Below are 52,095 nucleotides of genomic sequence, written 5' to 3'. Positions count from 1 at the left end.
GCCGTTGCCGTTGCCGTTGCCGTTGCCGTTGCCGTAATGAGCTTGGCGCAGTAGCGACCTCGCGAGAACACCTGGAGACCCGGAGGGCGGCGCGCAGGGATGCGCGCCGTTTTTCATCGGGACAGGGATGTCCCGTATGAAAAAGCCCTGCGGAAGCACCGCTCGTGCGGGCTGGTGATTCAAAGAGAAGCATTTTTCTTTGGTTACCTTTCTTTTGTTGCTTATGACAAAAGAAAGTAACCCGCCGCTTTAGTGGCGGAAGCTTTAGGCGTTTGATCTGGATCTGATCTTGCTGATCGATGCGCGGCAAGACCGCGACAGCGTGGTCGCGGCTCGCGCCGCTCCTACCCTGGCGAGGGCTCGCCGCTTCGATGGATGCAGTCGGCATTGTGGTTTCGGCGCACCCCGGAGGGCGCACGATTATCGGCGGCGGGCCGGAAGTTAATGTCGGACGCTTAATCGTATTAAGTGGCATCGCCGCAAAACGGTCGGCCGCCGGGATTCGCTTAACACGCGGCCAAAGAAAAACGCCGCAACCTGTGGGTTGCGGCGTTTTAGGGTAAAGCCCCTGGCGATGACCTACTCTTGCATGGCTTAGGCCACACTACCATCGGCGCATGTGCGTTTCACTTCCGAGTTCGGGATGGGATCGGGTGGTGCCACACAGCTATTATCACCAGGGAGAGGGTGGAGGGTCGCCGTCTTCGGTGTATTGAAGAAGCGCGCACGCTCTCGTTGGGATGCTTCAGACGGGATGATCTCCGTCTTCTGCGAATAAGTTGGAATGTAGCGAACAGTATTTTGGGCGAAACGTCTTAAACGTGTCAATGAAGCCAAGGCAACTTGAGGTTATATGGTCAAGCCACACGGATCATTAGTACAGGTTAGCTCAATGCGTTGCCGCACTTACACACCCTGCCTATCAACCACCTAGTCTTGATGGTTCCTTTAGGGGACTTAAAGTCCCGGGAGATCTCATCTTGAGGCGCGCTTCCCGCTTAGATGCTTTCAGCGGTTATCGCTTCCGAACATAGCTACCCGGCAGTGCCACTGGCGTGACAACCGGAACACCAGAGGTTCGTCCACTCCGGTCCTCTCGTACTAGGAGCAGCCCCTCTCAAATCTCCAACGCCCACGACAGATAGGGACCGAACTGTCTCACGACGTTCTGAACCCAGCTCGCGTACCACTTTAAATGGCGAACAGCCATACCCTTGGGACCGACTACAGCCCCAGGATGTGATGAGCCGACATCGAGGTGCCAAACACCGCCGTCGATATGAACTCTTGGGCGGTATCAGCCTGTTATCCCCGGAGTACCTTTTATCCGTTGAGCGATGGCCCTTCCATACAGAACCACCGGATCACTAAGACCTACTTTCGTACCTGCTTGATCCGTCGATCTTGCAGTCAAGCACGCTTATGCCTTTGCACACAGTGCGCGATGTCCGACCGCGCTGAGCGTACCTTCGTGCTCCTCCGTTACACTTTGGGAGGAGACCGCCCCAGTCAAACTACCCACCATACACGGTCCCCGACCCGGATTACGGGCCTAGGTTAGAACGTCAAGCACGACAGGGTGGTATTTCAAGGATGGCTCCACCACAGCTAGCGCCATGGTTTCATAGCCTCCCACCTATCCTACACAGACGAACTCAACGTTCAGTGTAAAGCTATAGTAAAGGTTCACGGGGTCTTTCCGTCTTGCCGCGGGAACGCTGCATCTTCACAGCGATTTCAATTTCACTGAGTCTCGGGTGGAGACAGCGCCGCTGTCGTTACGCCATTCGTGCAGGTCGGAACTTACCCGACAAGGAATTTCGCTACCTTAGGACCGTTATAGTTACGGCCGCCGTTTACTGGGGCTTCGATCAAGAGCTTCGCCTTGCGGCTGACCCCATCAATTAACCTTCCAGCACCGGGCAGGCGTCACACCCTATACGTCCACTTTCGTGTTTGCAGAGTGCTGTGTTTTTGATAAACAGTCGCAGCGGCCTGGTCACTGCGGCCCCTCCCAGCTATTCACCAGAAAGGGCGCACCTTCTCCCGAAGTTACGGTGCTATTTTGCCTAGTTCCTTCACCCGAGTTCTCTCAAGCGCCTTAGAATTCTCATCCTGCCCACCTGTGTCGGTTTACGGTACGGTCTGCGTAAGCTGAAGCTTAGGAGCTTTTCCTGGAAGCGTGATATCAGCAGCCTAGTCCAAAAGGACCGGTCCTTAGTCTCAACGTTGCCCCCCCGGATTTGCCTAAGGGGACCGCCTCAACTCTCTCACCAGGACAACCAACGCCTGGCCTGCTTAACCTTCTCCGTCCCTCCATCGCACTTACGCGAGGTGCAGGAATATTAACCTGCTTCCCATCGACTACGCATTTCTGCCTCGCCTTAGGGGCCGACTCACCCTGCGTCGATTAACGTTGCGCAAGGAAACCTTGGGCTTTCGGCGTGCGGGCTTTTCACCCGCATTATCGTTACTCATGTCAGCATTCGCACTTCCGATACCTCCAGCGGACTTCTCAATCCACCTTCAACGGCTTACGGAACGCTCCTCTACCGCGCATCACAAAGTGATGCACCCCAAGCTTCGGTTTATCGCTTAGCCCCGTTAAATCTTCCGCGCAGACCGACTCGACCAGTGAGCTATTACGCTTTCTTTAAAGGGTGGCTGCTTCTAAGCCAACCTCCTGGCTGTCTGTGCCTTTCCACATCGTTCACCACTTAGCGATAAATTTGGGACCTTAGCTGTGGGTCTGGGTTGTTTCCCTTTTCACGACGGACGTTAGCACCCGCCGTGTGTCTCCCGGATAGTACGTACTGGTATTCGGAGTTTGCCATGGTTTGGTAAGTCGCAATGACCCCCTAGCCATAACAGTGCTCTACCCCCAGTAGTATTCGTCCGAGGCGCTACCTAAATAGCTTTCGAGGAGAACCAGCTATCTCCGGGTTCGATTAGCTTTTCACTCCTAATCACACCTCATCCCCTACCTTTGCAACGGGAGTGGGTTCGGGCCTCCAGTTGATGTTACTCAACCTTCACCCTGGGCATGACTAGATCACCCGGTTTCGGGTCTACTGCCCGCGACTATGCGCCCTTATCAGACTCGGTTTCCCTTCGCCTCCCCTATACGGTTAAGCTTGCCACGAACAGTAAGTCGACTGACCCATTATACAAAAGGTACGCAGTCACTCCTTGCGGAGCTCCTACTGCTTGTACGCACACGGTTTCAGGGTCTATTTCACTCCCTTCACCAGGGTTCTTTTCGCCTTTCCCTCACGGTACTGGTTCACTATCGGTCGGTCAGGAGTATTTAGCCTTGGAGGATGGTCCCCCCATGTTCAGACAGGGTTTCTCGTGCCCCGCCCTACTCGATTTCATCGCATCAGCCCCTTCGCATACAGGGCTGTCACCTTCTATGGCCGAGCTTTCCAACTCGTTTTGCTGAAGCTGATGCAACTTAAGGGCTAGTCCCCGTTCGCTCGTCACTACTTAGGGAATCTCGGTTGATTTCTTTTCCTCCGGGTACTTAGATATTTCAGTTCTCCGGGTTCGCTTCCAGCAGCTATGTATTCACTGCAGGATACCTATTGCTAGGTGGGTTTCCCCATTCGGACATCGCGGGATCAATGCTTATTGCCAGCTCCCCCGCGCTTTTCGCAGGCTGTCACGTCCTTCATCGCCTCTGACCGCCAAGGCATCCACCGTGTGCGCTTATTCGCTTGACCATATAACCCCAAGTTGCCTCAGGATTATCGATTTACGAACAAATCAACAACTTCAAATGTTAGGGCCTCTTGGGCCCCGCCTTAGCCTCACGACACGTTTGGACATTCCGTCTCAAAACGCTCGCTACATTCCAGTTTTTCAAAGAACACTTCAAAGGCTTCAGCGCCTTCGAAGTTTCAAATCTTTATGTGTGCGCAGTTCAGAGTTTTGTCTCGCTCCAGCTTTCGCCAGGGTGGTGGGTCTGGGAGGACTCGAACCACCGGCCTCACCCTTATCAGGGGTGCGCTCTAACCACCTGAGCTACAGACCCAATTCGTCCCTAAGGACTACTTACTGGCTAGGTGGTGGAGCTTGTCGGGATCGAACCGACGACCCCCTGCTTGCAAAGCAGGTGCTCTCCCAGCTGAGCTAAAGCCCCATCGAAACGGGACGACTCCTCGATCACCCCAAGGCGATCGGGAACTCTGAAATGCAGGTCACTTGTGCGGACGTCTGGACAGGCAATTAACTGTCTTTTTGTCTCTAAAGGAGGTGATCCAGCCGCACCTTCCGATACGGCTACCTTGTTACGACTTCACCCCAGTCATCGGCCACACCGTGGCAAGCGCCCTCCCGAAGGTTAAGCTACCTGCTTCTGGTGCAACAAACTCCCATGGTGTGACGGGCGGTGTGTACAAGGCCCGGGAACGTATTCACCGCAGCAATGCTGATCTGCGATTACTAGCGATTCCGACTTCACGGAGTCGAGTTGCAGACTCCGATCCGGACTGAGATAGGGTTTCTGGGATTGGCTTGCCCTCGCGGGTTTGCAGCCCTCTGTCCCTACCATTGTAGTACGTGTGTAGCCCTGGTCGTAAGGGCCATGATGACTTGACGTCATCCCCACCTTCCTCCGGTTTGTCACCGGCGGTCTCCTTAGAGTTCCCACCATTACGTGCTGGCAACTAAGGACAAGGGTTGCGCTCGTTGCGGGACTTAACCCAACATCTCACGACACGAGCTGACGACAGCCATGCAGCACCTGTCTCACGGTTCCCGAAGGCACCAATCCATCTCTGGAAAGTTCCGTGGATGTCAAGACCAGGTAAGGTTCTTCGCGTTGCATCGAATTAAACCACATACTCCACCGCTTGTGCGGGCCCCCGTCAATTCCTTTGAGTTTCAGTCTTGCGACCGTACTTCCCAGGCGGCGAACTTAACGCGTTAGCTTCGATACTGAGAGCCAAGTTGCTCCCAACATCCAGTTCGCATCGTTTAGGGCGTGGACTACCAGGGTATCTAATCCTGTTTGCTCCCCACGCTTTCGTGCCTCAGTGTCAGTGCTGGTCCAGGTAGTCGCCTTCGCCACAGATGTTCCTCCCGATATCTACGCATTTCACTGCTACACCGGGAATTCCACTACCCTCTACCGCACTCTAGTAAGCCAGTTTCCAATGCCATTCCCAGGTTGAGCCCAGGGCTTTCACATCAGACTTAACAAACCACCTACGCACGCTTTACGCCCAGTAATTCCGAGTAACGCTTGCACCCTTCGTATTACCGCGGCTGCTGGCACGAAGTTAGCCGGTGCTTATTCTTCCGGTACCGTCATGACCTCGGGGTATTAACCCGAAGCTTTTCTTTCCGGACAAAAGTGCTTTACAACCCGAAGGCCTTCTTCACACACGCGGCATGGCTGGATCAGGCTTGCGCCCATTGTCCAATATTCCCCACTGCTGCCTCCCGTAGGAGTCTGGACCGTGTCTCAGTTCCAGTGTGGCTGATCATCCTCTCAGACCAGCTACGGATCGTCGCCTTGGTGGGCCTTTACCCCGCCAACTAGCTAATCCGACGTCGGCTCATCTATCTGCGCGAAGCCCGAAGGTCCTCCGCTTTCACCCGTAGGTCGTATGCGGTATTAGCGTAAGTTTCCCTACGTTATCCCCCACAAATAGGCAGATTCCGACGTATTCCTCACCCGTCCGCCACTCGCCACCCAAGGAGCAAGCTCCTCTGTGCTGCCGTTCGACTTGCATGTGTTAGGCCTGCCGCCAGCGTTCACTCTGAGCCAGGATCAAACTCTTCACTTAAATGTTTCGACTCCAGCCTTGCGGCCTTCATCAATGCTTTGAGTGCAGACTTCGCCCCAGGCCCTCATTACTCAATTACTCGCATTTGCATGCTTTCTTCAATCATTTGGACTCTGTTACGAACGTCTGCAAGATGGACAATCATCCACCCGCCAGACGCCCGCACAAGTCACCTGCGCACACTGTCAAAGATCGTCGAAACCGGCCTCAGCGCCTTGTTTCGTGCTCGCCACCGAAGTGGCCGAGCGAGCCGCACACTATACAGTAGTTTTCGTGAACGTCAACACCTGTCCGCGAAACTTTTTGCTGCTTCCCGACTCGTCGTCCGCTTCGTTTTTCCGAAGCTTCCGTCTCACCGGGCCGCGCATCTTACAGCATGTTTTCGACTCGTCAACACTTATCGAAATCGCCGTTTTCTGCGCCCCGCCAACCTCACAAACCGGTCAGCGGGCCGCGCATCTTACAGCAATGTTTCAGACCGTCAACACCTGTCGAAACCGCCCTTTCTGCGCGTCCCCGCCGTGCGATGCATCTGCTCAGCGGGGCCGCGCATTATGCATACATGAACAGGGCTTGGGAAGCGATTTCAAAAAAAATGAACAGGGAATTTCGCGGTCGCCGGGGAAAGCCTTATGGGACGGGCTTAACGGATGGTTTGCGACCTGGGTCGGCCCTCACCCCAGCCCTCTCCCGCCAGCGGGAGAGGGAGTGGCATGCCGCAGCTGGGGGCATTCGTGCCATTTGCCGGGCTATCCGCACTATCACCGAACTCCGCGTCGGCTTTTAACAGGCATCGCCGCCGGCAAGGGCTGCGCTTAGGCGGCGACCAGGCGAACACGGGCGAAATTGCGCTTGCCCACGGCCAGCACGCCCTCGAACCCCGGGGTGAACACCTGCTGCGGGTCTTCTATGACGTTGCCGTCCACCTTCACCGCCCGCTCTTTGAGCTTGCGGTTGCCTTCGGCATTGCTCGGCATCAGCCCGGCGGCCACCAATAGCGCTGCGATACGCAGGCCCTCGGCCGGCACGCCGACGTCGGTCAGCGGCAAGGAGGCGATATCGCCCTCGCCGCGCACCGCCGCATTCCAGCCCGCCATGGCCTGCTCGGCGGCCTGCGCCCCGTGGAAGCGGGCGGCCAGTTCGCGCGCCAGGCGCATCTTGAGGTCGCGCGGGTTGAGCTGGCCGGCGGCGATCTCTTCTTTCAGGCGCGCTGCCTCGGCGATACCGATCTCGAAGCTGAGCAGGTCGATCCAGCGCCACATCAACACGTCGTCGATCTTCATCGTCTTGGTGACGATGTCGATGGCCGGCTCGTTGATGCCGATGTAGTTGCCGAGCGACTTGGACATCTTGTTGACGCCGTCCAGGCCCTCCAGCAGCGGCATGGTCAGGACGATCTGGGCCGGCTGGCCGTGGTGCTCCTGCAGGCCGCGCCCCATCAACAGATTGAATTTCTGGTCGGTGCCGCCGAGTTCGACGTCGCACTGCAATGCCACCGAGTCGTAGCCCTGCACCAGCGGATACAGGAATTCGTGGATCGCGATCGGCTGCTGGGCGGCGTAGCGCTTGGCGAAGTCGTCGCGCTCGAGCATGCGCGCGACCGTGTGCTGGGCGGCGAGCTTGATCATGTCGGCCGAACTCATCTGGCCGAACCACTCGGAATTGAAGCGGACCTCGGTGCGCTCCTTGTCCAGCACCTTGAACACCTGGTCGGCGTAGGTCTGCGCATTGGCGAGCACGTCTTCGCGGGTCAGCGGCTTGCGGGTGACGTTCTTGCCGGTCGGGTCGCCGATCATTCCGGTGAAGTCGCCGATCAGGAAGATCACCTGATGGCCCAGGTCCTGGAACTGCCGCATCTTGTTGAGCAGGACGGTGTGACCGATATGCAGGTCGGGCGCGGTCGGGTCGAACCCGGCCTTGATGCGCAGCGGGCGGCCCCCGGCCTTCATGGATGCGGTCAGACGGGCTTCGAGCTCCTCGCGCTTGAGGATTTCATCGGCGCCGCGGGCGATCAGGTCGAGGGCTTCTTGTACGGATGAGGACACGTGGGGACTCGCTCGGCGGCCACGCCCCAGAGTGCGAACGCGGTCACGGATTCAGGTTAATTGGGAGTTAAACGAATTCAAGCCGGCAGGAGATAAAAACCCCATTCAGCTCAAGGGTTTGACGCGTACTACTCGTGTGACTATGGTAACGCCGCTACGCGGCCTTCACACCTCACGCGAGGGATTCATCCAATGACAGTACCCGAGCAGGCTTCCAGTGTGGGCGCGCAACGCCGCGAACGACTGAAAGCCCTGCGTGAAGCCGCATTGCGCCGCCCTGTGCTGGCGCGTCATCTTTCCGATGGATTCAACGGTCGCTGGTCGGGCCGACAGTGGGTGCAGGCCGGCCTGTTCGCGACCCTGGGCATGATGGTCGCGGCCATCGTGCCAGGCTTCAGCCAGTCGACCGCTTCGGTGCGCGTGCACGAGCCGCGCCAATCCCTGGCCCTGGCCCTGCCGCCGCTGCCGATCGCCCGCGTGCGCGGCGAACACGGCGACAGCTGGCAGTTGGTGCGGATCAATCGCGGCGAAACCCTGGGCTCTGTGTTCAAGGACCTGGACATCCCGGCTTCGACGATGCACAAGATCCTCGAGCAGCCCGGCGCCAAGGAAGCCTTGAAGCGCATGAAACCCGGCACCGAGCTCGGTTTCGACATGCCCGTCAACGGCAGCCTGCGCACCTTCCGCTACGACCGCGACGACAGCCACCGCATCGAGCTGAGCCTCGCCGGCGACAAGATCACCCAGAAGATCATCACCCGCCCGACCGAGAGCCGCACCGTGGTCCTGAGCGGCAAGGTCGGCAAGTCGCTGTTCCGCTCGGCGCGCAAGGTCGGGCTGACGCCGGCCAACATCAACACGCTGACCGACGACATCTTCAAGTACGACATCGACTTCAACGAAGACGTCGGCGCCGAAGATCGTTTCAGCGTCGTGGTCGAGCAGACTTGGCGCGAAGGCGAACTGCTCAGCACCGGTCCGGTGCTGGCGGCGACCTTCACCAGCGAAGGCCGCCTGCATACGGGCTTCCGCTTCGAGCGCGGCGGCAAGGCCGAGTACTTCACCGGCGACGGCCGCCCGCTCAAGAAGAGCTTCATCCGCATGCCGATTCCGTATGCGCGCCTGACCTCGGGCTTCGGCTCGCGCCGTCATCCGGTGCTGGGCCGCATCCGCATGCACACCGGCGTCGACTACGGCGCGGGCACCGGCACGCCGATCATGGCCGCGGGCGATGCGCGCGTGCAGTTCGTCGGCTGGAAGGGCGGTTACGGCCGCGCGGTGATCCTCGACCACGGCCGCGGCTACACCACGCTGTACGGGCACATGTCGAATTTCGGCCGCATCCGACCGGGCCAGCACGTCGGCCAGGGCACGGTGATCGGCTATGTCGGCAGCTCCGGCCTGGCGACCGGCCCGCACCTGCATTACGAATTCCGCATCAACGGCGTGCACCGCAACCCGCTGTCGGTGACGATGCCGCCGCCGGAGCCGCTGAGCGGCATGGCGCTGGCCCAGTTCCGCACCCAGACCGGCGTGGCTCTGGCGCGGATCCGCCAGGTCGAGAACATCATCTACGCCGATGCCGGCCCGGCGCCGGCCGCAGCACCGGCCAAGACGGCGGCGAAGAAGAAGACCACCAAGGCCTGACCGGCCGCGGCAAGCGAAAGGCCTCTTCGGAGGCCTTTCTGCTTTTTGGGATGGCGTCATGGATGCCATGCCAGGGCGGGACGCGTTACCGTGGGTCGCTATGCCGCACAGGGAACTCGGCGTGATTGAGAATTCCTCGGTCCCGTTTGCCACTGACACCGCTACGCCGCTTTCAGGCCTCGGAGCTTCATCGTGATTGAGAATTCTTCGGTCCCGGCTGGTGCCGACATCGCTACGCCGCTTTCAGGCCTTTCGGAGCTTCGTCGTGATTGAGAATTCTTCGGTCCCGTTTGCCACTGACGCCGCTACGCCGCTTTCAGGCCTTTATCTTGGACTGATCTCCGGGACCAGCGCGGACGGCATCGACGCCGCCCTGGTGCGCTTCGGAGACGGCGCCGCGCCGACCCGCTGCGAACTGGTGCTCGGCCGCACCTATCCTTGGCAGGACGCGCTGCGCGAGCGCCTGGTCGCGCTCGGCCAGGGCGGCGACGCGCGTTCGCTGGAGGAGCTCGGCACCCTCGACGCGCAAGTCGCCGAGGCCTTCGCCGAGGCGGCCCTGAGCCTGATCGGAGAAGCCGGCGTGGCCGCATCGCAGGTCGCCGCGATCGGCTCGCACGGCCAGACCGTGCGCCATCGCCCGGCCGGCGCCGGCTACGACGGCCGTCATCCTTTCACCTGGCAGATCGGCGACGGCGCAGTCATCGCCGAACGCAGCGGCATCGCCACCGTGGCCGATTTCCGCCGCCGCGACGTCGCCGCCGGCGGCCACGGCGCGCCGCTGATGCCCGCCTTCCACGCCGCCTTGCTGCATTCCGACACCGAGGACCGGGCCGCGCTCAATCTCGGCGGAATCGCCAACTTCACCCTGTTGCCGGCGCGCGGCGACGTGCGCGGTTTCGACACCGGGCCGGCCAATTGCCTGATGGACGCCTGGGCGCTACGCCACCTGGGCACGGCGTTCGACGCCGACGGCGCCTTCGCCGCGCGCGGCACGGTCGATGCGGACCTGCTTGCGCGCCTGCTCGACGAGCCCTGGTTCGCCCTGCCGCCGCCGAAGAGCACCGGACGCGAGCAATTCCACCTGGCATGGGTCGAGGCCCGCCTGAGCGGCGCGCAGGCGCCACAGGACGTGCAGGCGACCCTGCTCGAACTCAGCGCGATCACCACTGCCGATGCCTTGCGCGCGCACCAGCCGGCGACGAAGCGAGTGCTGGCCTGCGGCGGCGGCGTGCGCAATCGCGCCCTGCTCGAACGGATCGCCGCGCATCTGCCCGGGGTCGCGGTCGAGTCGACCGTGCCTTACGGCCTGGACCCGGATTTCGTCGAGGCGATGGGCTTCGCCTGGCTGGCACGGCAGACGTTGAGCGGACTGCCGGGCAACCTGCCCAGCGTCACCGGCGCGCGCGGCCCGCGCGTGCTCGGCACGGTGCATCCGGCCGCCTAGCCGGCGTCTCTGTCGGCGCTACCCGGCCTCAGGCCGGGTCGGTGTTGATGCGGAACTCTTCGAGCAGTTCCAGGCTGCTGAAGTCGGGCCCGGCCGGCTTGGGCGCGGCCGGTTCGGCGCGGCCGATCAGGGAGAACCCCGGGTCGCTGGGGATGTGCTCCAGGGCGGCGATCGCTTCCTGCAACGCCGACGCGTCGGTGTCGCTGAAACGCCCGACCATCTCGGCCTCGACCGCGAACAGCCCGCTCTCGATCAGGTGCAAGGCCGTGCGCTGCAGACTCCAGCCGCGCGTCTCCGCGACCCGGCGAATGCGGTCGGCCAGGATGGCGTCCAGGTTGTGCAGGATGATGTCGGCCACAGGCGAGCAAAGTGCCATCGTTGCCGTATCGATAGCAACACGAAGTTGCTGGATTCGCGTTCAGGAACTCGACTGCACCGACGGCCGGCGCCTGCCGGCGGACACGAGGCGCCCGCGATCAGGCCGCTGTTTGTACCGCTGCCGGCGGTTTGCGCACCACCAGCACGATGCACAACAGCAAGGCCGGGATGCCGACCAGCGCGGTGCCGACGAAGAACAGCGAGTAGGCCTCGAGCAGGCTGCGATCGATCGCCAGGTGCTCCACCGCCACGCCGGACAAGCCCTTCAGCACCTTGCCGAGCAAAGCGTAGAACGAGCTCAGCAGCGCGTACTGGGTGGCGGTGTAGCCGACGTTGGTCAGGCTGGACATGTAGCCGACCAGGGCCACGCCGGCATAGCCGTTGCAGAAGTTGTCGATCACCATCGCCGCGGTGAACACGCCCGGGTCGTTACCGTGCAAGGCCAGGTAGGCGAAGGCCAGGTTCGAGCCCGGGCCGAGCACCGCGCCGGCGAGCAGGGTCTGGATGAAGCCGAAGCGCACCGCGGTCAGGCCGGCCGCGGCGACCCCGGCGATGGTCGCGACCAGACCGAACGAGCCGCGCACCGCGCCCACGGTTTCCTTGGCCATGCCGAGGTCGGCGTAGAACGGATTGGCCATCGGCCCGAACAGGAAATCCGGCAGCCGGTACAGGCTGATGGTCAGCAGCATCAACAGCGCCCATTGGCCGTGCTGGCGGAAGAAGGCCACGAACGGGCCGACCAGGGCGTCGAACAGGCCGCGGGCGGAGAACAGCGCCGGGTGCGGGCTCGCCGCGGCGAGCACCGAAGCGGCCGGCTCGCGCGCCGACAGCGTCGCCAGCACGCCGACGCCCATCAACGCCGCCATCGCACCGTAGGACAGCGACCAGCCGGCCTGCGCGGCGAGGATCAGGATCAACGAGTCGGTGACCAACAGGGCGCCGCGGTAGCCCAGGGTCGAGGTCGAGGTCAGCAGCCCCTGCTGCTCGGGGCTGGACGCGCTTTCGATGCGCCAAGCGTCGATGACGATGTCCTGGGTCGCCGAGGCGAAAGCCACCACCAGCGCCAGCGCGCCGAACACCAGCAAGTGGTTCAAGGCGACCCCGCCGAGCAGCAACTGGCCCTGGCGCGGTTCGACCAGGGCCATGCCGACCAGGGCCGCGCCGACGACCAGTTGCGACAGCAGCATCCAGCCGCGGCGCCGGCCGAGCCAGCGCCCCAGCACCGGCGCGTCGAGCTTGTCGACCAGCGGCGCCCACAGGAATTTCAGCGAATAGGCCAGGCCGACCCAGGACAGGAAGCCGATGGTCGACAACTCGATGGCGTTCTCGCGCATCCAGAAGCCGAGGGTATTGCCGACCAGGTAGATCGGAATGCCCGAGCTGAACCCGAGCAACAGCATGACCAGGACCTTGGGCTCGCGCAGGTTGGCGAGCACCAGCCGCCAGCCCTTGCGCGCGGGCGGCGCCGCGCGCGCGGCCGCGGCGCCGGCCTCAGAGGTCATAGTCGACGCTGAAAGGCGCGTGGTCGGAGAAGCGCGGTTCTCTCAGGATCGAGCAGCCGCGCAGGCGGTCGCGCAGACTCGGGGTGGCGAACTGGTAATCGATGCGCCAACCGACGTCGTTGGCGCGCGCGGCGCCGCGGTTGCTCCACCAGGTGTAGTCCTGGCCCTCGGCGTTCAAGCTGCGATAGGCGTCGACCCAGCCGCTTTCGTCCATGCACACGCCGTTGAGCCAGTCGCGCTCCGGCGGCAGGCAGCCGGAGTTCTTCTGGTTCGAGCTCCAGTTCTTGATGTCGAGGCGGGTGCGGACGATGTTCCAGTCGCCGCACAGGACGTAGTCGCGGCCGCTCGCCAGCCATTGGTCGAGGATGGGCTTCAGCCATTCCATGACCTCGAACTTGAAACCCTGGCGCAGCTCGCCGGACGACCCGGACGGGATGTAGAACGAGACTACGCTGAGGTTGCCGAAGCGCGCCTCGATGTAGCGGCCTTCTTCGTCGAACGGCGCCCAGCCCAGGGCGGTGCGGACCTCGTCGGGCTCGCGCCGGCTGTAGATCGCCACGCCGCTGTAGCCCTTCTTGGTGGTGGCGTCGCGGAAATAGGCGCGGTAGCCGTCGGGCAGGAAGGCCGGCCCGGCCAACTGGTGCTCCTGGGCCTTAGTCTCCTGGACGCAGAGCACGTCCGCGTTCTGGGTCTTGAACCAGTCGAAGAAGCCTTTGGTCGTGGCCGAGCGCAGACCGTTGGCGTTGAAGCTGATGATGCGCATGCGCGCTCCACATCCGAAGTGCGCACGATCATAGCAACGGCCGGGCACGGGTATCATGTCGGCCATGACCGTGGCGACCTCCGTTTTCAGCGATTCCGCGGCCGCCGTGCGCGTGCTGCCGGTGGACGCGGCGCTGGCGCCGTCGGTGCGCGCGCTGCAGGTCGCCCCCGAGCAACTGCCCTTCGTCGGCGACACCGCCTTCAACCTGGCCGACACCTGGCGCGACCCGAACAGCGAGGCGATGGCGATACTGGCCGACGACCGCGTGGTCGGCTTCTACCGGCTCGACTTCAGCGTCCAGGCGATCGCCGGGCGCTCGCTCGGCGAACCCGGCGTGGGCCTGCGCGCCTACATGATCGACCGAGCCCGGCAAGGCCGCGGTTACGGCACGCGCGCCATCGCCGCCTGCCGCGACGACCTGTGCTTGCGTCATCCGCAGCGCCGCCTGCTCGCCTTGACCGTCAACGTGCGCAACCGGCCGGCGATCTCGGCTTATCTCAAGGCCGGCTTCGTCGACACCGGCGAGTTGTTCCACGGCGGCAACGCCGGCCCGCAGCACCTGATGCTGCTGCGTCTGATTCCTTCTTCCCCCGACCCGACCTCGCCATGACCGACCATCGCCATCGCTTCCTCCAGCTCGCCCTGAACGCCGACGCCCTGCGCTTCGGCGAGTTCACCCTCAAGTCGGGCCGGACCAGTCCGTATTTCTTCAATGCCGGCCGTTTCGATTCGGGCGCGGCGCTGGCCGGGCTGGCGAGCTGCTATGCCGATGCGATCCAGGCCCAAGGCCTGGAGTTCGATCTGCTGTTCGGCCCGGCCTACAAGGGCATTCCGCTGGCGACCGCGCTCGGCTGCGAGTACGCACGCCGCGGCCGCGACCTGCCGCTGGCCTTCAACCGCAAGGAAGCCAAGGCCCACGGCGAAGGCGGCATGCTGATCGGCGCCCCCCTGGCGGGCCGCCGCGTGCTGATCGTCGACGACGTCATCACCGCCGGCACCGCCATCCGCGAAGCGCTGAGCCTGATCGCCGAGGCCGGCGGCAGCGTCGCCGGCATCGTCATCGCGCTCGACCGCCAGGAAGCCGTGGACCCTGCACAATCCCGACGCTCGGCGGCAGAAACTGTCGCAATCGAACACGCTCTGCCGGTGGTCGCGATCGCCACCCTCGACGACCTCCTCGCCTTCACCGGCGAGAGTGCACAGTTCGCCTCACAGCGCGAACGCCTGCTGGCCTATCGCAGCGCCTACGGCCGTAGCGCGGAGACCTGATCGCCGGACGGCGGCGCAGGAGACGGATGCGGGCGTTGGACGACGCCCGCATTGTGATCGCAGGCACGAAAGAGGAGACCGACATGGCCCGACTCTTGCTTGGTTCTTTGCCGATTGGCCGACCGTTCGACGGCACGAGGGCGACATGAACCGACTCCATACCCTGCTGGTCAGCGCCCTGCTGCTGGCGCTCGCTACGCCGCTGGCGGCCGCCCCGACCAAGGACAAAGCCAAGCAGACCAACAAAAAGCTGTACTGCTGGAACGAAGGCGGTCAGAAGGTTTGCGGCGATGCCCTGCCCGCGCACGCGATCGACAGCGCGCGCACCGAGATCAGCGCCCGCAGCGGCTTGACCACGCGCCAGGTCGATCGCGCCCTGACCGCCGAGGAACGCGTCGCCGCCGAACAGGCCGCGCGCGCCGCCCGCAGCGCCGCCATGGCCGAAGAGGCGCGCAAGCGCCGCGACCACGCCATGGCCGAGTCCTACGCGACCGAGCAGGAGCTGCGCGACTCCTTCCAGGAGCGGATCATCCTGCTCGACGAGACCGTCAAGGCCTCGCAGCTCGGCATCGACGGCCGCCGCCAGACCCTGTTGAGCCTGCTGCGCCGCGCCGGCGAAGCCGAGCTCGGCACCAAGCCGGTCAGCAAGACCCTGGCCGACAACATCCGTCACCAGCACGAAGAACTGATGCACCAGCAGGACATGCTCAAGCAGCAGTTGCTCGAACGCAGCGTGGCCGACGACGACCTCGCCGCCGCCCTGGAGCGCTATCACGGGATGAAGGCGCGCCGGCCCAACCAGGGCTGAGCGCGGCTACTGCCGCCGACCGCATCGAGCGGCCGCGGCAGACCACTCCGGCAACGAAAACGCCGCGGCAAGCCGCGGCGTTTTGCTATGCGCTGTCGCCACGATGCCGGCCGGGCCGGCATCGCCTCGATGCTTAGAACGGCAGCTTCAAGTCCGGCTTCAGCGCCAGCAACTGGGCGCGGAACGCGTCCTGGATCCGCACCAACGCCTCGTGGGTGTCGGCGTCGAAGCGCATGACCAGGATCGGCGTGGTGTTGGATGCGCGCACCAGGCCCCAGCCGTCGGCGAAGTCCACGCGCAGGCCGTCGATGGTCGACAGACGCGCGCCTTCGAACGAAGCCTCGGCGACGAAACGCTCGACGAAGCTGTGCGGGTCGCCGTTGGGCGCGTCGACCTTGATCTCGGCGGTGGCGACGCCGCTGGGCAGGGCGTTGAGGGTGTCGCTCGGGCTCTGCGGCTGCGCCGACAGGATCTCCAACAGGCGCGCCGCCGAATAGATGCCGTCGTCGAAGCCGTACCAGCGCTCCTTGAAGAAGAAGTGGCCGCTCATCTCGCCGGCCAGTTCGGCGTCGGTCTCGCGCATCTTGGCCTTGATCAGCGAGTGACCGGTCTTCCACATCAGCGGGCTGCCGCCGTGGCGCAGGATGTGGCCCGGAAGGCGGCCGGTGCACTTGACGTCGTAGATGATCATCGCGCCCGGGTTGCGCTCGAGCACGTCGGCCGCGAACAGCATCAGCAGGCGGTCCGGGAAGATGTTCTGGCCGTCGCGGGTGACTACGCCGAGGCGGTCGCCGTCGCCGTCGAAGGCGATGCCGAGATCGGCGTTCAGACGGTCGACCATCTTGATCAGGTCGACCAGGTTGTGCGGCTCGCTCGGATCCGGGTGGTGGTTCGGGAACTCGCCGTCGATCTCGCAATACAACGGCGTGACCTCGGCGCCGATCGCGGCGAGCACGCGCGGACCGACGTCGCCGGCGACGCCGTTGCCGGCATCGACGACCACCTTGAGCGGACGGTCGATCTGGATGTCGGAGGCGATGCGCTGGACGTAGTCCTCGGAGATGTCGCGCTGCGACAGCGTGCCGGGCTCGTTGGCGGTGTGCAGGCGGCCGCCGACGATGCGCTGGTACAGGTCGGTGATGGCCGTGCCCGACAGGGTCTCGCCGCCGACCACGACCTTGAAGCCGTTGTAGTCCGGCGGGTTATGGCTGCCGGTGACCGACACGCAGGAACCCGCACGCAGGTGATAGGCGCCGAAATAGACCAGCGGGGTCGGCGCCAGGCCGATGTCGACGACGTTGCGGCCGGCCTTGCGCAGGCCGGCGATCAAGCCTTCGATCATCGCCGGGCCGGACAAACGGCCGTCGCGGCCGACCACGATCTCGGTCAGGCCCTGGTCGTGCATCACCGAACCGATGGCGTGGCCGATCATCTGGGCGATGCCGGGGTCCAGGCTCTGGCCGATCACGCCGCGGATGTCGTAGGCGCGGAAGATTCCGCCATCGATGGCCACGGCCTTGGGCGCGGCGGAATTCTGGCTGTCGGTCACGTTGGCATCGGTCGCTTCGAGTGGAGAGACCGACATGGTCTCAGCCAAAGTCTGAACCGGGCCTTCGTCTTCGACCGGCACCGTGCGGTACGCACGTTGACGCAGGCGCATCAGCACGAATGCCAACAGGCCGAACACCACCGCGGCAATGAAGCAGCTCAGGGCGCCGAGCCCCAGCGGGCCGCCGGGCACGTCCGGCACGGCCGCGGCCAGGCGCAGGTCGCTGCCGGGGATCTTGGCCGCCATCGCCTCGGCGCCGTTGCCGAGCGAGGTGTCGCCGCGTTCGATCACGCTGAAGCCGCCCTGGCGCAGGGCCAGGTAGCTGCTGCCGTCGACGTCGGCCTTTTCGATGCCATCGCTGATGCGCTGCAGAGGCAGCTGCAGATAGGCCACGCCCACCAACTGCTCGCCGGCGCGCGCCGGCGCGGCCAGCGCCAGCACCGGCTTGCCGCCGTCGCGCACGATCGCCGCAGTCGGCTTGTCGGCGACGATCGCCGCTTCCATCGCCGCGAGCCGGCCGTAGCCGCTCTTCGGCAGTTGCGCGTAGTCGCCGGCCAGGTCGGGCGGCAGGACCACGCCGGCCTTCGCCCCCGGCCAGCTCTGGGTCAGCAGGGTCGCGGCGCGCTGCAGGTCGCCCGCTTGCAGCGCGGCCTGCATCTCCGGGGCCGCCATGCGCTCGCGCAGGCGCTTGTGCTCGATGCCGAGGGCGTCGTGGGCGGTACTGATCGCCTTGTCGCGCGCACTGACTAGGTCGGTCCGGCGCGAGGCGTCCCGATGTTGCTGGATACCGCTCCAACCGAACCACAGGGTCAGCAGCAGGCAGACGAACGCCGCCGGCAACAGCACGGGCTTGATTTGCGCCAACGACAGCTGCGGCTTTTCCATTTTCACATCGACCATTGCCAGAACCTTTCCCCTGTCTGTGCCTTGCGCGGGCGATACCCCAGTCTGCACCGGGGCCGCGGATCATTCCGTCGACTGTGCCTCGTGGCGCGGTCGCTCCCGTGGTTGTCTAGCACGATGTGTGCCATGGCACCCGTAATACGCTCAACGCACCCCGGTATGACCGAAACCGCCGCCCCCGCGCGCGCTGCTTTCGAACTCCTCGACCACCTGCAGGCTGGCCCGCACGATCGGCAGGACCACCAACTGGGCGATCCGATCCCCCGGCTGCATCGTAAAAGTCTCGCGGCCCCGGTTCCACACGCTGATCAGCAGCGGGCCCTGGTAGTCGGCGTCGATCAGGCCGGTGCCGTTGCCGAGCACGATGCCGTTCTTATGGCCCAGCCCCGACCGCGGCAGGATCACCGCGCACAGGGTCGGGTCGCCGAGGTGGATCGCCAGCCCCGACGGCACCAAGGCGGTGTCGCCCGGGTGCAGGACCAGCGGCTCGTCGAGCGCCGCGCGCAGGTCCAGGCCGGCGCTGGCCGGGGTCGCATAGCTCGGCAAAGGCCATTCATGGCCATGGCGCGCGTCGAGGATCTTGAGTTCGAGCGTGTGGTTCATTGATTTAGAAGTCCGGACAGGGAGGGCGCCGCCGCGCGGCGGGCGCGGCTCAGGCCGGCCAGCGCGCGAGGATCAGGTCGAGCAGTTCGTCGGCAAGCTGGGTCTTCGGCGCCGGGCCGAGGGCGCGGGCGCCGTCGCGCCAGTACACGGTGAGCGCGTTGTCGTCGCTTTCGAAGCCGCTGCCGGCCACGCCGACGCGATTGGCCGCGATCAGGTCGACCCGCTTCTTTTCCAGCTTGCCACGGGCATAGAACTCGACGTCGTGGGTTTCGGCGGCAAAACCGACCACCAGGGTCGGGCGCTGCGGATGCGCGGCGACCTCGGCCAGGATGTCGGGCGTGCGCACCAGCTCCAGGGTGAGCTGCTCGTCTTTCTTCTTGATCTTGCCGGGCGCGACCTGCGCCGGCGCGTAGTCGGCCACGGCGGCGGCGCCGATGTAGGCGTCGGCCGGCAACGCGCCGATCACCGCCTCGCGCATCTGCCGGGCCGAACGCACGTCGATCCGCTCAACCCCGGCCGGGGTCGCCAGGGCGACCGGGCCGGCGACCAGCACCACCCGGGCGCCGCGCCGCGCCGCGGCCTCGGCGATCGCGAAGCCCATCTTGCCGCTGCTGCGGTTGCCGATGAAGCGGACCGGATCGATGTCTTCGAAGGTCGGGCCGGCGCTGACGACCAGGCGCCGGCCGGCGAGGCTGGCGCCGCTCATGGGTTCGCTCCGGCGAGGGCGGCGACCAGCTCCAGCGGTTCGAGCAGGCGGCCCGGGCCGGACTCGGGTTCGGCCATGCGCCCCTCGCCCGGCCCGAAGAACGCCACGCCGCGGCCGCGCAGGGTCGCGACATTGGCCTGGGTGGCCGGATGGCCCCACATACGGTGATTCATCGCCGGGGCGATCGCGACCGGCGCTTCCGAGGCCAGGCACAGGGTGCTGATCAGGTCGTCGGCGAAACCGTGGGCGAGCTTGGCGATCATGTCGGCGGTGGCCGGCGCGATCAGGATCCGTTGCGCCCAGCGCGCCAGTTCGATATGCCCCATCGCCAGCTCGGCCGCCTCGTCCCACAGCGAGCTGCGGACCGGGTGGCCCGACAGGGCCTGGAAGGTGGCGGCACCGACGAAGCGGGTGGCGTTCTCGGTCATGGCCACGCGCACCTGGGCGCCGGCGTCTTGCAGGCGCCGCACCAGGTCGGCCGCCTTGTAGGCGGCGATGCCGCCGCAGACGCAAAGCAGGATGCGCTGGTCGTGCAGCGGCAGGGAATTGTCTTGCGCCATGGGCGGGCCGGAGCTCGTTCGGTTCTCAATGCAGGTTCGGAGACGATGGGTGATGCGGCCGCGACGAACGCCGCGTCGGCGAATCCCTACATCTTCTCGGCGGTCTAGCTTACCCGATGCCCCGCACGCCCCCGATGCCGCCCCGGGCCGGCGCCGCGCAGGATGCGCCCATGAGAATCCACGAATGGCCGAGCGCGGAACGCCCGCGCGAAAAATTGCTCGCCCACGGCAGCGGCTCGCTGTCGGACGCCGAGCTGCTGGCGATCTTCCTGGGCTCGGGCCTGCGCGGCGAGGACGCGGTCGGCACCGCCCGCGGGCTGCTGACCGAGCACGGCCCCTTGCGCGACCTGCTCGACCAGCCGCCGGCCAAGCTGGTGCGCATGCGCGGCATCGGCACCGCCCGCGCCTGCGCCCTCAAAGCCGCGCTGGAACTGGCCACGCGCTGCCTGCGCGCCGAGCTCGACCGCGGCACTGCCCTGACCGACCCGGAATCGGCCGGGCGCTACTTCGCCCAGCGCCTGCGCGGCCTGCAGCACGAGGTGTTCGCGGTCATGTTCCTGGACGCCCGCCACCGCGTGATCGGCTTCGAGGAAATGTTCCAGGGCACCATCAACGGCGCCGAGGTGCATCCGCGCGAGGTGGTCCGGCGCGCCCTGCAGCGCAACGCCGCGGCGGTCATCGTTGGCCACAACCACCCCAGCGGCAACGCCGAACCAAGCCAGGACGACCGGGCGGTGACCGCCCGCCTGAAGCAGGCCCTGTCCCTGGTCGAGATCCGCCTGCTCGACCATTTCGTGGTCGGCGACGGCCTGCCGATCTCGATGGCCGCCCGCGGCTGGGTCTGAGCGGGGAGCCGGGAGCGAGGAGGGAGCAGGGAGGAGTGAGGAAAGAGTGAAGGCCAGCGCAAGGCCCTGCCGGATGATCGGCTCCACTCACTCCTCACTCCTCCGCACTCACTCCTGCTCCGGGCCCGCCGCCCGGGCGGGCCCGGAAGCTTGTAAAATGCGCGGTTCCGTACCGCCTTGCGAAAGCGCACTCCCCTGTGAAAGCCACCCTATATGCGCTCGTCGCGCAGGCCATCGATGCATTGCGCGCAGCCGGTACCGTGCCGGCCGACCTGTCCACGCCCGATTTCGTCATCGAGCGTCCCAAGACCCGCGCCCAGGGCGACTTCTCGACCAATGCCGCGATGCTGCTGGCCAAGCCGGCGCGCAGCAATCCGCGCGAGATCGCGCAGAAGCTGATCGACGCGCTGCCCGCCAGCGCCGATCTCGGCCGGGTCGAGATCGCCGGGCCGGGCTTCATCAACTTCCACGTCGACGAAGCCGCCTGGCGCCGCCAGCTCGGCGAGGCGCTCGCCCAGGGCGCGCAGTACGGCCGCAACGCCAGCGGCGCCGGCCGTCGCGCCGGCGTCGAATACGTCTCGGCCAACCCGACCGGCCCGCTGCACGTCGGCCATGGCCGCGCAGCGGTGATCGGCGACTGCATCGCGCGCGTGCTCGACGCCAACGGCTGGAACGTCGCGCGCGAGTTCTACTACAACGACGCCGGCGTGCAGATCAACAACCTGGCGATCTCGGTGCAGGCGCGCGCGCAAGGCCGCACGCCCGGCGACACCGACTGGCCCGAGGACGGCTACCGCGGCGACTACATCGCCGACGTCGCCCGCGCCTACCTCGACGGCGCCACGGTCGAGGTCGACGGCCACAGCATCGCCGGTGCCGGCGATGTCGACGATCTCGACGCGATCCGCCGTTTCGCCGTGGCCTATCTGCGCCGCGAGCAGAACGCCGACCTCGCCGCCTATGGCGTCGGCTTCGATGTGTACTTCCTCGAAAGCTCGCTGTACGAGCAGGCGAAAGTCGAGGAAACCGTGCGCGAGCTGATCGCCCACGGCCACACCTACGAAGAGGGCGGCGCCTTGTGGCTGCGGTCGACCGATTTCGGCGACGACAAAGACCGCGTGATGCGTAAGTCCGACGGTACCTACACCTATTTCGTGCCGGACGTCGCCTATCACCTGAGCAAGTGGCAACGCGGCTACGAGCGCGCGATCACCGAACTCGGCGCCGACCATCACGGCTCGCTGGCGCGCGTGCGCGCCGGCCTGCAGGCGCTCGACGTCGGCATTCCGCAAGGCTGGCCCGAGTACGTGCTGCACCAGATGGTCACGGTCATGCGCGGCGGCGAGGAAGTGAAACTCTCCAAGCGCGCCGGCAGTTACCTGACCCTGCGCGACCTGATCGACGAAGCCGGCCGCGATGCGGTGCGCTGGTTCCTGATCGCGCGCAAGCCCGATTCGCAGCTGACCTTCGACATCGACCTGGCGCGTTCGCAGTCGATGGACAACCCGGTCTATTACGTCCAGGTCTCGCATGCGCGCATGTGCGGCCTGATGCGCCAGCTCGCCGAGCGCGGCCTGTCTTACGACGCCGCGCACGGCCTGGCCCAGCCGCTGGACCTGAACGACACCGCCGCGCACGAGCTGATCGTGACCCTGCTGCGCTATCCGGACGTGGTCGCGGTCGCCGGCCGCGACCTGGAGCCGCACCAGATCGCCGGCTATCTGCTCGAGTTGGCGCAGACCTTCCAGACGTATTACAACGACCACCAGTTCCTGGTCGACGACGACGCCCAGCGCCATGCGCGCCTGGTGCTGGCCGCGGCGACCCGCCAGGTGCTCGCGAACGGTCTCGAACTACTTGGGGTGAACGCCCCGGAGGTAATGTAAGTGGCAGCACGACGCGGAAAATCTCAGGCCAAGCGCAACCAGGGCAACGACAGCCTGCCGGGCTGGGCCTGGGGCGTGATCGGGCTGCTGCTGGGTGTCGTGCTGATCCTGGTCGCGCCCAAGTACCTCAAGTCCGACGGCGACGGCTTCTTCCGTCCGCAGCCGAACCCCGACGCCCAGCCGGCCGCGGTCACCGCCGATGAAGAGCCGGTCGCGCCGGAAGACAGCGCTGCGCCGGCCAAGCCGGCGCGCAACGCCGATGCGGCCGACCCCAAGGCCAACGACGACAAGACCGGCAAGGACGGCACCGACTACGACTTCTATACCCTGCTGCCGGGCAAGGAAGTCGAGATGAGCGATGCCGAACTCGCCGCGACCGAAGCCGCCGAAGAACAGCGTCGCGCCGCCCAACAGCGCAGGAACGCGCAGAACGCCGCGACCCAGCCGCAACCGGTGCAGGCCGCGACCGCGGTGCAGACCGCGGCGCCGACGCGGGCGCCAACCGCCGCGACGAGCACCGCCGCGACGACGGTCAGCCTGCCCAAGCCGGTCGATACCATCGCCGTCGAGCCGGCCCGCACCGCAGCACCGCCGGTCCAGGTCGCCAGCGCGACCCCGCCGCCGGCCACCTCGGTCACGCCGAAGCCGCCGGCCGTCGCCGCCACCCAGGGCAACGTCGCCAAGCCAGCCGCCGCGGCCAGCGACAACACCCGCTATCTGCTCCAGGCCGGCGCGTTCCAGGCATCGGGACAGGCCGAGGAAATGAAGGCCAAGATCGCGATGCTCGGCCTCGGCGCGCGCGTCGAGTCGGCGCAGATCAGCGGCAAGACCGTGTACCGCGTGCGCATGGGCCCCTACGGCACGGCCAGCGACCTGGCCGACGCCAAACGCAAGCTCGCCGATGGCGGCCTGCCCGGCATGGCGATCAAGGTGCAGTAAGCCCCGCCGCTGCGGCGGCGACAGGCGTAAAAGAAAAAGGCCGGGCCGCAAGCCCGGCCTTTTTATCGGCCGCGATCCGCGCGCAAGGCCGTCAACGGCACTCGCGCCGTTGACGGCCCGCAACACTGCGTCGCCTTCCACCGCCCACTCGCCTCCAAGCGCCGCCCGCATCCCGCGACCCGAGATTCGCCCGGTCCGGCAGTCGCCGCACCCGAGTCGCCCAGTCGTCGGGCAAAAACTGCCGCGCTGCGTCACCGCGCGTCGGCGCAGCGCCACCTTCCGGCAGCGCGCCCGGTCACAGCGCGACGCCGGTCACCCTGAGTCGCAGCAGCGTCGAAGTAGACTGCGCCGGCTACGTAGTCGTTGGGGATCGGATGGACAAGCGCATTCTTCTGGGCTGCCTGAGTGCGGCAGGCGTGCTGTTGTTTTTCGGCATTTTCATTAAGTTCCTGGGGTTGGACGCGAGGCAGGCGATCGAGACCGGCGCCGGCGCGATTCCGCTGCTCGACGTATTCGGGGCCTTGATCGCCATGGGCGTCGGTGGCGCGATCGCTCGGCACGCGCATTTCCGCTGGATCGCCCTGTTGCTGATGGTGGCGATGTGGGTGCTGACCCTGTCGATGATCGTTTCGATGGCCCTGCCCGACAGTCCGCTGCCGATGCGTTCGCTGGCCGGCGCGCTGCGCTACAACGCCCTCGCCATCGTCCTGACCGTCGTCGCCGCTTTCGCCGGCGCCATCCTCGGCGAGCGCATCGCGCAACGACGCAGCCGGCCGGCCACCCGCTGATCCGCATCTCCACTCACTCGCACCACGCGCTCCCGGGGTAGGAGCGGCGCAAGCCGCGGCCACGCACCGCCGGCCGCGACGCAACGGCAGCAAACCCCATCCCCACACGACAAAAAACCCGCACGCTGGCAGCGTGCGGGTTTTTCGTTGTTCGCCGGAACCGGACTGGCGCTCAGGCCTCGACGCTGGCTGCAGCCCCCGGTGCCGCATCCGATTCTTCGACCACCACCGCCGGCCGCACGCGCTTGAGCGCGATCAGGGCCGAGGTGTCCGACTCGCCGTAACCGCGTTCGATCAGCTCGGCGTAATCGGCTACGGCCTGGTCGATGGTCTGGGTACGGATGCCGCTGTCGCGGGCGATGCCCTGGACGATGCGCAGATCCTTGAGCATGTGCAGACACTTGAAGCCGGGCGCGAACTCGTCGCGCAGCATGGTCGCTCCGCGCTTGTCGAGGAACCAGTTGCTCGCCGCGCCGGCCATCAAGGTCGGCAACAGGCGCTCCGGGTCCAGGCCGAGCTTCTCGCCGAGCGCCAGGCCTTCGCAGACCGCCTCGTTGATGCCGGCGACCAGGATCTGGTTGATGGCCTTGGTCGCCTGACCGGCACCAGTCGCGCCCATGTGGGTGATGCGTGCGGCATAGGCGTCGATCACGTCGCGCACGCGCTCAAGCTGGGCTTCGTCGCCGCCGACCATGATCGACAGCTTGCCGTTGCGCGCGCCTTCGACGCCGCCGGACACCGGCGCATCGAGGAAACCGATGTCGTGCACGGCGAGCAGCGCGGCCGCGCGGCGTGCGGTTTCGACCGACACGGTCGAATGGTCGACCACGATCGCGCCGGGCTTGAGCACTTCGGCCAGGGCCGCGACGTTCTCCAGCACGTCGGCGTCGAGCGAGACACACAGCACGACCAGATCGCAATCGGCGAAGTTGGCCGCCGAGCGGGCCGCGCGCACGTCCAGCTCCGATGCCATCGCATCGGCCTTGGCCTGCGTCCGGTTGCCGACCGCGGTCAGCACGCCCTTGCTGTGCACGTAACGCGCCATCGGCGCGCCCATGGCTCCCAGACCGATTACCCCTACTTTCATTTCGACCTTCTGCCCATGCGGGCGTTAAATATTTCAAAGAACCATGATGCCGCGCCGTCGGCGGACCGCCCGACCGGCTGTGGACAGTACCGCGATCCCGCCCGGCCGTCGTGCGACCGGCGTTGCCGGACGACGTCGCTGCGCCCCAGTCTGGGTCTACAGGCTCCCCTGCTGCCTGAACGCGCCGAGCCGCGCGCGGTGAAACCGGCTTGCGCCGCTGAACTCGGCGCGCTCAGCCCGGGCTCAGGCCTGCCATTCGTAGACGTCGATGCGCGACGAGCCGCTCAGGTGCAGCGGATCGCGAAACGCCATCACCCGGGCTTCGTCGAGATCCGACGCGCGCAGCACGTAAGCGCCGCCGCTCTTGTCGCCGAACCCGCCGGCCAGTTCCAGCCGGCCTTGCCCGCGTAGTTCGTCGAGGAAGTCCCGATGCGGGCCGATCTGGTCCGTGTCGAACTGCGGCAGGCGCATGGCCATAACCAGATAGCGGTTCATCGTCATCGCTCAGGCCACCGGCGAGTCGTCGAGATAGGTGTAGCCGGTCAAGCCGGTTTCCAACGCCTCGTCGAGACGGCGCGCCTCATCGGCCGGCAGGTTGGCGGCGGCGACCTTGCTGCGATACGCCTCGCGCAGGTCGGCCAGCTTGTAGCCGACATAATCGAGCATGACGTCGGTGGTGTCGCCGCGGCGCTGCTGCGCAAGGCGATAGCCGTCGCCGTCCACGCGCACTTCGACCGCGTCGGTGTCGCCGAACAGGTTGTGGATGTCGCCGAGAATTTCCTGATACGCGCCGACCAGGAAGAAGCCCAGGCGGTAGCTCTCGCCCGGCTTCAAGGCGTGCAGCGGCAAGGACGTGTCCAGGCCTTCGTTCTCGACGTAGGTGTCGATCTTGCCGTCGGAATCGCAGGTCAGGTCGGCGATCACGCCGCGCCGGTCCGGCACTTCGTCCAGGCGCTCGATCGGCACGATCGGGAACACCTGGTCGATCGCCCACACATCCGGCATCGACTCGAACACGCTGAAATTGACGAAATACTTGTCGACCAGGCGCTCGTTCAATTCGTCGAGCAGGTCGCGGTGGCTCTTCTCGCTGCCGTCCAGGCGCGCACGCACCGCATGCGCGATGGCGTAGAACAGATCGTCGATGCGCGCACGGTGGGTCAGGTCGATCTGGCCGAGCGCGTACAGCGACAGGCCTTCGCCATGGTGATGCTGGGCCTCGTGGAACAGCTCCACCGCCGGGCGCTGGTCGAGTTCGTCATGGATCTCGCGCAGGTGACGGATCACCGCCGGCTCGTCGTCGTGCGCCGGCGGCACGCGGCCCTCCGGCGCCTCCTCAATCTCCGACACGTTGGCGACCAACACCGCGTGGTGCGCGGTCATCGCGCGGCCGCACTCGGTGACCAGGCGCGGCGGGGTCAGGCCGTATGCCTGGCAGGCCTCGGCGAGCGGCTGGATGATGTTCGAGGCGTACTGATTGACGCCGTAATTGATCGAGCAATAGCTGCGCGAGCGAGTGCCTTCGTAGTCGATGCCCAGGCCGCCGCCGACGTCCATATAACGCACGTTGGCGCCGAGCTTGGACAGTTCCACGAAATAGCGGGTCGCCTCGCGCATGCCGTTGGCGATGTCGCGCACGTTGGAGATCTGCGAGCCCATGTGGAAATGCAGCAGGCCCAGGCAATCCTGCAGGCCGTTGTCGCGCAACTGCTTCCACAGGTCCAGCACCTGGCGCGGGCTGAGCCCGAACTTGGCCTTGTCGCCGCCGCTGTTCTGCCACTTGCCGGCGCCGAGCGAGGCCAGGCGCATGCGCACGCCGAGGCCCGGCTTCACCCCGAGCGCTTTGGCTTCCTCGAACACGACCTGCAGCTCGGATGGCTTCTCGACCACGATGTAGGTCTCCATGCCGAGCTTGCGACCGATCAAGGCCAGGCGGATGTACTCGCGGTCCTTGTAACCGTTGCAGACGATCAGCCCGCCGGGCCGGCTCAGCGCCAGCACCGCCATCAGCTCGGGCTTGCTGCCCGCTTCCAGGCCGAAGCCTTCGCCGGCGTGCGAGGCCAGCGTGCCGGCCACGCCCTGGTGCTGGTTGACCTTGATCGGGTAGACCGCGGTGTAGCCACCGGTGTAGTCCCAGTCGCGCATGGCCTGGGCGAACGCGCTCTGCAGCTTGCCGAGGCGGTCGCCGAGGATGTCCGGGAAACGCACCAGCATGGGCAGCTTGGCGCCGGCGGCGCGGGCGGCGTCGACCACCTCGGGCAGCGCCACGGTCGGGCCGCGCTCGCCGCGCGGGCTCACCGCGATCCGGCCAGCGGCGTCGATGTCGAAATACCCTTCGGACCAGTGGGGGATCGAGTAGGTCTTGCGGGCCTGATCGAGCGACCAGTCGGACATCGGCGTGTTACCGGACAGTGTGGGGAACGCGCATTCTACAGGCCGTACCCCCGCTGGGGACCCGCCGCGGGGGCCTGGGCCGGCCGGATCGGCAAACCCGGGGCGCTCACGACGTCCGTTCATGCAGGTCCGCTACAATCCGCGCCCCCGGCCTCGAAAGCGTGGCCCTGAAACCCGCTGCCGGCCAGGCGCGCCCGCGCCGATCCGATCCAGCGATCACGCGGCACCGGCGCTCGACACCGTCCCACGCAGCAACGCCCAACCCGCACGGCCTTTATCAGGAAGCAACGGCATGACTACCGAACCGACGTGGCACTACGAAAACTTCGAGCCGACCGGCTCGTCCATCGGCTACCGCGTCACCCGCAAGCTCGATGAAGTCCAATCGCCGTTCCAGAAGATCGAGATCTTCGAGACGACCGACTGGGGCAACCTGATGCTGATCGACGGCGCGGTGATGCTGACCACGCGCGACAACTTCCTGTACCACGAGATGATGTCGCACCCGGCGCTGTTCACCCATCGCGCGCCGAAGAACGTCGTCATCATCGGCGGCGGCGACTGCGGCACCCTGCGCGAAGTGCTCAAGCACGACGGCGTGACCGAAGCGGTGCAGTGCGACATCGACGAGCAGGTCACGCGCATGGCCGAGAAGTGGTTCCCGGAACTGTGCGACCGCAACGACGACCCGCGCGCGCAGCTGCTGTTCGACGACGGCATCGCCTACATGGCCAACCGCGCGCCGAACAGCGTCGACCTGATCATCGTCGACTCCACCGACCCGGTCGGCCCGGCCGAAGGCCTGTTCAACAAGGCCTTCTACGAAAGCTGCTTCCGCGCCCTGCGCGAGGACGGCATCCTGGTCCAACAGTCCGAATCGCCGTTGATGCTGATCGAGCTGATCAAGGAAATGCGCGCCGAGATGGGCAAGGCCGGTTTCAAGACCTTCAAGACCCTGCCTTTCCCGCAGCCGTGCTACCCGACCGGCTGGTGGAGCTGCACCCTGGCGCGCAAGCATGCCGATCAGAAGGGAGGCGACTTCGAGTTCCGCGAAGCCGACGCCCAGGCCAAGACCTTCGCCAGCAAGTACTACAACGCCGGCATCCACCGCGGCGCGCTGTCGACCCCGGCCTTCGTCGCCGAAGCGCTGGGCGAGTAAGCCCCGCGCGGCGCGATCGATCGCGCTTGGTGTCGGTCAACAAAAAGCCCCGCTCACGCGGGGCTTTTTGTTGCAGCAACCGCAGGAACATTGCTTCGCAGCGATTTCGACTGAGCCGCGAAATCTGCCGTCGGTCGACGGCGATGATCTATCCACCCGTCGTTGCCGTTACCTCCCGATGGCCGCGCAGGCAGTAACCAGCCCTCGCCATCGATCGCGCTTACTCCTGCGGCTTCACCCCGAGATAAGCGCCCGCGACATATTCGGTGATCCACGGATTGTCGTTCTCCAGCTCGAACGCCCGGTCGAACATGCGCTCGGCCGTCGCGCGGTCGCCCTGCAACAGGTAGTGCGCACCGATTTCCGCATGCGCCTTGGCATCGTCGCGGTTGCCGGCGATGAACCGATCGAACAAAGGCTTGGCCTTCGCCCACTCCCCGGCTTCCGCGTACACGCGCGCGATGCGATACACATCGCTGTCCTCGTGCTTGCCCGAGAGAATCGCGTCGAACACCGCCTGCCCCTGCGCCTTCAAGCCGCCGAGGTAATACACCCGGCCGGCCCCGATACGTTCCCAGCTGCCGTTCTTGCCGGCCTGCACGAGCGCCAGCTCCAACAATGCCTTGGCGGCATCTTCGGGCGCTTTCTGGTGGTAAGCCGTAGCGGAAGGCTGCTGTTTCTTCGCGCCATGCCCGATACCGGTGCCAGCGACGAACAGCAGTGCGGCGGCGGCCGCCGTTAAATGTAATTTCATAAGAATATGTTGCCCCTGTTTGGAGTTCGATCCTAACAGGTGCAGATCGACAGTTCGATATGCGGATATATGTGCTTTTCAAGCGATATCTGCGCTTCGCCTATTACCGATTCAAGCCGATGACTGCCATCGGACGCGATATCGAACAGTTTTTTCTCACAACGCGCCTGTGTACAAATTCAATCGAGCTACGGTGCCGGCGTGGAGGGTTTCGACCAGCGAACTCCTTGGCGCTCCAGCTCGGCAATGATCTGATCCACCATGTCCTTCGCGGGGAAACCGCGAACATCCAAAGTCGCGGTGGTCGATCCCGCAACGACCGGACGATCAGCCGCGTCCTCGAATAGCCAATAGACTTTGAAGGAATAGGCGTTGACGCCCGTCACCTGCGCGGCCCTTGCCAGGTCCAGCGCATGCCTGTGTTGTGCGCCAGCCGCTCGGGCAGCAAAACCAGGCGATGCGTCGCCGGCAGCGAAGCTTCTTGCGCACGATGACTCCGCGCCAGCTCCAAGGCATTGGTCTTCGCCTGATCGCTCAAGACCTTCACAGACCCGGTCTCTATCGGGCTAATGGTGTGGCGAACGACGTTCGAAGACGGGAGCGCAGCGCCGCCTGCCAACGCATCGATCGAAGAAACTTTCAGGCCGCGCTCCTCGAAACCCTGAGCGAGCACGACGCGGAACCTCTCACTGTCCTTGCTCAGACGTTTGCTGCCTGAAGAGGCGATCTCCGGGACTAGCTCTTGGGCGAAGAAGTAGACGCTGAGGAGTTTCTGGCGCCCGCAATGGCTCTCTGCAACAGGGAGGTCAATCAGCGCCGATATATCAACAAAGAACCACTCATCAGCGAATAGCCAAACCCTTTTCGCCACAATTTAAAGTACAAGGAGAAATCTATATCAGCAGCCACCAAAGGAGACATTAAGTACCATTTCAAATCGAAATCCGCGGCCACGCCATAGCACGCCTCATACAGTGCTCCAACCTTCTTATCTTTTACTACGCGATGAGACCGAACGTAATCACCGACAATTTCGACCAGCCAAGCATGAGGACCGTCTTGATTACGAACCTCCCATGCTGCCGCCTGGTCATATTCGAATGTCGGGATAGCTCTATCATATAGTTGAAATGAGCTCCACGTCGTCTATTGAACAAGCCTTTCGCAACTCCTTTACATAAGCCCCTGCGAGACACAGAGCCTCTTGAATTTCTTCTTGAGCAACCTTCTCCGAAATTTTAACGCCCAACCCCTGCTTCACGGCAAGGAAATTTCCGATCAACTCCTCGCCTTTAGGAAAATAGCGAAATACCGCCCGGGCTTGATCTTCGTCGAAAATCTGCTCAAAAAAGATCAAGGAAACGCGACTCATCAAATTGAGCACACCCCTCACAAAAATCCGTCCAGTCTTCGAGAACCTTATTCATGGTCGTCTTGTCTTCGGCAATTCTGGGAGCAGCGCGGGATCAATTTACAGGCCTCACTTACTTCCGGGCCAGGCAAAGACCTGTGAAAGTCCATTTTTTCCTAGAACTATCTTCCTCACACCCTGAAGAAAGAGCCCCCCCTGAGTATCACAACTCAAAATACCCTCCGCAATACAATCCAGACCAAAGTAGGAAAATTTCCCGCCTACCATCATCCCGAAAGTTTCATCGCTTGATAAGACCAAATCCGCAGCACTATCAGGAAGCGACACATGCATAGAAGAGTCCAAACTGTCTTTAATGAAACATTTCGGAGCAACGCCATTCGCTACTACCGAACAGAAGAACAGCCCCTTAATGCAACAGGAAAGTCCACCCTCCGGAATAACGATATCGACCAAATCTGAAATTATGTACGTATCCATTCCTCAATTCCTCGGCCCTATAAGAATAGCCTGCCCACTAAATCGCTTGATAAATTCCTGGACTGGAGTGAAATATTGACGACCCAACGCAGGATCTCGAATGGCAACAACTTGCTGGCCTTGACGGACCGTAACCCCATCAACGACTACGGCATGACCTCCACGATCCAACCTCATCGCCACCACTACAGGATCGCCGTTCGCCGTAGCTTTAGCCAAATCCTGCAAGGTCACTCTATTACTGAACCTAGCGGTAGTCATTCCCTGATTTCGCATTGCCTGGGCCATATCTCCAAGATAAGCTCCTTCTTCAGTAACTTTTGAATCGACAATAAGCTTACCTAGATCGAATGGCCTGCCCGCAGTATCTAGCACCATTGCACAGGAGTTCGGTCCACATGTCGGGACATTTCCCTGATCCATCACCCGCCGATCACCATTTCGCGGCAAACTGGAGCTTCTGGGATTGCCAGGCTCAAGCTGACGAACCAACGCCCCCTCGACGTTTTCAACTTTTCTAGCAGTTTCCCGAGCTAGGTCGTCGACTATATTAGAAGCAAACTTGCCGACTCCAGCGGTGAGGGAAATTGCAAGTCCAGACGTAAGAGCGGCATCCCCCATGCCGATTTCCATGCCGGCAATACCAAGCTCATTGCACAGCCCGAGCGAACTTAAGCACCGACTAACCAGACTGGTAAGTAGCGGTGCGGCTAGTGCCGCAGTAGCCCCGGCAGCACTCGTAGCCCCCATGAATAGGCCGACTTGGTCAGCGCTTCTGGAGCCCACATTGTCTGCCCAATCGAGCAGACTGCTGCCATAGATGTAACGTAAATCACCTTGGCTCAGCCCGGCAGATTGGAATGTGTTGTAAAGCTGTTGATAGGCATTGACGTCGCCCGCGAGCTGGTCACGAAACACCGTGTGATCCGTGTACCTTGCCGCATCAGGTTCCTCGAATCCCTTGCCCCAATCGAACTGTGGGCGGTTCTTGGTCAAGAACGACAGGGCGGCCTCGTCGACTTGATCTTCGATCGGCCGATGTTCGTTCAATCGTTGATTGAAAGTGGCGTCTACCTGAGCAGCAGCCTCCAGAATCAAACGACGCTTGGCCTCATCGACGGAGATACCGCCGGATTCAAAGGCGAACTGCGAAGCATGGGCGTTGATCCAGGCGATTTCGTCAGGATGCAACTGCCGGTTGTACTGATCCCCCGCCAGCGCCGCAGCGGCGCCGCTGCCGCCACCGATCAGGCCTCCCAACGCGGCGCTGCCGAGTTCCATCAGCATGTCGAAGGCGGCGCTGCCGTAGGCGATCTTGTGCTGCTCCAGGTACTCCGCCATCGCACCCTTGGCGCGCTCGACGCCTGCAGCGCCCAAGCCGGCGCCTAGCACGTCGCCACTGCCCAACACGGCCGCTGCGGCAGCGGTCATGCCGTGTAGCAGCGCTTTGTTCGTGCCCCCGTCGCTCCAACTATTCAGGCGTGCGGTGGCTGCGTCGATCGCCGACTGATCGCCGACGGCTTCTGCTGCCCGCAGATCAGCCACGGCGACTTGCTGCATTTTGTCGGCGAGCGTTCCACTCACCTGCATGCCGACCTGCAAGGCAGCGGCACCGGCCTCCATCTGCTCGCGGACCTGCCTCTCGTCGAAGATCGGCTTCAGCCCGGTCTGCTGCAGATCGGCGATGCTGCGGTCGAGCTTGGCGACGGCGCTGTCGTCGCCGCCACGGATGTCGATCGTGCCGGCACTGATGCCGCTGCGGGTGACGCTGCTGGCGTCTTCCTTCTGCGGCATGCTCAGGTTTGGCGAACCGCCATTGGTTCCGACCGTGCCGCCGAAGCTGGTGGCGCTGTACTTGGCGGAGTTCTGCAGATCGGTGGAGATCAACGCTTGCGTGCTGAGCCGGTTCTTGGCCGCATCGGCAGTGCTGGCGATGGCCGCGCCGGTCAAAGTCGTGGTGCCGCCGACCTCGATATCGAAACCGCCCTTGCCCGCGGCGATGCCGGTCTGCTCGGTGACGCTCTTGTAGTCGCTGTCGACCTTGCTCTGGTTGTAGCTAACGCTGGCGCTGCTGCCGAAGCCGACCACCACTTGGCCGCTGGCCGACTGGTCCTTGCTTTCGAAGCGGTCGGTGTCCTGCTGGCTGATCAGGTTCAAATCACCGCCGACGCGGGCGATGACCTGCTCGCCGCGTGCCTGCGCGCCTTGCAGGGTGGTATTGCCGCCGCTGCGCAGCACCAGCGTATTGGCCGCATCGACGGTCGTCTCGGCATGGGTGACGCTGTCGCCGTCGGCCTTGCCGCGGCTGGCGTTGGCTTCGACGTAGAAGCCCATGCCGCTCTGGCCGACCAGCACCCCGACACCACCGCCGCCGCTCTTGCTGGTCGAATGCTGACTGCTTGTTTCCTGCGCCGATTGCAGGGTCAGGTTACGCGCCGCATCCAGCAGTACGTTCTGGCCGGCGACATGGCTGCCGGTGACGGTCAGGTCGCCCTCGGTGGCGACGATGGCGACGTCGCCACCGCTGCGGATGTTGCTGCCTCGCTGGGTCGTCTCGTCGATCACGGTCTTGCCGCTCGCACTCTGGCTGCCGATGCCGAGCTTGAGGTTGACCGCTTCGTTCTGCGGGCTGCCCTGCGGCCCCACTTCGGAATGTGCTGCGTTCTTGCCGGGGTTATTAGCGGCCGCTTGATAGGCGTTATATCCCCCGCCCAGCGCGGTGGCGGCGTTCAATGCCCGAGTGCGGCTGTCGCCGCTTTCGTTCTTGCTCGCACGCTTGCCGGCTTGGTAGGCCCCCATCGCCGCGTTGACCGCGGTGCCGCTCAAGCTCAGTTCCAAACCCGATTGCTGGAACTTGGTCGTATAGGTCTGCTGCGACTGCTGCTCGGCCGCTTCGATCGCGACCTCCTTGCCGACGATGCTCGTGCCGGTCGCGGAAATTACGTCGCTGCCGCGGATCTTGACGTTCTGGCCGGCGACCAAGGTCACCTGGCCGTCGGTACTGCCCAGCACGGTGCCGACCGCTTCGGTCGCGGTCGAGCTTTGGGTCTGCGTCATGCTGCGGCTGCCGACCATGATGCCGACGCCGCCGGTGCCCATCAGGCCGGACTTCTTTTGGGTCTGGCTGTGCTCTTCGCTGTAGGTGGATTGCGCCGCATCGAGCGTCAGATTGCGGCTTAGCGTTACTGCTTAAATCCCAAATACATTTCGAGATCCCTGATCTGACCGACAGTACCTAGCAAATACTTTTTCGGCATTGCGACCCAGGCATCCCGACTGCTCTGCAGTAAAATCCCGCCAAAGTCGTTCGCCCCTATAACTAGCCGCGATGCCTTGAGCAGGGAGACGCAAGAAAAACTCTTCCCCAGCCGCTCATCCGTCGGGGTTGTATAGAACAGGCACATGAGGTCACCATTTATCCTGGCGCCTTGCAGCTCCATCTTGTCGCCAGGATTCAAGACGGCCTCGCCAGCAGCGTCGCCCAGTATTGAGAAAAAACCTCTGACCGGTGAAATTCCCTAAGAAAACTCTGATCCACACCAATAGCAGCACTTGCAATTATGAAGTCATCAAGAGTCATTTTTGCCCAAAACCATGAATACAGGGAACTACCACCATGGATTCGAGATAAGCACCCATCTCAACTTATCTTTCGCACTCTCACTGCTCAGCATGTCAATCGGCCTAGCCCCATCCAGCACCGGCACCGCTCTTTGCATCCATTCCAATGATTGGGAGCGAAGGCATGCCCAGATAGCCATCGCCAAATCTTTATCGGAAGTTAGTTGAAGAATCTTTCTCGTCGTTGGGTTATCCACCCATTCCGTAGCTATCGCCGCAACAAACCTATCCCAATCATCACGATCACTCATGGCTTGCCACCTTTTTTGTCCAGATCACGGAACGAAATTAAATTCACCCCGCCTACTTTTTGCGCAGACGGCGCGAGTATAGCCTCATACCCTTGGTCCCGCGCCCATGCACTCAACCTATGAGTTAAGGCATATGAGTCGCCTCCATGCGATGCATTCGTCAACATTTCCTTTGTTACGCCTAGCGCCTTTAGAGCCGCAGGATCGGTTAGATCTAATACATTCCGTACGACCACACCTTGCGAAACCAGAACTTTCCCCTCCAGAGCGGCATAGCTAGCCACCTCAGCAGCAGCTGTCTCCGCGGAGGTCCCGGCGTAGACAGCCCCAACACCAGGGGGAGAGTACCGATGGTTCTGAGCAACATTCCCTGGATATATACTCCATGTACTACCTGCGTATTCCGGCATCGTATATCGATAGACACCATCACTGAATGCTGAGTAATTATCCCCGGTATATGTACCCCTGACCCACGCATTTGCAGCAGCTTCAACGTTTACAAGGCGATTTACCGCGTACGCCTCTACCGCAGCCGGTGCCAATTGCGTTATGCCGTAAATTAATTCCGCGGCATTCGGCGACAGACCCAGTCCTTGCAGCGCCTGCCCACCCCAGGTGGATGCCGGCTTACCGCTCAACATAGTCTTAGATCCGGCGCGAGCATTGTCTAAGCCACCAAAGGTTAGATATGCCGCTGCCACACATCCAATACCCGTCTCGCAAGTAGGAACGAGTGCGAGGCCTCCAGCTGCTTCTAAGGCGCCACCGAACATCTGCAGTCCGCCCAGAGCTCTCGTACCAATTTGATAGCGCGAACTCCAATCCGACATTGCATCAGCATCGGTGTACGAAAACAGCGAATGCACCTCTTCCCATTTATGCCCCATGTAGTTGCGAGACATGGCAACTGCTTGTGCAGCCAACCAGTCACGGTCCACTTGGTACTCCGGCTTGTTACCTTCCGTTTCAATTGTCGCCCAGAATTGCTGCTCTGCAGATCCGGTGGTGTATTGAGCTGAGCACTTGACTAGCGCGCACGCAGCAGCCAATAGCTCGGCCTCACGCTTCGGATCGCCGTTAGCCAGATCTTTGATTCGCTCGATTTCGAAGGAATGCAGCTGTCGATTAAACAACTCGCCTGCCAAAGCCGTACTCGCCCCAGCACTTCCAGCCACCACTCCGCCAATCGCCACGCTCGCCAGTTGCAGATATCTATTGAATTCGACCGTACCTTCTTTGATACCCTCGCTTTCGAGTGCTTTCTTGATCGCCGGGAATGCCAGTTGATTCGCGGCTGCGCCGCTCATACCGGCGAGGACGTCGCCTCCACCCATTGCCGCAATGCCTGCGCCAATCACGCCGTGCAGGATCACCTTCTCTTTGCTGCCCTCTTGCCAACCCATACGCTGTGCCAGATCGCCCGCAGCTCTAAAGCCCACCTCACCAGCTATCTGCCCAAGCTCCATCTTCTCGTTGACTTTCTGCTCATCGAAAATCGACTTCAGGCCGCTCTGCTGCAGGGCGGTCACGCTGCGGTCGATGCTCGCCAACGCTGTCGCATCGCCATTACGCACCTCTACCGTACCGGCACTGATTCCACTGCGGGTCGTGTTGTGGCTGTCTTCGTTTTGCGGCACTCCCATGCCCGGGCTCATGCTGCCGCCACTTTTGGGCGCCGAGTAGACATTACTGCCGGCGGGTGCGCTGCCGGCTTGGCCGCCCGACGTGCTCAGGCTGACCGACATCGCCGAGTACTCGGCTTTGTTCTGGATGTCGGTGGCCGACAGGCTGTTCGTGCTCAGCCGGTTCTTGTCCGGCGTGGCCGTGCTGGCGATGGCAGCGCCGGTGAGCTTGGTGTGTTCACCGACTGTGATGTCGAAGCCGCCGGCACCGGCCTGAATGCCGGTCTGCTCCTTGACGCTGGCGTAATCGCTGTCGATCTTGCTCGCACTGGCCGAGGCACTACCGGTGAATCCGTAGCCAATGGTCATTTCGCCTTGGACGGAGGCGCTTCGGTTCTTGTAGGTGTCGGTGTCCTGCTCGCTAGTCAGGGTCAGGTTGCGACCGACGTCGCCGATCACCGTCTCAGCGGCCAGTTGTGCACCTTTCAAAGTGGTATCGCGACCGCTGCTGAAGCTCAACGTATCGCGGGCCTTGATCTGGCTTTCGTTGTGGCTGACGCCTTCACCATCGCCCTTACCACGCGATGCGTTGGCCGACAGGTACAGACCGGCCGCGGCGCCACCGCCGCTGTCGGCGCTGATCGCTACGCCGATTTCGCCACCTTGCGACTTGCTACGAGATTCGCTCTCATAACGATTCTGGCTGCTGCTGATATTAAGGTCGCGAGCGGCCGCCAGCGCCACGTTCTGGCCTTCGATCGCACTCCCTTGAATATTCAGATCCCCGCCGTTGCCCTGGCCATCGCCGGTCGCGACGATGGCGATGTCGCCGCCGCTCGTGAGGCTGCTGCCGCGCTGCGTAACTTCGTGGACGACGGTCTTGCTGTCCGAACTCTGACTACCTACCGTGATGCGTACATTGACACCGCCTGACGCGCTCGATGTCCCCGACTGGATGCCCTTCACACCGTACGCGGTGTCTTTGGCGGCATACGCCGCCTGTGCGGCATACAGCCCCGCGAGTCGATCGTCTTTCACTTCGCTGCCGCGCTTGACCGCTCTGTAGGCGCCCAGGGCGCTGTCGACGACGCCGCCACCGATCGCGATGTTCAAACCCGATTGCTTGAAGTAGCTGCTTTCGGTCATGTCCGATGTCTGCTCGACCGAGGCGATCGTGACGTTCTGGCCGATGATCTGGATGCCGGCCGCGCTGATCACGTCGCTCCCGCGCACCGTCAGATCGTGCCCGGCCGCCAAGGTGACATTGCCGTCCAGACTGCCGACCACGCTGCCGACTGCGGAGGTTTGTTTCAGTTCGGACGATTGCCCCTGCTTGCGGCTGCCGATGGTGACGCCGATGCCGCTGCCCATGCCGCTCATCAACCCCGACTTCTTCTTGTCGACGGTGAACAACTCGCTGTGCGTCGATTCGGCTGCATCCAAGGTCAGGTCGCGACCCGCCGCGATGACGACATCGCCGGTGCCGACGACTTGCGCCCCTCGTCCAGCCACATCGCGACCAGCTTGGATCACCACTCTCTCTCCGCTCAGCATGGTGCCGATGGCGTTGGTGTCGTGAACTTCGGTATGGGTCTTGGTCGTGGTGCTGTTGAGGAAGCCCTTCTTCTTCGAAGTACTGTCTTCGACCAGGCTATGGCTTTCCTTCCCTGCCAACAAATTCACGTCGCGAACGGCCGATACGACGACGGCGCCCGCATCGCTGCGCACGGTTGCTGCAGTCAAGGCGATGTCCCGTCGAGCCAACAGTGCAACGTCGCCATCGGACCTGATCGTCGTGCCGTGCAAGGTCTCATCGACCGTCCGGCTGGTAGTCCTGGTCTTTCCGGCATTGATATCGCGGTCACTGATATCGGTCGTCGTAAGAATCGTGCTGACGATGTCGCGTCCCGCAACCACAGCCGCCGACTTCCCGGCTTCCAGTTGCGCCGCGGTCAGTTGGACGTCGCGGCCGCCCGAGAGCACGAGGTTGCCGCCGGCGCTGACGCTGGCCACATCCAGCGACTGCTTGGTATCGCGGTTCTTGCCGAAGCCGGTGGTCGTGGTGTCGCCGACGCGCGAGGCGATGCTGAGGTCGCGGCCGGCGCTCAGGGCGGCGTCGCCGGCGCTGCGCACTTGGGCGGCGCCGAGCACGGACAGGTCGCGACCGGCGCTGGCGAGCAGCACGCCGTTCGGGTTGCTGACGTACAAGCCGGCGAGGCGATCGGGGGCGTAGTCCTTGGTGCCTTCGACGATCAGGTCGCGGCCGGCGCTGACGACCAGGCGGTCAGTGCCCTGGATGACGCCGCCGCGGTTGATCAGGTCGCGTTGCGCGCGCACGGCGACGTCGCCGCCCTGGATCAGGCCGCCGAGGTTGCTGATGTTTTGCGCGGTGATCGCGACCGCGGTGCGGCCGGCGATGCGGCCGCCGTTGACCAGGTCGCCCTGCAGTTTGAGCCGGGTGGCGTCGCCGGCCAGCAGGGTGCCGTCGCGGTGCAGGTCGCCGTTGCGCACGCGCACGTACACCTGCGGCGCCAGCACGGTGGTGCGCGTGCCGTCGGGCAAGGTGACGGTCTGCTCGACCAGCCAGACGATGTCGCTGGTCAGTTGCGCCATCTGCGCCGCGGTCAGGGCGATGCCCGGGCGCAGGCCGAACTGCTGCGCGAACAGGGCGCCGGAGTTCATCAAGGCGCGGAACTGGTCTTCGTCGCTGGCGTAGCCGTCGAGGAAACGGCGGCCGGTGAGCTGGGCGATCTGGTCGCGGACCAGGCGTTGCTCGTAATAGCCGTCGCCCAGGCGCTTGTGCTGGTTCGCCGGGTCGGCGCCGAGCAAGCCGAGCAGATAGTCCGAACCGAGCCAGTTGCGGTAGTTGGCGAAACGCGAATCGGTTTCGACCAGGTAGCCGCCGCCGTTAAGGGTAAGACGGAACAGGCTGCTGCTCGGTAAGCCGAAGTTCGCCGGCAAGGTGCGGATGGTCGCGGGCGCATTCGCCGCGCCGCCGGCCACCGCGCCGCCCGACGCGCCCGAGGCGTTCGACGCCGGGCTGGCGGCGACTTCGATCGCGGCGGCACCGGGCTGCAGCACGAAGCTGCTGCCGCCGCCGGCATTGCTCGCCGAGCCTGCATTGAGGTTGAGCAGCACCGACGGGTCGACCACGCCGGGCGCATTGCGACCGAGGTTGAGGTTGCTGAGGTCGCCGGTGTCGATCGTCAGGGTGCCGTTGCTGGTGATCGAGCCGCCGAGTTGGCCGATCTGCTCGGACAAGGATGGGTTGGACCAGGCGCGGGTGGTGCCGTTGTAGCCGTGGCTGACGTTGTTGAAGTCGTAGCTGCGATATAGCGTCTGGCCGATGTTGGTGACCTGGCTGGCGCCGCCGTGGCCGGTGATGGAGAGATCGCCGCCGGCGGCGATCTGGCCGTAGCGGTTGGTCAGATCGTCGACACGCAACGACATCGCGCCGCCCGAGCGGATCACCGCGTCGCTGCCGATGCCCGGTGCGATCGTGTCCTCGGTGACGGTCTGGGTGGCGATGCGGTATTCCTCGTTGTCGCCGAGACTGCCGCCGCCGGTGCCCTGCGGCACCAGCAGGGTGTGGTCGGGGTCGTCGTAGTCGTACGAGGTCCACAACTGCACGCAGTTGCTGGTGCAGGTGCCGTAGGCGTTGGAGTACGCCAGGTTATCGCTCTGGTAGACGAACCCCGGCGAACCCGGCTGCGGCTGCGACAGTTCGGCGAAGGGATCGTCGCTGCCGCCCTGGTCGGGATTGGACTGCGCGTCCTGGCGGCCGATGTAGTAGATCGTCACCGTGCCGTCGACGCCGCCCAGGCGCGAGCGCTCGCCGAGCGCGGCGTACATGCCGCCGCGGGCGAAGTAGTAGGCGCTGGTCTGCGCGGTCAGCCGCACCACCGCCTTGCGCAGCATGACCCCATCCGGGGTGATGTAGGGCGTGTCCGACAAGATGTCGTTCGGGTCGAGGTAATACACCTCATAAGCGGTGTAGTTGCTGCTGCTGCGGATGTCGAGGGTGGCGTTGCTGCCGTTGTTGCGCCATTGCGGCTGGTCCAGGCGCACCGGTGCGCGAGTCGCGGTGGACTGAGTGATCGAGACGTTCTCGCGCACGTTGGCAATGGCGGTGGCGTCGATCGACAGCGCGCCCGCGACATCGATGATCGCGCTGGTGTTGTTGACCGCGTTGGCGGTGCCGGTGGCGAGGCCGGCGCCGTCGAGCGCGCCACCGATGGCGGCGTCGCCGCCGCTGTAGATCAGGCCTTCGCGGCGGTTGTTGAGTACGCCGGCACCGATGTCGAGGCGCTCGCGCGCGGCGATGGTGCCGGCGCGGGTGACACCGGCGATGGTCTCCTCCAGGTTGTTGATCTCGCCGGCACCGAGGGCGAGATGGTCGCCGTAGAGGCGGCCGGTGCCAAGGTTGTCGATGCGCGCCGCGTCGATGCGGGTGTCGGCGCTGTCGATCAGACCGCGATTGGTCACGGTGGTGGCGACGCTGATGTGCGCACTGCCGCCGGCAGCGCTGATCTCGCCGCTGGCGGTATTGTCGAGCGCGTTCGCGCTCAGTGCCAGATCGCCGCCGGCGCCGATCTTGCCGGCGTTACGCAGGTCGCCCTGGGTCGATAGCGACAAGTCCCGATTGGCCAGGATCGTGCCCTGATGGTCGAAACCGTCGACGAGCGCGATCGTCGCATCCAGACCCGACTGCAGACTGCCGATGCCGTCGAGACGCTTGAGTTGCAGGGTCAGCAGTTCGCCGGCGGCGATGCTGCCGCCGTTGTTGTCGAGGGTGCGGGTATTGCCGGCATCGCGGATGTCGACCGTGCCGCCGGCGCTGATCTGGCCGCCGACGTTGGCGACCGCGCCGCTGCCTTGCAGCAGCAAGGTCTGGTCGGCGCTGAGCACGCCGGCCGAGTTGTCGACGCTGTCGGCACTGACCGTGACATTGCCGCCGACCACGCCCTGGTTGGCGCCGAGGGTGTTGCGATTGTCCAGGCTGGCCGCGCTCAGGCTCAACTGCGCCGCCGAGCCGATCAAGCCGGTCTGGTTGTCGATGAGGCCGGCACCGGCATCGAGGCGGGTATCGCCCAGCGCCTGGATCTGGCCGCCGCGGTTGTCGATGCCGCCGGCCGTGAGCGTCAGCGTGTCGCGGCCACCGATCTGGCCGCGGTTGACGATGCTCGTGGCCTGCAGCGTGGCGGCGCCGCCGGCATAGACGGTGCCGGCGCTGTTGCTGAGCGCGCCCGCGCTTACCTGCAAGATGCCGCCGCTGCTGATGCCCTTGTCGCTGCCGCTGTTGGCGTTGTTGAGCGCTTGACCGCGGGTGTCGATGGCCAACGCGGTGCCGGCATGGATCAGGCCGGCGTCGTTGCTCAAGGCGCCGCTGTCGATACGCAGCGTCTGCGCGCCGGCGATGCGGCCGCCGTCGTTGTCGAGTGCGCCGTTGCCGGCATCGATCGCGACCGTGGCGCCGGCGATGTCGCCACCGCTGTTGTCCAGGCCCTGCGAATTCAGGTTGATCGCGGTACCCGACTGGATTCGCCCGCCGATGTTGGAGAAGGCGCCGGCGATGTCGAGTGCGACCGCGTCGTCGATCGAAGCCAGCACGCCGCTGTCGTTGTCCAGGCTGGCCGCGGCGATGCCGAGCGCCTGTTGGGCGACGATGCTGCCGGCGCTGTTGTCGAGCGCACCGGCGACCGACAGTGCGGCCGTCGCGCCGCTCTGTATCTGGCCCTGGCGGTTGTCGAGCGCGCCGGTGGTGACCTGCATCGCGGTGGTGCTGGCGATCAAGCCAGCCTGGTTGCCGAGGTTACCCGCCTGCACCTGCAGATCGCCGCCACTGGCGATGCGGCCGGCGGCGTTGTCGAGCGTAGCTTGCACGTCGAGCAGCGCGCTTTCGCCGGCGCTGAGCTTGCCGCCGGCGGTGATCAGGTCGACCGCCTGCAAGTCGACGCGTTGGCCGTAAGTGTCGCCGCCGCGCAGATCGACCGATTGCGCGTCGATGTTCAGCTGACCGTTGCTGGCGATCTTGCCGCCGGCGCCGTCGATGGCGACGGCCTGCACAGCGAGCGTGCCGGTGCCGGCGTGCTCGATCGTGCCGCCGCGATTGAGCAGGGTGGTGGCCTGCACACGCGTGTCGCCGCTCGCCGCGATGCGGCCCTGGTTGTTGTCGAGGCTGTCGCGGATGCTGAGCGTTGCGGTATCGCCGGCCTGCATCGTGCCGCCGGCGTGATTCAGCGCGCCGGCCTGAATGCCGATCTGGCGCGCATAGGTCTGGCCACCGCTGAGATCGACAGCGCCGCCGCGCAGGTCCAATACGCCGTTGCCGCCGATGGTGCCGCCGGCACCGTTCAAAGTGGCTGCTTGGATCGCCAGCGTACCGGTGCCGGCATGTTCGATCGTGCCGGCTTGGTTATCGAGCAGGGCGGTGCTCAGCGTGGTGTCGCCGTTGCTGGCGATGCGGCCGCCGGCGTTGTCGAGCGTGCTCGACGCCGCGATCGCCAAGCTGCTGGCCGATTGCAAGCTGCCGCGCGCGGTCGACAAGGTGTCGACGACGATGTCGACGCTGCGCGCGAAGGTGGTGCCGGCGCTGAGATCGACGTTCTGGCCGCGCAGCAGCAGGCTGCCGTTGCTGCCGATGGTGCCGCCCGCCCCCTGCACGCTACCGGCTTGAATCGAAGTCGTGCCGCTGCCGGCCGAGTGCAGCGTGCCGCCGGCATTGCCGAGGCTGTCGGTGACGATGCTCAGGTCGCCCTGGGTCGCGACCTTACCGCCGTCGTTGTCGAGCCGGCTGGCGACCGTGAACGAGCCGGCAGCACCGGACTGGATCGTGCCGCCGCGGTTGTCGAACTGACTGGCGGCGACGTTCAGGCTGTTCGCGCTCAATGTCGCGCCGCGGTGATCAACGACGCCCGCCGTGAGCTGCAGCGCACCGGCCGTGGCGATCTGCCCGCCGGGGCCGCGCAAATCGCCCGTGTTCAACCCCATACCGGCGCTGCCGGCGTGCTCGATCCGGCCTTGTTCGTTGATCAGGCTGCCGGCGTCGAGCTGGAACTGCGCGGCATTCGTCGCCAAACGGCCGTAGCTGTTATCGAGCAAGCCCGCGACCTGCCAGTGAACGGCATCGCTGCCGCCGTGCAGCAACTCGCCGCTGCGGTTGCTGAAGGTCTGTGCGTTGAGGCCGAGCGCACCGCCGACACTGAGGCGGCCGGCATCGTTGGCGAGCGTGCCGAGTTGCAGTTGCGCGCCGCCCTGCACCGCCAGGGTGCCGCCGCGATTGCTGAGGTCGCCGGCCGCGACGGTCAACGAGGCCAGGCCGAGTTCGCCGCCGTCGTTGTTCAAACCGCTGTTCGTGTTCAAAGCGATGCCGCTGGCGGCGACGATCGCGCCGGCGTCGTTGTTCAACAGCCCGCCGATGCGCAGCACACCGTCGGCCAGCGGCACGACCGGCGGCGGTGCCACCGTCGGTGCGCTGGGATCGCTCGGCGGCGCCGTGCCGCTGCCGCCGCCCGCGCCCGTGCCGCCGGAGCCCGTGGAACCGCCGCCACCAGCGGACAGCTCGGCGAGGCCGATACGGCCGCCATCGCGATTGCTCAGCGCGCCGGCATCCAATCGCAGGGCCTGCAGCCCGGTCTGTTCGATCGAACCTTCGCGATTGACCAGGCTCTGCGCGCTGAGGTCGAGGCGGCGCGCGTTGAGCGTGCCGCCGCTGTTGTCCAGGTCCTGCGCGGTGCCGATGCGCAGTTCCTGACCGGCGCTGATCGTGCCGGCATTGGCGACGCCGCCGCTGAGGTCGAATGCGGCATTGCTCTGCGCCTGGATCTGGCCACTGTTGCTGAGCCGGCCGTCGGCGCTGAGAGTCAGTTCGCCCGCCTGCGCGCCGATCGCGCCGGCATTGCGCACGCCCAGGCCGTGCTCGGTGCCGATCAGGGCGATCTTGCCGGCATACATGCCGCCGAGCGCGCCGACATCGAGAGCGAACGCAGGCGTCGCACCGCCGCCTTGCCCGGCCACGATGCTCGCGTGGTCGGCACTGACCGTGTTGGCGCCGGCGGTGACCCGCAACTGCTGCGCCCAGACCCCGGCGTTGACCTCCAGCGAGCGCGCGATCAGGTCGGTGTAGTCGGTGGCACTCGCATCGAGACCGGCGCCGCCGATACGGATCGCGCCGGCTTCGACGCGATAGCCGTCGAGATTGCCGCTGGCGAGCATCGGCGCGCCGGTGGTCAGGGTCGCGCGGCTGGTGTTGATGAAGCCGCCGCCGTCGACCTGGATGCCGGCCGGATTGGCGATCACCACCTCGGCGCGCGGCCCGGCGACTTCGACGTAGCCGTTCAAATGACTGGGATTGGCGCTGTTGACCTCGTTGAGGATGACCCGCGCGCCGCCGCCGGCGAGCCAGGGGTTGCCCTGCACCCAGCCGCCGAGTTGGGTCTGCACATTGCTGCGCGAGTTGTTGAGGATCGCGCCTTCGCGATTCACATCGAACTGGCTGTAGGTGTTGCGCGACACGCCCGCCGCGCTCGGCGTCTGGATATTGACCAGCGGCACGCCGTTCGGTGCCTGCAGTACGGTCGGCCGCTGATTGCCTGGCGCATTCGGGTCGGCCACCACCTGGGCGAAGGCCGGCAAGGTCGTCGCGAAGCCCATCGCTATCCACAACGCGCAGGTCATCGACCGCAGGCCCGGCGCAGCGGCACGGCCACCGCCGGCGCTGCCGCCGCTCGGCGAGCGCACCAGTTCCGAGGCGACTTGCCAGACGCCGAGGGCGCAATTGAAGACCAGACGGTAGATGCGGTTCATGACGTGCTTCCTTGGCTGCGGTGCTGCGTAGATCAGGGGAAAGTCGACCGCCTTCGCCGCGCAGGCCTGCGCGACGCGACGGCTTGCCGGTCAGTACGACCAGGCGAGGTTGAAACCGGCGGTGGTGTAAGCAGTGGGATATCCGCGCGGTGCCGACAGGGGCGCGCCGACGAAGCCGTCCCAACTCAGCCGCCGCCAACGCCCGCGCAGGCCGAGCACGGCACCGGCGAGGTGGTCCCCGGATTGCCACGCCGCGCTGGGGCCGCCGATGTGACCGTAGTCGGCGCCGAGGTAGGCCTCGTGGGCGCCACCCAGCGACCAGGCGAATTCGTTGCGCAACAGCCAGCCGCGTTCGCCGCTCAGAGCGACCTCGCCGTCGAAGCCGCGCACGGTGTAGCGCCCGCCGATCGCGAAGCGGTCCTGCGGCACCAACGGCGTGCGGTTCCACTGCCCGCGCCAGCTGCCGGTGTAACGCAGGCGCTGTTCGCCGATCTGCCACGGCACGCTCAGCTGCAACTCGGCGGCGATCAGCTTCATGCGCGAGGTGCCTTCGCCGAACGGCTGCTCCGGCGCGGGCAGCGCATCGAAGGCGCCGGTGCCGCGCCGATAGGACAGGTTGGCGTCGACGATGGCCTTGCCGATGAAGCGCTTGTAGGTCAAGCCCGCTTCCCAACCGGCATTGCGCCGGCGCTGCACTTCGATCTCGGTGTCGTCGATGAAGTTGTCGGACTGGCGCCACCAGCCGCGCGCGTACACGCCGAACTTGCTGTGGGCATTGCGGAACAACAGCCGCGCCACGCGCAGTTCGGCGTTTTGGCTGGAGCCGCTGTAGCGGTAGTCCTGGCTGGCACCGGCCACGGTCTGGCGATAGTCGTAGCCGCTCGCGGTCGCGCCCAGCATCCAGTAGCCGAACGGCAAGTCGTAGTGCGCGGTCCAACTGGACGTGCCCTTGCCGCTGCCGTTGAAGACGCTGTGGCCGAGGTTGACGTAGAACAAGTCGTTCCAGGCCAGGCCGTGGTCGATCGACAGGGTCGCGTTCGCCTGCAGCTTGCCGGTAGCCTCGCTGCCGGCGTCGTCCAGGCCCAGATTGGCCCGGAACGGCGAACGCTGTTGCCAGGCGACGACCAAGTCGCTCTGGCCGGGCGCGGCGTTTGCCGCGGCCGTCGGCGCGATCTGGATGTCCGCGGTCACCGTGGGAACGCGCTGGAAGTTCTCCAGGCCTTGCTCGATGTCGCGCAGATTCAGCAACTCGCCCGGCTGCGCCGGCACGGCGTTCGACAGCCTGGCGCGCGGGCCGCTGCCGTCGGAGAAACGCAGTGCGCTGACCCGTCCCGGCACCACGGTCAAGGCCAGGATGCCGCTGCTGAGGTCCTGCGGCGGCGCCAACACGCGGGTGGTGACGTAGCCGCGAGCGATGATCGCGTTCTGTACCCGCTTCATCAGCACGTTGACGCCTTGGACACCGAGGCAACGCCCCGCCCATCCATCGGAGTCGCCATCGGCCGCCTTCAGCGCCCATCGAAAATGCGACGCCTGCTCGCCTGCGAGCCGCAATTCGCGAATCGGGAAACACGGCGACTCGTCGGCAGGTAAACGCTCGGCGACCGAGTCGGTGCGCTTATCCAGGCGCACGTCCGGCCGCGTCTCCTGCTGTTCGCGCAAAGCGCGCTCGCGCTCGCGTTGGCGCGAAAGTTCGCGCTCGGCCGGGTCGGAGGTTTGCGCGCCCGCCGTAGCCACTGCGCCGCTCAACAAACATGCGAACCACAGGCGCGACGGCCGCTGACGGCCCGGAGATTCTTGCGACTTCACTGCACCGCTCCCGTTGCTTCAGATAGGCCTGGCCCCGTTCGTCGCGCACGCGAAAACGATGCGCGGGGACCGACGCAATGGAATCGACAGAGATCGCGAGGGGTTATGACGCCGGCCGTTGCGGCGCGACAGGTGCGCGACCGCGCGCTACGAATACGCTTGCGCTGTTCGTATTGCGCCTGACAGCCCGGCCATACGGGCCAAGACGCAGTAGCACACTTCATCCATTGATCGATCCGCTCCATATTCCTAACTGCGTCACAAATTTCGTGCCAGCCGTGGAGCGGTAACCATGGACAGCCCGTTCGCTCTTGAGCGCTAAAAAGCACACTTGACGCCACTGCCGGATAGTTGACGCGACGCGTCACCTGCTGACCCAGCTCGACCTCGAATCGAATAGAACTGAACGATGCGAGTGTTATTCAGCACATTTCGAGCAGCACGCTGGCGATCTCGCCGTATGCGATTCGATCGCGGCTTTCATCGTCGTCGAGATGCGTCGCCAACTTCGTCGCGGATGCGCGAGCCGATTTCGTCTGGATGCAGACGGCGAGAGTGCAGGGACGACGGAAACCACGGAGCCTCGCGCAGGCATGGCCGCACCTGGGCACTCGGGACGCAGTCAGGCCACGCTTATCCGAACGTTTGCGTCGGCAGCGTCGGATCGAGACCGATCGAAGCCGGCCTCGACCAGGCGAATGTCTTCAGCCGCGACGAACACAGCGGCGACACGCGCATGCACGATCGCATGCGTGTATCGGCTCGACATGAGGGTCAGCCCGCGCCACCGAACAGCTTCGCCACGCCGACGTTCAAGCCGTAACCGCCGATGGTCAGCACGCCGAACAGCACCGCCGCGAGCAGCATCGGCTTCGGGCCGGCCTGGCGGATCGCGCCGACGTGAGTACGCAGGCCCAGTGCGGCCATCGCCATCGCCAACAGCACGGTGTCGATCTGCACGATCGCCGCCTTCCACGGCGCCGGCAACAACTGCAGCGAGTTGAAGCCGCTGACCGCGACGAACCAGAGCGCGAACCACGGCACGACGATCTTCGACTTGGCCGCGCCCGGCGCGGCGCCCATCCGCGACGACAGCAGCAACAGGAACGGCGCCAACAGCATCACCCGCAGCATCTTCTCGATCACCGCCGCCGAGGCGGCCGACTCGCCGACCGCGCGGCCGGCGACGACGACCTGGGCGACTTCGTGGATGGTCGAGCCGGCATACACGCCGTAAGCGTGTTCGCTGAGGCCGAGATAGGGGTACAGCATCGGATAGACGAACATGCCGAGCGTGCCGAACACCACCACGGTGGCGACCGCGACCGACACCTTGTGCGCCTGTGCGCGCACCACCGGCTCGGCCGCCATCACCGCTGCCGCGCCGCAGATGGCGCTGCCGGCGCCGATCAGCATCGAGGTCTCGCGATCGAGCTTGAGCCAACGCGTGCCCAGCCAGGTCGCCAGGCCGAACACACCGGCCACCACGACCGCGTCGATCGCCAGGCCGGCCACGCCGACCCCGGCGATCTCCTGGAAGGTCACGCGGAAGCCGTACAGCACGATGCCGAGCCGCAGCAGCGTGCCCTTGCTGAAATCCACACCGCTGCCGGCGGCGGCCGCGAACGCGGGGAAAGCGGTATTGCCGACGGCGATGCCGAGCACGATGGCCAAGGTCAGTGCGCTCAAGCCCCAGGCCTGCAGGGCCGGCAGCGAGGCCAGCGCCATCGCCGCGCCCGCGATCGCCGCCGCCAGCGCCAACCCGGGCCAGAACCCCCGCGAGCGGGTCAGACCCGGTTGCGGGGAGGCGGCGGACGAAGACGGGTTCAGGACGGACACGGCAGGGGACTCCAGGGTGGCGGCGGATCGACAGCGGCGCCAAGGTAGGCCCGCGCACCCGGGGAGTCCAATACATATAATTCAAACATCTATGAATTGAGCTCATGCCATGAACCTGCACCTGCTGCGCGTGTTCCTGACCGTGGTCGAACAGCAGAGCTTTTCGCGCGCGGCCGAGGCCTTGTTCGTCAGCCAGTCGGCGGTGTCGAAGGCGGTGCGCGAGCTCGAACACCAGCTCGACCTGCCCCTGATCGAACGCAGCGGCGCCGAAGCCAAGGCGGTGCGCGGGGTGCAGCTGACCGATCACGGCTCTGCGGTGTTCGAGCACGCGCGGGCGATCTTCGCCCTGGAACGTATCGCCAGCGAAGACGTGCGCGATCGCGTCGAACTGCGCCAGGGCAGTCTGCGCATCGGCGCCAGCACCACCGTCGCGGCGTATTGGCTGCCGCAGAGCCTCGGCCCGTTCGTCCGGCGCCATGCCGGGCTGACGGTGGAATTGGTGGTCGGCAACACCGAGCAGATCAGCCGCGCGGTGGTCGATTGCCGGGTCGACGTCGGTTTCGTCGAAGGCGCGGTCGAGGATGCGCGCATCCAGTCCAGCCTGTGGCGCAGCGAGCCGTTGCGCCTGGTCGCCGCCACCGACAGCACGCTGGGCGCCAAGCGCCGCCCCTCGCTCGCCGAGCTCTCGCGCCAGACCTGGTTGGTGCGCGAACAGGGCTCGGGCACGCGCCAAGTCGCGCAGTCGCTGTTCGCCGCGCGCGGCATCGAGCCGACGCGGGTGATCGAGATCGGCAGCAACGAAGCGATCGCGTACGCCGTCGCCGCCGACGCCGGCATCGCCTTGTTGCCGGAAACCGTGGTCGCCGACCTGGTGACGATGCGGCGCGTGCGCACGATCAAGCTCGACGAAGACGCATCGATGACGCGCCCGCTCTATCGTCTGGAACTGGTCAATCGCCCGCGCGCTCCGGCGCTGCAGACCTTTCTCGATCAGGGCGAGGCCGCCGCCGCATCGACGCAGGCGCGCCGGCCCGTTCGAGGCCGCTAAGCTCGGGCTTGAACGATCGTCGCTGCATTCATGCCCGGGCCGCGTTCACGGCCCAGGCGGCATTCGCGGCCGCGGCGGCCGCAGGATCGGGCCGCGCCGGCAGCGCCGGCCGGCGTTCGATCAAAGCGCGTCGCCGTCCATCTCGCCGGTGCGGATGCGCACCGCGCGTTCGAGGTCCCAGACGAAGATCTTGCCGTCGCCGATCTTGCCGGTGCCGGCCGCCTTCATGATCGCCTCGACCACGGTGTCGACCTGATCGTCGGTCACCGCGACTTCCAGCTTGATCTTGGGCAGGAAATCGACCACGTACTCGGCCCCGCGGTACAGCTCGGTATGCCCCTTCTGGCGCCCGAAGCCCTTGACCTCGGTCGCGGTGATGCCGGCCACGCCGGCCTCGGCCAGCGCCTCGCGCACGTCGTCGAGCTTGAACGGCTTGATCACCGCCATGACCATCTTCATCGTCGATCTCCTTGCAATCCCGCGCAGGATAACGTGCCAGGCGGTCGCGACCTAGGTCCGACGCGGGTCACGCCGCTCGTCGGACGCCGTTCACACCGCCTCCGCGTGCTCCGTTGGACGATGAGGACAAAGCGCTTGCGGGCCTCGCGGGCGCCGTGATGTAGTGACCGCGTCATCCACTTCGGACTTTTCCGACAACCCGCCACGGCCCCGGCCGACGGCGAGGTCCCGGTCCGGCGGTCAAGCTGACCCCATTGCCGGAGGAGCTTTCCCCACATGATCGACCTGAACTACATCGACGACCTCGCCCGCCGCCTCAGCTCTCTGGTTCCCGCCGGCTTGCGCGAAGGCCGCGAGGAAATGCAACAGAACTTCAAGTCCGTACTCCAGACCGGCCTGTCCAAGCTCGAGCTGGTCACCCGCGAGGAATTCGAAGTCCAGCGCGCGGTATTGCTGCGTACCCGCGAGAAGCTCGACGAACTCCAGCGCACCGTCGCCGAGCTCGAAGCGCAACTCGACAACGCTTCCACGCCCCAGCACTGAGCCCCGCCATGAACCTGGCACTCGTGCACAGCCGTGCGCGATCGGGCGTCCGTGCGCCCGCGGTCCGGGTCGAGGTCCACCTCGGCGGCGGCTTGCCGAGCATGTCGATCGTCGGCCTGCCCGAAGCGGCGGTGCGCGAAGCCAAGGACCGCGTCCGTGCCGCGATCCAATGCGCGCAGTTCGAATTTCCGCAGCGGCGCATCACCGTCAACCTGGCCCCAGCCGACCTGCCCAAGGACGGCGGCCGCTACGACCTCGCCATCGCCCTGGGCATCCTCGCCGCGAGCGGGCAGATCCCGTTGGAAGCGCTCAACGAGTACGAGTTCCTCGGCGAACTCGGCCTGACCGGCGAGCTGCGCGCCATCGACGGCGTGCTGCCGGCCGCGCTCGCGGTCGCCGCGCTCGGGCGCCGCCTGATCGTG

Annotated in this window: 33 protein-coding genes, 2 tRNA genes, 3 rRNA genes and 2 pseudogenes; 13 read left to right on the top strand and 27 right to left on the bottom strand. The window is 65.1% G+C overall.

Annotation, left to right across the window (positions count from 1 at the left end; all coding sequences use genetic code 11):
- Positions 1 to 566: 566 nt before the first annotated feature.
- The 6 genes from rrf to tyrS all read right to left on the bottom strand — a co-directional run bounded on the left by rrf (position 567) and on the right by tyrS (position 7,837).
- Positions 567 to 681 (bottom strand): 5S ribosomal RNA (rrf, locus tag GLA29479_RS19810).
- 172 nt (positions 682 to 853) lie between these two features.
- Positions 854 to 3,722, bottom strand: a 23S ribosomal RNA gene (locus tag GLA29479_RS19805).
- Positions 3,723 to 3,956: 234 nt separating this feature from the next.
- Positions 3,957 to 4,033, bottom strand: a tRNA-Ile gene (locus GLA29479_RS19800).
- 32 nt (positions 4,034 to 4,065) lie between these two features.
- Positions 4,066 to 4,141 (bottom strand) — tRNA-Ala (locus GLA29479_RS19795).
- 106 nt (positions 4,142 to 4,247) lie between these two features.
- A 16S ribosomal RNA gene (locus GLA29479_RS19790) occupies positions 4,248 to 5,792 on the bottom strand.
- Together the 16S, 23S and 5S rRNA genes with 2 tRNA genes alongside form the textbook arrangement of a ribosomal RNA operon.
- An 815-nt stretch (positions 5,793 to 6,607) precedes the next feature.
- Positions 6,608 to 7,837 (bottom strand): tyrosine--tRNA ligase, encoded by a 1,230-nt coding sequence (tyrS, locus tag GLA29479_RS19785; RefSeq protein WP_057972601.1) that lies wholly within the window; start codon positions 7,835 to 7,837, stop codon positions 6,608 to 6,610.
- 192 nt (positions 7,838 to 8,029) lie between these two features.
- Here tyrS and GLA29479_RS19780 point away from each other — a divergent pair, with 192 nt between their 5' ends.
- Both GLA29479_RS19780 and GLA29479_RS19775 read left to right on the top strand, forming a co-directional pair.
- On the top strand, positions 8,030 to 9,484 hold the full coding sequence (locus GLA29479_RS19780) for a M23 family metallopeptidase (RefSeq protein ID WP_057972600.1): 1,455 nt from the start codon (positions 8,030 to 8,032) through the stop codon (positions 9,482 to 9,484).
- Between the two features lie 268 nt (positions 9,485 to 9,752).
- The gene (locus GLA29479_RS19775) at positions 9,753 to 10,928 is read left to right on the top strand and encodes an anhydro-N-acetylmuramic acid kinase (RefSeq protein WP_057973282.1); all 1,176 of its coding nucleotides are present in this window, start codon (positions 9,753 to 9,755) and stop codon (positions 10,926 to 10,928) included.
- Between the two features lie 28 nt (positions 10,929 to 10,956).
- Here the strand turns inward: GLA29479_RS19775 and GLA29479_RS25640 are convergent, their stop codons facing one another.
- From GLA29479_RS25640 to GLA29479_RS19760, 3 genes are all read right to left on the bottom strand, one after another.
- Positions 10,957 to 11,304 carry a hypothetical protein gene (locus GLA29479_RS25640; RefSeq protein WP_187308424.1) on the bottom strand — a complete coding sequence of 116 codons (348 nt, stop codon included), beginning with the start codon at positions 11,302 to 11,304 and terminating at the stop codon, positions 10,957 to 10,959.
- A 100-nt stretch (positions 11,305 to 11,404) separates the two neighbouring features.
- On the bottom strand, positions 11,405 to 12,808 hold the full coding sequence (locus tag GLA29479_RS19765) for an AmpG family muropeptide MFS transporter (protein ID WP_057972599.1): 1,404 nt from the start codon (positions 12,806 to 12,808) through the stop codon (positions 11,405 to 11,407).
- Complete coding sequence (locus tag GLA29479_RS19760) at positions 12,798 to 13,571, bottom strand: exodeoxyribonuclease III (RefSeq protein WP_057919370.1); 774 nt, start codon at positions 13,569 to 13,571, stop codon at positions 12,798 to 12,800. Before GLA29479_RS19760 ends, GLA29479_RS19765 begins: the two co-directional genes overlap by 11 nt.
- Positions 13,572 to 13,626: 55 nt before the next feature.
- Here GLA29479_RS19760 and GLA29479_RS19755 point away from each other — a divergent pair, with 55 nt between their 5' ends.
- From GLA29479_RS19755 to GLA29479_RS19745, 3 genes are all read left to right on the top strand, one after another.
- The gene (locus tag GLA29479_RS19755) at positions 13,627 to 14,181 is read left to right on the top strand and encodes a GNAT family N-acetyltransferase (RefSeq protein WP_057972598.1); all 555 of its coding nucleotides are present in this window, start codon (positions 13,627 to 13,629) and stop codon (positions 14,179 to 14,181) included.
- The gene (gene pyrE / locus GLA29479_RS19750) at positions 14,178 to 14,840 is read left to right on the top strand and encodes an orotate phosphoribosyltransferase (RefSeq protein ID WP_057972597.1); all 663 of its coding nucleotides are present in this window, start codon (positions 14,178 to 14,180) and stop codon (positions 14,838 to 14,840) included. Before GLA29479_RS19755 ends, pyrE begins: the two co-directional genes overlap by 4 nt.
- A 145-nt stretch (positions 14,841 to 14,985) precedes the next feature.
- Positions 14,986 to 15,648 carry a hypothetical protein gene (locus tag GLA29479_RS19745; protein ID WP_057972596.1) on the top strand — a complete coding sequence of 221 codons (663 nt, stop codon included), beginning with the start codon at positions 14,986 to 14,988 and terminating at the stop codon, positions 15,646 to 15,648.
- 133 nt (positions 15,649 to 15,781) lie between these two features.
- Here the strand turns inward: GLA29479_RS19745 and GLA29479_RS19740 are convergent, their stop codons facing one another.
- The 3 genes and pseudogenes from GLA29479_RS19740 to coaBC form a co-directional block, all read right to left on the bottom strand.
- Positions 15,782 to 18,082, bottom strand: coding sequence for a phosphomannomutase/phosphoglucomutase (locus GLA29479_RS19740; RefSeq protein WP_057973281.1), 2,301 nt, complete (start codon positions 18,080 to 18,082; stop codon positions 15,782 to 15,784).
- Between the two features lie 162 nt (positions 18,083 to 18,244).
- Positions 18,245 to 18,703, bottom strand: coding sequence for a dUTP diphosphatase (gene dut / locus GLA29479_RS19735; protein ID WP_057919374.1), 459 nt, complete (start codon positions 18,701 to 18,703; stop codon positions 18,245 to 18,247).
- Between the two features lie 49 nt (positions 18,704 to 18,752).
- A pseudogene (gene coaBC, locus GLA29479_RS19730) lies at positions 18,753 to 19,969 on the bottom strand (bifunctional phosphopantothenoylcysteine decarboxylase/phosphopantothenate--cysteine ligase CoaBC).
- A gap of 170 nt (positions 19,970 to 20,139) precedes the next feature.
- On the opposite strand from coaBC, the gene radC reads away from it, so the two are divergent.
- The 4 genes from radC to GLA29479_RS19710 all read left to right on the top strand — a co-directional run bounded on the left by radC (position 20,140) and on the right by GLA29479_RS19710 (position 24,427).
- Complete coding sequence (gene radC, locus GLA29479_RS19725; RefSeq protein WP_057973280.1) at positions 20,140 to 20,814, top strand: RadC family protein; 675 nt, start codon at positions 20,140 to 20,142, stop codon at positions 20,812 to 20,814.
- Between the two features lie 197 nt (positions 20,815 to 21,011).
- Positions 21,012 to 22,700: an arginine--tRNA ligase gene (gene argS, locus GLA29479_RS19720; RefSeq protein WP_057972595.1), complete on the top strand. Its 1,689-nt coding sequence runs from the start codon at positions 21,012 to 21,014 to the stop codon at positions 22,698 to 22,700.
- Positions 22,701 to 23,639, top strand: coding sequence for an SPOR domain-containing protein (locus tag GLA29479_RS19715; RefSeq protein ID WP_057972594.1), 939 nt, complete (start codon positions 22,701 to 22,703; stop codon positions 23,637 to 23,639). It begins immediately after the preceding gene.
- A gap of 374 nt (positions 23,640 to 24,013) precedes the next feature.
- A complete protein-coding gene (locus tag GLA29479_RS19710; protein ID WP_057972593.1) occupies positions 24,014 to 24,427 on the top strand; it encodes a hypothetical protein in 414 nt (137 codons plus the stop codon).
- A 172-nt stretch (positions 24,428 to 24,599) separates the two neighbouring features.
- On the opposite strand, the gene GLA29479_RS19705 is transcribed toward GLA29479_RS19710, so the two are convergent.
- From GLA29479_RS19705 to speA, 3 genes are all read right to left on the bottom strand, one after another.
- A complete protein-coding gene (locus tag GLA29479_RS19705; RefSeq protein WP_057972592.1) occupies positions 24,600 to 25,514 on the bottom strand; it encodes an NAD(P)-dependent oxidoreductase in 915 nt (304 codons plus the stop codon).
- A gap of 243 nt (positions 25,515 to 25,757) precedes the next feature.
- A complete protein-coding gene (locus GLA29479_RS19700) occupies positions 25,758 to 26,009 on the bottom strand; it encodes a YciI family protein (protein ID WP_057919380.1) in 252 nt (83 codons plus the stop codon).
- Positions 26,010 to 26,018: 9 nt separating this feature from the next.
- Positions 26,019 to 27,908: an arginine decarboxylase gene (gene speA, locus GLA29479_RS19695; protein ID WP_057972591.1), complete on the bottom strand. Its 1,890-nt coding sequence runs from the start codon at positions 27,906 to 27,908 to the stop codon at positions 26,019 to 26,021.
- A 292-nt stretch (positions 27,909 to 28,200) separates the two neighbouring features.
- Here speA and speE point away from each other — a divergent pair, with 292 nt between their 5' ends.
- Positions 28,201 to 29,067: a polyamine aminopropyltransferase gene (gene speE, locus GLA29479_RS19690; protein WP_057972590.1), complete on the top strand. Its 867-nt coding sequence runs from the start codon at positions 28,201 to 28,203 to the stop codon at positions 29,065 to 29,067.
- A gap of 220 nt (positions 29,068 to 29,287) precedes the next feature.
- Here the strand turns inward: speE and GLA29479_RS19685 are convergent, their stop codons facing one another.
- The 11 genes from GLA29479_RS19685 to GLA29479_RS19650 form a co-directional block, all read right to left on the bottom strand.
- Positions 29,288 to 29,821 (bottom strand): tetratricopeptide repeat protein, encoded by a 534-nt coding sequence (locus GLA29479_RS19685; RefSeq protein WP_057972589.1) that lies wholly within the window; start codon positions 29,819 to 29,821, stop codon positions 29,288 to 29,290.
- Positions 29,822 to 30,009: 188 nt separating this feature from the next.
- On the bottom strand, positions 30,010 to 30,207 hold the full coding sequence (locus tag GLA29479_RS24855) for a hypothetical protein (protein ID WP_144436643.1): 198 nt from the start codon (positions 30,205 to 30,207) through the stop codon (positions 30,010 to 30,012).
- Positions 30,204 to 30,692, bottom strand: a complete 489-nt coding sequence (locus GLA29479_RS19680) for a hypothetical protein (protein ID WP_057972588.1) — start codon at positions 30,690 to 30,692, stop codon at positions 30,204 to 30,206. Before GLA29479_RS19680 ends, GLA29479_RS24855 begins: the two co-directional genes overlap by 4 nt.
- A 246-nt stretch (positions 30,693 to 30,938) precedes the next feature.
- Positions 30,939 to 31,205 carry a hypothetical protein gene (locus tag GLA29479_RS19675; protein WP_057972587.1) on the bottom strand — a complete coding sequence of 89 codons (267 nt, stop codon included), beginning with the start codon at positions 31,203 to 31,205 and terminating at the stop codon, positions 30,939 to 30,941.
- A 96-nt stretch (positions 31,206 to 31,301) separates the two neighbouring features.
- Positions 31,302 to 31,673, bottom strand: coding sequence for a hypothetical protein (locus GLA29479_RS24850; protein ID WP_144436642.1), 372 nt, complete (start codon positions 31,671 to 31,673; stop codon positions 31,302 to 31,304).
- 3 nt (positions 31,674 to 31,676) lie between these two features.
- Positions 31,677 to 34,841 carry a hemagglutinin repeat-containing protein gene (locus tag GLA29479_RS19670; protein WP_345775659.1) on the bottom strand — a complete coding sequence of 1,055 codons (3,165 nt, stop codon included), beginning with the start codon at positions 34,839 to 34,841 and terminating at the stop codon, positions 31,677 to 31,679.
- A gap of 14 nt (positions 34,842 to 34,855) precedes the next feature.
- Entirely contained in the window at positions 34,856 to 35,131 is a 276-nt protein-coding gene (locus tag GLA29479_RS19665; RefSeq protein WP_144436641.1) for a hypothetical protein, read from the bottom strand.
- Between the two features lie 150 nt (positions 35,132 to 35,281).
- A complete protein-coding gene (locus GLA29479_RS24845) occupies positions 35,282 to 35,545 on the bottom strand; it encodes a DUF2384 domain-containing protein (protein ID WP_144436640.1) in 264 nt (87 codons plus the stop codon).
- On the bottom strand, positions 35,542 to 45,975 hold the full coding sequence (locus GLA29479_RS19660; protein WP_057972584.1) for a two-partner secretion domain-containing protein: 10,434 nt from the start codon (positions 45,973 to 45,975) through the stop codon (positions 35,542 to 35,544). The genes GLA29479_RS24845 and GLA29479_RS19660 overlap by 4 nt, the downstream gene beginning before the upstream one ends.
- 90 nt (positions 45,976 to 46,065) lie before the next feature.
- Positions 46,066 to 47,784, bottom strand: a complete 1,719-nt coding sequence (locus GLA29479_RS19655; RefSeq protein ID WP_144436639.1) for a ShlB/FhaC/HecB family hemolysin secretion/activation protein — start codon at positions 47,782 to 47,784, stop codon at positions 46,066 to 46,068.
- 774 nt (positions 47,785 to 48,558) lie between these two features.
- The gene (locus GLA29479_RS19650) at positions 48,559 to 49,575 is read right to left on the bottom strand and encodes a YeiH family protein (protein ID WP_282955886.1); all 1,017 of its coding nucleotides are present in this window, start codon (positions 49,573 to 49,575) and stop codon (positions 48,559 to 48,561) included.
- Between the two features lie 157 nt (positions 49,576 to 49,732).
- Between GLA29479_RS19650 and GLA29479_RS19645 the strand changes: the two genes are divergently transcribed.
- Positions 49,733 to 50,671: a LysR family transcriptional regulator gene (locus tag GLA29479_RS19645; protein ID WP_057972582.1), complete on the top strand. Its 939-nt coding sequence runs from the start codon at positions 49,733 to 49,735 to the stop codon at positions 50,669 to 50,671.
- 120 nt (positions 50,672 to 50,791) lie between these two features.
- Here the strand turns inward: GLA29479_RS19645 and GLA29479_RS19640 are convergent, their stop codons facing one another.
- Entirely contained in the window at positions 50,792 to 51,130 is a 339-nt protein-coding gene (locus GLA29479_RS19640) for a P-II family nitrogen regulator (RefSeq protein WP_031371341.1), read from the bottom strand.
- 276 nt (positions 51,131 to 51,406) lie between these two features.
- Here GLA29479_RS19640 and ubiK point away from each other — a divergent pair, with 276 nt between their 5' ends.
- Entirely contained in the window at positions 51,407 to 51,673 is a 267-nt protein-coding gene (ubiK, locus tag GLA29479_RS19635; RefSeq protein WP_057919385.1) for a ubiquinone biosynthesis accessory factor UbiK, read from the top strand.
- An 8-nt stretch (positions 51,674 to 51,681) separates the two neighbouring features.
- Positions 51,682 to 52,095 (top strand): annotated as a pseudogene (locus tag GLA29479_RS19630) (magnesium chelatase domain-containing protein); the annotation flags it as partial.

The organism is Lysobacter antibioticus (assembly GCF_001442535.1).
Classification (GTDB): Bacteria; Pseudomonadota; Gammaproteobacteria; order Xanthomonadales; family Xanthomonadaceae; genus Lysobacter; species Lysobacter antibioticus.
The sequence above is the reverse complement of the archived record's forward strand: the minus strand, read 5'-3'. Positions and strand labels throughout refer to the sequence as shown.

Excerpts from the sequence above, each read along its gene's own strand:
- GLA29479_RS24850 (WP_144436642.1), bottom strand. The coding sequence starts at position 31,673 with ATGGATACGTACATAATTTCAGATTTGGTCGATATCGTTATTCCGGAG.
- GLA29479_RS24845 (WP_144436640.1), bottom strand. The coding sequence starts at position 35,545 with ATGAGTGATCGTGATGATTGGGATAGGTTTGTTGCGGCGATAGCTACG.
- GLA29479_RS19780 (WP_057972600.1), top strand. The coding sequence starts at position 8,030 with ATGACAGTACCCGAGCAGGCTTCCAGTGTGGGCGCGCAACGCCGCGAA.
- GLA29479_RS19740 (WP_057973281.1), bottom strand. The coding sequence starts at position 18,082 with ATGGAAAAGCCGCAGCTGTCGTTGGCGCAAATCAAGCCCGTGCTGTTG.
- ubiK (WP_057919385.1), top strand. The coding sequence starts at position 51,407 with ATGATCGACCTGAACTACATCGACGACCTCGCCCGCCGCCTCAGCTCT.
- GLA29479_RS19705 (WP_057972592.1), bottom strand. The coding sequence starts at position 25,514 with ATGAAAGTAGGGGTAATCGGTCTGGGAGCCATGGGCGCGCCGATGGCG.
- dut (WP_057919374.1), bottom strand. The coding sequence starts at position 18,703 with ATGAACCACACGCTCGAACTCAAGATCCTCGACGCGCGCCATGGCCAT.
- GLA29479_RS19755 (WP_057972598.1), top strand. The coding sequence starts at position 13,627 with ATGTCGGCCATGACCGTGGCGACCTCCGTTTTCAGCGATTCCGCGGCC.
- speA (WP_057972591.1), bottom strand. The coding sequence starts at position 27,908 with ATGTCCGACTGGTCGCTCGATCAGGCCCGCAAGACCTACTCGATCCCC.
- GLA29479_RS25640 (WP_187308424.1), bottom strand. The coding sequence starts at position 11,304 with ATGGCACTTTGCTCGCCTGTGGCCGACATCATCCTGCACAACCTGGAC.
- GLA29479_RS19700 (WP_057919380.1), bottom strand. The coding sequence starts at position 26,009 with ATGAACCGCTATCTGGTTATGGCCATGCGCCTGCCGCAGTTCGACACG.
- radC (WP_057973280.1), top strand. The coding sequence starts at position 20,140 with ATGAGAATCCACGAATGGCCGAGCGCGGAACGCCCGCGCGAAAAATTG.
- GLA29479_RS19765 (WP_057972599.1), bottom strand. The coding sequence starts at position 12,808 with ATGACCTCTGAGGCCGGCGCCGCGGCCGCGCGCGCGGCGCCGCCCGCG.
- GLA29479_RS19660 (WP_057972584.1), bottom strand. The coding sequence starts at position 45,975 with ATGAACCGCATCTACCGTCTGGTCTTCAATTGCGCCCTCGGCGTCTGG.
- GLA29479_RS19640 (WP_031371341.1), bottom strand. The coding sequence starts at position 51,130 with ATGAAGATGGTCATGGCGGTGATCAAGCCGTTCAAGCTCGACGACGTG.
- GLA29479_RS19685 (WP_057972589.1), bottom strand. The coding sequence starts at position 29,821 with ATGAAATTACATTTAACGGCGGCCGCCGCCGCACTGCTGTTCGTCGCT.
- pyrE (WP_057972597.1), top strand. The coding sequence starts at position 14,178 with ATGACCGACCATCGCCATCGCTTCCTCCAGCTCGCCCTGAACGCCGAC.
- GLA29479_RS19760 (WP_057919370.1), bottom strand. The coding sequence starts at position 13,571 with ATGCGCATCATCAGCTTCAACGCCAACGGTCTGCGCTCGGCCACGACC.
- GLA29479_RS19710 (WP_057972593.1), top strand. The coding sequence starts at position 24,014 with ATGGACAAGCGCATTCTTCTGGGCTGCCTGAGTGCGGCAGGCGTGCTG.
- GLA29479_RS19645 (WP_057972582.1), top strand. The coding sequence starts at position 49,733 with ATGAACCTGCACCTGCTGCGCGTGTTCCTGACCGTGGTCGAACAGCAG.
- speE (WP_057972590.1), top strand. The coding sequence starts at position 28,201 with ATGACTACCGAACCGACGTGGCACTACGAAAACTTCGAGCCGACCGGC.
- GLA29479_RS19745 (WP_057972596.1), top strand. The coding sequence starts at position 14,986 with ATGAACCGACTCCATACCCTGCTGGTCAGCGCCCTGCTGCTGGCGCTC.